Consider the following 57,671-nt stretch of genomic DNA (forward strand, 5'->3'; position numbering starts at 1 on the left):
CAGGTAGAAGTTCATCCGTTTCCGGCTATCGGAGTTCAAGTAGATGTTTCCGTAATAAAAGCTCGGCTGGCTGTAATACCGGTTTTTCACGCGGGTTTCGTCGTAATCATGTTTCCGGCCACCGTAGCCAATCTCTATATTGGCGCTGTAATTGTTCTTAAATCGGGCGTAAGCTTCCAGTTCCATTTCAGTGCCAAACACATCGTTTGGGGAGAACATTCGCACATATTCGATCCAGTAAACCGCATTCCATTCCCTGAAAATTCCGGTAGGCTCAATCATTTGGTAGAAGATGTACCCTTCGGTTGAAATTTCGTTGTTCCGGCGTAGAAATCCCAAATCGTTGGGGTTAAAGGTGTCTGAGATAATTTCCTGGGAGAAACCGAATTGCAGGTTGCCGCTGTTTTTTTCCAGCTCCAGTTCGGCACGGAAGCCGGTTTCTTTTTCCGATTCGCCCCGGCGACTGATCCCGCCGTTACCGCTTAGGGAATACTTTTTCGATTTGTCGCGAAACTGAAATTCGGTGGCTGTCACATTGGCTGAAAAAGGATGATCAACCATCGTAACATTTGAGTTGAGCAGGCTGATGTACGAGTTGTTTTTCAGCGATTTGTCCACCACCGAAACGTTGTAGTTGGTGAAGGGTTGGGTTTGTACTTTTCGTTTCTGATTGGTCAGGGTATCTTTCAGCGTAGCGTAGGCGGGCAGCGACATGGCGTTAAGCAGCCCCAGTCCCCAGCCGTCGCTTGACCGTCCCGAAACTTTGGAAGCATTGATCAGCCGTGTTTCAGTTGGGTCAAAATCAATTATTTCGTTGGGGCGAAGGGCTTCTTCTGCTTTTTCGGCAAACTTGGGCCTGGCGCCAATCCGGCGCGAGTAGAAAATTTCGCCCCTGTTAAACAGTTCAGTACCTTCGGTAAAAAACTGCCTTCTTTCGTCGTAATACAATTCGTAGGGGTCAGGTTCAGCTGCTTGTTGTCCGACTGCACCTGTCCGAAATCGGGAACCAGCATCATATCGAGCGTGAAGCTTTCGCTGATGCCGTATTTCAGGTCCATTCCGGCTTTGTAAATGAATTCGGGCGATGAAGCGCCGTCTTTAAATTCGAGGTACGTTGCGGCATAAGGGCTAAACGAAAGACGGACGGGCGGACTGATGTTTTTGAGGCCGGTTAGTTCCCCTTCCTGATGGATAAAACCATCGACTTTTCGGTCGATAAAATTCCACGAATTGTTGGAGTTATATCTTCGGATATTGCGGAACATGTTCAGTCCCCAGTTTTGTCCATTTTGTTCCGAAAAGCGAAGGGCTGAAAACGGGATACGCATTTCAATGATCCATCCCAGGCTGGAAATGCGGGTAGCGCTTTGCCATACCGCGTTCCAGTTGCTGTCTTCATAATCATAGCTGGTTTTCACTGCTTTCAGGTCGGTTTGCACGCCGGCCGGAGTAATGAAAAAACCGAAGGCCAGCTGTCCCTGGTTGTACGGGTCGAAGTAAATGCCAAAATAATCGGACATGCCAATGTTGTCGCGTTCCGAGAAATAGTTGAAGATGCTGTCGGGGGAGCTGTCGTAAAGCATTGCGCCCACGTAGATGGCTTTTTCATCATAAAACAGATGCACTTCCGAAGGTTGAAAGGCGGGTTTCCCGTTTTGGGGCTGAAGCTGCACAAAATCCCTGGCCGGTCCCGATTTCCGGTAAACCGGTTCATCCAGCCGCGCATCAAGGGTTAGCGGGGTTTCCAGATAAGTCGCTTTTACCTGTTTTTTTTCCTGTGCAGCCAGGATGGTGGATGCCAGAAATAGGGATAAAAATAGGAGGCCCTTCGGTTTCATGGATTTTTGGTTCGCTAACAACAATCTACGCAAGAGACCGGATCAGGTTTGCAGGTACCGTGAAAAACTCGTTTTCGGCAATGTGTCCGGTTTTATTCAAATCGATCGGATAGCTCGTATGGCTGGCACATCCGCGAAACAACCAAAAGGAATTCGAATACCGTTTGCGCTTATTTCCGGTTCTTTGCTTCCAGTTCGTTGAGGTGCTCCATCTTTTTGCGTTGAAGGAATTCGGTGATGCCTTCGAGGTGCTCTTTCACCCGTTTGTTGCCAAACTCATACACTTTTTCTACCAGTCCGTCCAGAAAATCGCGGTCGTGCGAAACCAGGATCAGCGTGCCGTCAAACTCCAGCAGCGCCTGTTTCAGGATGTCTTTGGTGCGCATGTCGAGGTGGTTGGTGGGCTCGTCGAGGATGAGCAGGTTCACCGGTTCGAGCAGCAGTTTGATCATGGCCAGCCGGGTGCGTTCGCCCCCCGAAAGCACGGCCACTTTTTTGTCCCAGTCTTCGCCGCCGAACATGAAGGCTCCCAGGATGTCCTTGATTTTGGTGCGAATGTCGCCCTTGGCCACATCGTCGATGGTTTGGAAAACGGTCAGTTTTTCGTCGAGCAGCGAGGCTTCGTTCTGGGCAAAGTAGCCGATCAGCGTATTATGGCCCAGCGAGAGTATGCCGCCGTGCTCAATTTCTTTCATGATGGCTTTCACCAGGGTTGATTTTCCTTCGCCGTTTTTGCCCACAAAAGCTACCTTTTCGCCACGCTGGATGGTGAAGGAGGCGCCGTCAAAAACCAGGTGGCCGTCATAACTTTTCGACACGCTTTCGGCAATCACCGGGTAGTTGCCCGAGCGTGGTGAGGGAGGAAACCGCAGGCGCAGGTGCGAAGTATCCACTTCGTCCACCTCCAGAATTTCCAGTTTGTCGAGCATTTTTACGCGCGACTGTACCTGCAATGTTTTCGAATAGGTGCCTTTGAAACGTTCGATAAATTCTTTGGTTTCGGCAATCATTTTTTGTTGTTCGTCATACGCTTTTTGCTGCTGCTCACGGCGCTCCTTGCGCAGTTCCAGGTATTTCGAGTAGTTCACCTTGTAGTCGTAAATGCGGCCCATTGTTACTTCGATGGTGCGGGTGGTGATGTTGTCCACAAAACGGCGGTCGTGCGAAATCACGATCACCGCTTTAGCCTGGTTGATCAGAAAATCTTCGAGCCACTGCACCGACTCGATGTCGAGGTGGTTGGTGGGCTCGTCGAGCAGGATGAGGTCGGGGTTTTGCAGCAGGATTTTGGCCAGCTCAATGCGCATGCGCCAGCCCCCGCTGAAGTCGGAGCAGGGGCGGTTAAAATCGCTGCGTTCGAAGCCAAGCCCCAGCAGGATTTTCTCCACTTCGGCATCGAAATTGATTTCGCCCTGGCTGTATAGTTTTTCGCTTAATTCCGAAACCTGTTCAATGATGGCGCTGTACGCGTCCGATTCGTAATCGGTGCGCACCGTCAGCTCATGGTTCAGTTCGTCCAGTCGGGTTTGCATGTTCAGCACATCGGCAAAAGCCTGCGAAGCTTCGTCGAACAGGCTTCGGTCGCTGTCGGCCATCAGGTGCTGGGGCAGGTAGGCAATCACGGCATCTTTGGGTGCCGAAATCTTCCCGTGGGTCGGGGTTTGTGCACCGGCCATAATTTTAAGTAAAGTTGATTTGCCGGCGCCGTTTTTCCCCATCAACGCGATGCGGTCTTTCTCGTTCACCACAAAATTGATATCCTTGAAAAGCGTACTCCCGCCAAATTCCACAGCCAGACCGTCCACTGAAATCATTGTCGTTTCTTTTTAAAAATGAGGCGGCAAAGATAATGAAACGGCTCCTTTCCGTTACCTTTACAAAAAAAATCAGCGTATGAACCTGTTAGAATTAACCCAAAAGCGACATTCTGTCCGTTCATTTTCTGGTCAACCGGTTGAATCGGAGAAGCTTGCCTATATTCTGGAGTGTGCCCGCCATGCACCTTCGGCAGTAAATTATCAACCCTGGAAGTTTTATGTGATTACCAAACCTGAAGCGAAGGAGAAGCTCCAACAGATTTATCCGCGTAAATGGTTCGAAACGGCGCCCATGTACCTGTTAGCCTGCGGCGATTCCAGCCAGTCGTGGAAACGGAGCTTCGACGGGAAAGACCACCTGGACATTGATGTGGCCATTGCCGTGGAACACATTTGCCTGGCGGCTGCCGAACAAGGATTGGGATCGTGCTGGGTGTGTCATTTCGATACCGATCTTTGCCAAAAGGAGTTCGGCCTTCCACATGAGATGGTTCCGGTTGCAATCATTCCGCTGGGCTATCCGGCTAAAGAAACGACTCGCCAAACCGACCGAAAAGCTTTATCTGAAATCATGGAAGTCTGGTAGTCTTTCAGTGGAGGTAAAAAAAGACCGTGTGAAAATAGCAACGTCATCCTGAATTAATTTCAGGATCTGTTGCAAATCGAAAGAGATCCCGAAACGAGTTCGGGATGACTCCCGTACGTAAATTTTTCACACGGCCTCTTTTCTGTTTTATTCGGTTGCCGGTGTTTCTTCCGGGATTTCTTTCAGGTACTTGTTCAGGAATTTCAGGATATCGCCGTATCCTTTAATCTCGTTTTCTTTTTTGATGAATCCGTGGCCTTCATCGGGGAACACGACATATTCCACCGGGACATTGTTGTTTTTCACCGCGGCCACAATCTCATCCGATTCCACTTGTAAAACACGGGGATCGTTTGCTCCCTGAAGCACCATCACCGGGTTCTTCACCTCGTGGGCATGGAACAAAGGCGAAATGTTGTACAGTCTAACCGAGTCTTCGGTAAACGGGTCGCCAAGTTCGGTGTACAGAGCTTTGCGGAACGATTCCCAATAGGGAGGGATTGACTTGAGTGTCCGCAGCCAGTTGGTTACTCCAAAAATATTGACTCCAACCTTAAATTCATCCGGGGTAAAGGTCATGGCGGCCATCGTCATGTAACCTCCGTAGCTTCCGCCAATGATGCCGATTTTTTCTGTGTCAATGTAATCCTGTTCCTGGAGCCATTTCTTTCCCCAAATACAGTCTTTCAGGTCTTTATCGCCGTGGTTGCGGTCGTCCATTTTGTAGAAGGTTTTTCCGTAGCCGCTGCTGCCCCGGTTGTTTACTGCCAGTACGGCATAACCATGATTGACCAGGTATTGCAGTAAGGCAAAGTAACCCACGCGCGATTGTCCGCCGGGACCGCCGTGTACCCATACCAGCGCCGGAACTTTGTTTTTGGGTGAAGCGGTCAACGGTTTGTAATAAATGGCCGGGATTTCGAGTCCGTCAAACGATGGGTAGCGCACCACCTCGGCCGAAACCAAATCTTCCGGATTGATTTCCGGGTTGAGGCTCGAAGTGAGCTTTTTGAGTTCGGCAGTTTGCAGATCGTACACATAAATATCGTTAGGCGCTTTTGAGGTGCCAATGGTCAGACGGATCAGTTTTTCGCTGTCCGAAATGCTTACGCCAACAATATCGCCATCCGGTATTTGCGGGAAGTTGACAGCTTCGCCGGTGTCGTTGTTCCTGACGATCAGGTTGTTTTTACCGTCTTCGTTGATGGCAATCACCCGGTATTTGTCGTTTTCACTCAAATAGCTGTACATCACGTCCCAGTTAGTTTCGAAAAGCACTTGCTTTTGGCCTGTGGCCATTTCGTATTGTACCAGGTAGGCAAACTCTTTTCCGGCATCGGTGATGTAGTAGAAATAGGTATCGTCCTTGCTGAAACCCGAACTTTGGTAATTGCCCGGGCCATCAGTAATTTCGGTCATTTGCTTGCTTGCCAGATCATACAGGTACAGGTGGTTTTCACTGGTGGTTTCTGTTTTGGTGAGGGCCAGTGTTTTTTCATCGTGCGACAGGCCCGAAACGTCCATGCCTTTATCGTTTTGGTAAATCATTTCGGCTTTCCAATCGGCAACGGGCATTTTGTATAAGTCGAAAAATTTCGGGTCGCGTTTGTTCGAGATGTAAAACATGGCGGTTTTATCGTCGTTCCAACCGCCAAAACCGGCTTTTTCGTTTTCGTCCGGGGTTAGGTCAACCGTAGTTCCATCCGGATGCAACAAGTAGATGTGGTTGATTTCGTTCCCTCCTTTATCTGCCGAATACAGCAACTGATCGGTGCCGGGCACATAGTCAATCGCGAAGAAGGTTTCTTTATCCGAAAAGGTGACTTGCTTTTTGCTGCCATCCGCAATGCTGATTTCATACAGGTTGAATATTCCGGTTTCGTCGCTGCTGACCAATAAGCGGGTTTCGTCGGGCGAAAAAGCTCCGCCTGAATAGCGGGTGTTTTGGTAGAACTGTTCGATGGAATACTGTTGGGGGGCCTTTTGTTCAACCTGGGAGCAGGCTCCCGAAATTGCAAGAATTGCAAGGAAAAGAGATTTTCTCATGGCAAATTAATTTATGAAGATTAATAAAGTTGTTCGATCTGATTATTCTCATGGTTAAGCTTTCAGTTGAGTTTAAAAGCCAAAGAAATGTTGAATGTTTTTTCAGTGCCTCCTGATATTTTCGCTACAAGTTAGTGAATTTGAGTGAATTGGTGATCTGTTAATGCCTTGTTTTTTATGGTCCCGGGCAATCTCAAACTTTTTTAGTAGTCACCAGACACAAGGATGGGTGCCGTTGGACGAAATGGTTGATCGCAGAAGTTCAAATTTACTGAGCATTTAAAATAGCAAATGCCAAGGCCAGCCTGAAGCGGTACATGGAGTAAGTTGCCCCGCTTACAGCATCCACCTTGTCCGGGAGTTGTTTTTTTATCAGCTGTTTTTCGTATTCCGGATAAGCAATGGCGGGCGTGGTACCGCTTTGGCCCATCCGGTTACAATAGTCTGCGTCTTCCTGTTTTCCTTGACCATTTTCGTTTACTTCATTGTAATCGGCCCTGATCATTTCTCCGTTCATCATTTCAAAGGAAATGATGTGTTTGTAGCCGAAATCGTCAAAAGGCGTTTCACCATAATAACTGCCGTCTTTCAATGTCACCAAGGTTTTTGGGAAACCGGTTTCTTGCATGGTTTTATCGTATTCGCTTTTAATAGCGCTGATGGGCGAGCGCTCAATTATCCAATGGAGCATTTCCAGTTTTTGTTGTTTTTCGGAATAATTGGGCTGGGCTTTGAGGCAAACCGGGAAAAGGATACATAAAAGAAGGGTAAACTTGCAGTTCATCGTTCGTTGTTTATTGGTTTTGAATTTCAGACAGCTATCTATACTTTATACCCTTAAACGGGTATCGATCATTTTTTATCAGATGTTTCAGTTTTAGCAAGCACCGTTTCCGACGAAAATTAAATTAGTGTTTGCGCACACATTTCTTGCTGAAAAATCCGGTTTTCACTCCGAATATCTTTATCTTTACAGCAGTTCATTCCGAAAAAAACAATTTAATATCCTTGGAAATGAGAAAGATATTTGTCGCGTTTGCGTTGATTTCCGGTCTTTTTAGTCGGGTTTCGGCGCAGGAGCAAGGGGTGCACCCACAGTCTCAAAACTACGAATGGCCTGCCGATGAGCAGGTGTTGGAAAAGTTGGATCAATGGCAGGATTTGAAGTTTGGCCTGATCATCCATTGGGGGCTGTATGCGGTGCCCGGTATCATCGAGTCGTGGGAGCTTTGTTCCGAAGATTGGCTTAACCGCCCGGACAGTATGACGTATTGCGGGTATAAAGAGTGGTATTGGGGCTTGAAAGATGACTTCAACCCGCTGAATTTCAATCCCGAACAGTGGGCACAGGCCGCAGAGAATGCCGGCATGAAATACCTGGTGTTTACCACGAAGCATCACGACGGTTTTAACCTGTTCGACACGCAGCAAACCGACTATAAAGTTACAAACGGCCCCTTTGCTAACCACCCGAAAGCCAATGTGGCCGAGCACGTATTCAGTGCATTCCGCGACAAAGGCTTTATGATTGGCGCCTACTTTTCGAAACCCGACTGGCACTCGCAGGACTTCTGGTGGGACAAATATGCCACGCCGAACCGCAACGTGAATTACGATATCCGCAAATTTCCGGAGCGTTGGGACAGGTTTAAACAGTTTACATACAGTCAGATTAGTGAATTGATGCACGATTATGGCTCGATCGATATTCTTTGGCTCGACGGTGGGTGGGTGCGCCCACGCGAAACGGTGAACGAGGAGGTGATCTCATGGGGGGCGCCAATACCGGATTGGGACCAAAAAATCGACATGCCCGAAATTGCCGTCATGGCCCGCGAAGCCCAACCTGGTATTTTGATTGTTGACCGCACCGTACACGGGCCATATGAAAATTACCAAACCCCGGAACACCGCATCCCTGCAGAACAGCTGCCATACCCATGGGAAAGTTGCCTGACGTTGGGCAACAATTGGGGCTTTGTTCCGAATGAGCATTATAAAGCACCGGCGAAAATCATTCATAACCTGGTTGAAATTGTGGCAAAAGGGGGCAGCTTACTATTGGGCGTCGGCCCAAAACCTGACGGCACGCTTGATAGCGAAGCTGTTGCTCGTCTGGCAGAAATCGGGAAATGGCTGAAAGCAAACGGTGAGGCCATTTACAACACCCGAATTACCAAAAATTATCATTCGGGAAATGTGTTTTTCACAAAAGGAAAGGCCGGTAATTTATATGCTCTGGCCTTGGTTGACGAAGGGCAGCCTGTACCTGCAACCGTGGAATGGAGCGGGGCGCTTCCGAAAAAGGGATCAAAAATACGGTTGCTGGCTACCGGGCAACACCTGAACTGGAAGGTAAAAGACGGGAAAGTGCAGGTTAATGTGCCGTCATCATTTCGGGAAAAACATGCTGATTATCCCGCACTTGCCTTTTCGTTTGAGCAATAGTTTGTTTAATCAGTAACATATTAACACCTGACACATGAAACGTATCACATTCAAATTGCATGTTTTATTGATGGGGACCGCATTGTTTGTTGCCTGCAAGCCGTCAACGGTTGCTCCACCTTCGGCAGTTGCCCCGGTGCCCGATGAGAGGCAGATGGCCTGGCACCAAATGGAACTGAACGCTTTCATTCATTTCACCATCAATACTTTTACCGATAAGGAATGGGGCTTTGGTGACGAATCGCCCGAATTGTTTCACCCCACGGCCTTCGATGCCGAACAGTGGGTGTTGGTGTTGAAGGAAACCGGTTTCAAAGGGGTGATTCTCACCTGCAAACATCACGATGGTTTTTGTCTGTGGCCGACTCAATTTACCGAGCACAATATTTCTAAAAGTCCGTTTATGAACGGGCAAGGCGATGTGGTGAAAGCTGTCTCGGAGGCCTGCGAAAAATACGGGTTGAAATTCGGCGTTTACCTGTCGCCCTGGGACCGTAACCGGGCCGATTACGGCGAAGCATCGTATGTGGAATATTACCGGAACCAACTGAAGGAGCTGTTCTCGAACTACGGGCCGGTTTTCGAAATGTGGTTCGACGGGGCCAATGGCGGCGACGGCTATTACGGCGGCGCCAACGAAATGCGCCGGATCGACCGGGCCACCTATTACGATTGGCCAACCACTCTCGATATGGTTCGTTCCATGCAGCCCGAAGTACTGTTTTTCAGCGATGCCGGTCCTGACTTGCGCTGGTGCGGAAACGAAGAAGGCCGGATGGGCGAAACCAACTGGAACACGATTTCGGTGGATACGCTGTATGTCGGAAAATCCGGAATTACCGGGCTGCTCAATACCGGTTCGGAAGACGGGGAACAATGGATCCCCGGTGAGGTGGACACATCAATCCGCCCGGGCTGGTTTTACCATCAATCGGAAGACGACCAGGTAAAAACGCCGGAAAAACTGTTCCAGATTTACTTAGAATCGGTAGGGCGTGGCTCTACTTTATTGCTCAATATTCCACCCGACCAGCGGGGTCTGTTCCACGAAAATGATGTGATAGCCCTGCGCGAGTGGCGAAAAATGATTGATGCTGCCTTTGCAACTGATCTGGCTCTTGGAGCAAAAACGACTGCCTCTGAAACCCGAGGAAAATCTGTTCAATACAGTGCTGCGAACGTGGTGGATGGAAACCCGGAGAGCTATTGGGCAACTAACGACGAAACTGTTTCCGCGAGCCTGGAGATTGACTTGGGTAGCGAAAAGCCCATCCGATATGTGCAGTTGCAGGAATACATCCGCCTTGGGCAGCGAGTGAAGGAGTTTACCGTGGAAGCCTGGGACGGAGCTAATTGGAGCGAAATTGCAGCAGGGACAACCATTGGCTATAAACGGATTCTACCCGTTGGTGAAATCGTAACGTCAAAGGTGAGAATCACTATCGGTGATGCCAAAGCCTGTCCGGTAATTTCTGCTGTTAGTCTGTATTAATGAATGTGTTCAATTGCCAGGTTGAAGGATGAAGAAGCTGAAAAAGATTTTTGCCTGTTTATTACTCGTACTGCCGGGTTTGTCTGCTATTTCCCAGGAAAGTTGGGCCGGGTTGGAGCATCTGTTTACGCCGGTGGAGCAATATGTAGTTTATCGAACTGAGGCTCCCTTGCAAATCGATGGCATCGCCGATGAACCTGCCTGGAAACAGTCCAGTTGGTCGGCTGATTTCAGGGATATTGAAGACGATAAAAAGCCTCAACCTTTGTTCCGGACCCGGGTGAAAATGTTGTGGGACGAGGACAATTTATATGTGTATGCCGAATTGGAGGAACCTCATATCTGGGCCTATTATACGGATCACGATCAGATTGTGTATCACGAAAATGATTTCGAGGTCTTTGTCGATCCGGATGGCGACGGGTACAATTACTTCGAGTTTGAAGTAAATGCGCAAAACACCTTGTTCGACCTTTTTTTGCCGATGCCTTACCGCAATGGAGGCATCCCCCTCCTATCGTGGGATGCACACGGGTTTGAAAGCGCGGTCAGTCTTGTTGGTACCCTGAACGATCCTTCGGATGCGGATGAACTGTGGGCGGTGGAGATGAAGGTTCCTTTTTCGGATATGCAAACCGGCATGAACAGGCAGGTGCCGAAAGAGGGCGAAACCTGGAAAATCAACTTCTCGCGGGTGCACTGGCAAACCGGAGTGGTTGACGGAACCTACCGGAAAAAGAAAGACCCGGCAACCGGCCGCGATTTACCCGAATACAATTGGGTTTGGAGTCCTCCGGGGCTCATTAACATGCACTATCCCGAGCGCTGGGGAATGCTTCAGTTTTCTGCCGAAAGGGTAGGAAGCACGCCGGTTGCTTTTTGTATGCCCGCAGGTGGGCAATTCCGAAAATATGTTTGGCTGGTGTATTACCGTCAGCAAAAATACAAAGCGGATCATGGCCGCTTTGCTTCTGGTTTTGAGGAGCTGGATTTGGAAGGACTGGTAAATGAGATTGAAGGTCAGTCATGTAACCTCAGTATGCTGGCAACTGATTTTCAGTTTACCGTGCAATTGATCATGCCGGATGGGCTGGAGCTTTCGGTTAATGAAGCAGGCCTGTTTCGTAAAAAACAAAAATAAGCGGATATGAAAAAGCGGGATTTTATAAAATCGTCATTGCTGGCAGGTATTGGGTTGGCGAGCTTGAAAAACTCGTTGGGGGCCGAATTAAAACATAAACCCCAACCGAATGAATTAAAACATTGGGTGTGGGAAAATCCGAATCAAGAGGAGGATGAAAAATCGCTGACAGAGAAATATAAACGTTTTTATGATGCAGGCATTCGTGGAATGTTTTTCGAAAACGACAGCGAAAAGCACTTTCGCGTGGCTAAAAAAGCCGGACTTGAAGCGCATCGCTGGATGTGGACCATGAACCGGGGCGAAAAGGAATTGCTTGCCGCTCATCCCGATTGGTATGCAGTTAACCGTAACGGGGATTCATGTGCCACAAAACCTCCCTATGTCAATTATTACCGCTGGCTGTGTCCGTCAAAACCGGAAGTGCTGGCCTATCTCGAAGAACAGGTTCGGCAAATTCTGGCAACGAACTATGTGGACGGGATTCATCTGGATTATATCCGTTACTGCGATGTAATTTTGCCGGTAAACCTGTGGGAAAATTATGGTATCGTGCAGCAACAGGAGTTACCAGAATATGATTTTTGCTATTGCCCGACCTGCCGCTCTGCCTACCTCGAAATGCACGGCACAGATCCGCTTGACCTGGAATATCCGGATCAAAGTTTATCGTGGCGGCAATTTCGGTACGACCGCATTTCCGGCGTGGTGAACCGTTTGGCCGTGGTTGCAGGCGAATATAAAAAACCGGTTACTGCGGCGGTTTTTCCAACGCCCGAGGTGGCCCGGCGCATGGTCCGTCAGGACTGGACCAACTGGAACCTCGATGGAGTTTGCCCGATGATTTATCATGGCTTTTATCGCGAACAACCTGCCTGGATAGGAGCGGCTGTGGCCGAGGGTGTCCGTTTCCTATGCGGCCGTTTCCCGTTGTACGCGGGCTTGTTTTTGCCTGATTTTAAATCGGACACAGAACTGACAGAGGGAATTCAGGCGGCTCTGAAAAGCGGGGCAGCTGGTATTTCATTCTTCGGGAAAGTAGATGAGAAAGTGCTTGCAGTGCTGTACCGTACTTCCGGAAAATAAAATTGGTTCTTATCGTACTGAGCAGTGAGTAATTTTTTCTGTTTTGACGTATTAGGATAAACGACAGCACAACAGGTTTGCACTATTTTTTTTGACAGAAAGAATCTGGTGGGAGATTGACCGAAACGCCTGTTTTAATTTTTCTCATAACAACAGAAATTGTGGGTGTGTGCGAACACATCTAGGCGTTAAATCTGTATCTTTGCCTCCGAAAACCAACTTTAAAAAACCGATTGACTTGATTATGAAACAATTAAAAATTAAAATTGGCTTTGCAGTTGTTTTTGCTGCGGTTTCTTTATTTACCGGATGTAATCCGAAAAAGCAGGCAACAGAAGAAGAGCTGCCGAACCTGACGCAATATGTCGATCCGTACATTGGCACCGGCTTTCACGGTCACGTATTTCTGGGAGCCAACGTTCCGTTTGGGGCGGTTCAGCTTGGGCCGACCAACATCACACAGGGCTGGGACTGGTGTTCAGGCTATCATTATTCCGATTCAACCCTGATTGGTTTTGCGCACACACACCTGAGTGGAACTGGTATTGGTGATTTGGGGGATATCCTGTTGATGCCGGTGACTGGAGAATATCAGATTGCCACCGGCTCGCCCGAAAAGCCGGAGGAAGGCTATGTCGCTTTCTACAATCATGACAATGAAGTGGTAAAGCCGGGTTACTATGCGGTCGAAATTCCGCGCTACGGCGTGAAGGCCGAATTAACGGCCACCGAACGTACCGGGTTTCACAACTATCAGTTTTCAGCAGGAACTGATGCCCATGTGTTGATCAATCTGGTTCGTGGAATTGGCTGGGATGCTCCGGTTGAATCGCACATGCGCCTGGAAAACGATACGCTGCTGACCGGTTATCGTTTTTCTAAAGGTTGGGCCGAGGATCAGCGGATTTATTTTGCTGCTGTATTTTCAAAACCAGTGCAGTCAATCGTTTTGTTCGATGATGACAAGAAACAGGATGGTCGGGAACTGGTTGCTCAAAAATTGAAAGCCGACCTGGATTTTGGGGCACTTGCTGATGGGCTGGTACTTGTGAAAGTCGGGATTTCGCCTGTAAGCAGCGAAAATGCATTAGAGAACCTGCAAATTGAAAACCCGGGCTGGGATTTCGACGCGGTTGTTGCCGAAGCCGGTCGGAAGTGGAACACCGAGCTGGCTTGTGTTACGGCCAAAAGCTCCGATCCCGAAGTGTTGACCAAATTTTATACGGCCTTGTACCATACCATGATTGCCCCCTCTGTTTTCCAGGATGTAAATGGCGAATACCGGGGAAGCGACAAAAACATTTACCGCGATACTACCTTTGTTAATTATACTACGTTGTCGCTTTGGGACACCTATCGTGCTGCCCACCCGATGTTTACCCTGCTGAAGCCGGAACGGGTGGACGACTTTGTCAATACGATGGTGAAAATTTTCGAGCAGCAGGGCGAATTGCCCGTTTGGCACCTGATGGGCAACGAAACCTATTGCATGGTCGGCTACAGCGCCGTTCCTGTTGTAGTTGATGCTTACCTGAAGGGATTTAAAGGTTTTGATGCACAACGGGCTTACGAAGCGGTAAAAAACACGGCCATGGGTGATGGCCGTGGGGTTAGCTATATCAAAGAAAAAGGCTACATGCCAGCTGACTCGGATGTGGAAACCGTAGCCAAAGGCTTGGAATATGCCATCAGCGATGCCTGCATTGCTCTCATGGCGAAAGATATGGGATTGGAAGAAGATTTCCGCTACTTTGAAAACAGAGGCCAGAATTACCGCCATTATTACAGCCCGGAGGTTGGATTTATGCGTGGCCGGGTGTCGGATACCGAATGGCGCACTCCCTTTGATCCGTTTAAAGCACAGCACCGCAACGACGATTTCTGCGAGGGAAACTCGTGGCAATACACCTGGCTGGTTCCCCAGGATGTTGACGGTTTGGTGGAATTGATGGGAGGACGTGAAAAGTTCCTGTCCAGGCTGGATGAATTTTTTGTAGCCGAAGGCGACATGGGCGAACATGCTTCCAACGACATTACCGGACTGATTGGACAATATGCCCACGGGAACGAGCCCAGCCATCATATTGCTTATTTATACAGTTTGCAGGGCGAGCCCAATAAAACTGCCGACTTGGTGCGTAAAATTATGGATGAGTTTTACACTACCCGTCCCGATGGGTTGATTGGCAACGAAGATGTTGGCCAGATGTCGGCCTGGTATGTGCTTTCGGCCATGGGCTTTTATCAGGTGCACCCGGCAAGTGGCGAGTTTGTGTTTGGCAGTCCGGCGCTGGACGAAGCCACCATTCAGCTTCCCGGGGGAAAAACATTTACCGTAAAAGCGTTAAATAACAGCGCTTATAATAAATATATCAAATCGAAAACGCTCAATGGTCAAGCCTATACGAAGAGTTTCATCACGTATCAGGATTTGATGAAAGGCGGGGAGTTGGTATTCGAAATGACGAGCGAAAGATAGTAGTTTAGTTACAGAGATAAGGTTTAATAAATTAAAGGCTGATGTTAGAAGAGAATAGAATTATTGGGATTGATATTGGCGGTACCAAAATCAGCATGGGAATACTGGTTGACGGGGTTATCGTGAACAGTATCAAGTTGAAAACCCCTGCAGAGGGGACACAGGAAGAAGTAGTGCAACAAATCATTCACGGAATTGAGAGCCTTCCGGGCTATGAAAAGGCTGTGGGGATTGGCATTGGCGCACCCGGATTGATTGATGAGGAGAACGGCGTTATTTTTTCGGTGAACAATATCCCGTCGTGGAAAGAAGTTCACCTGAAAGAGTACCTGACCGATCATTTTAAGATGCCGGTGTACATCACCAACGATGCCAACTGTTTTGCCATTGGCGTGAAAACTTACGGCGAAGGACAGCAGTATCGTAATTTGGTTGGTCTGAGCCTAGGTACAGGAGTTGGGGCCGGCATTATTATCGACGGCTATTTATACTCCGGACAGGTTGCCTGTGCCGGTGAGTTTGGCGGATTGCCGTATCGTGATTTCGATTTTGAAACCTATTGCAGCGGAAAGTTTTTCAAGCAGTTTCACAACATCAAAGGCGATAAGGCTTATGCCGCCGCATTGGAAGGTGATGCCCAAAGCCTGGCTATGTTTGAAGAATTGGGCCATCACATTGGCAACCTGATCAAAACCATGCTTTTTGTGTTGGCGCCACAGGCCGTATTTATTGGTGGGTCGGTGGGCAAATCGTTCCACTTGTGGGAAAAAGCCATGTGGAAAACGGTAAATACTTTCCCCTACAAAAAGGCTCTGGAGGGATTTGTAATCGACCAAAGCAGAATGTCGAAGATGTCGGTTATCGGTGCGGCCGCCTTGTTTCACAACCGCTACGAAAAAGACAGAAAAAGTGAAAATTAAGTGTGCAGGGTAATGCAGCATTAATTTGCAAGTATAACTTTTACGTTGTCTTGAAGGCCATTCATCGTGTTGTTCACGGGAGTGGCCTTTTTTGATGATTAACTCAGCCTAGTTTTTAGGAACGTTAATACGGTACAGGAATTTGTCGCTACGGGAAAGTATTGAGTTGCGCAGAATGGCAGGCGTGGCTTTAAACGTCCCTTCCAGTTTGTTTTCGGCCACTTTCTCGAATGTTGCACCAGCTTTCAGGATGGTTGTTTCACCGTTTGTGTTGGTAACGTACAAATTTCCCGAAGCGTAAATTGGCGATATATTAAAGTGGCCTTTCAGCTTTTCTTTCCAGTAAATATTTCCGTTCATAGGGTTCAGGCAAGTCAGGTTGCCGCGTTCTTCAATCATAAACAACAGGCTGTCCACAATAACCGGCGTTGAGGTTTGCGGAACGTTTTGCTCGGTTTGCCATACAATGTGCGTGTCGGTTACATCGCCTTTCCCGGTTGGGTCAACAGCAAAAAGGCGGGCGAAATAGGGTCTGCTTTGGGATAGCACCCAGCCCGAATTGACCAGCACCAGCCCGTTATAATAAACCGGCATACTGACCGGCGAATCTTCACCATAATAAATCCGCCAGTTTTCTTCGCCGGTTTTCGGATTGTAAGAGATGGCATACAAAGCCCGGTTGGTTATCAGTTGATCCTGTCCGTCAACCTGCACGATGATAGGGGTTTGGTAGGATTTCCGGTAAACCGGGGCTACTTGTTCATAAGCTTCAGGCGCCGGGCAACCTGCTTGCCACACTGTTTCGCCGGTGTGTTTGTTGAGGGCATAGATGTTTTGGTCATCAGTTCCTTCCAAATGGACAATCAGCAAATCCTTGTACAAAAACAGCGAGGAAGCAGGTCCTTGCAGGTGTTCACATTTCAGGTCGGCACGTGTCCATACTGTTTCAAAATTTTTGGTGTTGATGCAAGCCGTTCCAAATGTTCCGAAATGAACATACACAAAACCTTTTTCGATGCAAGGTGTTGGGGTGGCGTAACTGTTGGTTGAATGAATGCGTTGGGCCGAGTCGGTGTGAAAAAGTTCGATTTCTTTTTGCAGTTCACCGCTTTCAAAATCGATGCAGACGGCTGAAAACCAGTTGCCGTCTTTATCGGCACTGGTTAGCCAGATTTGGTTGCCATAAACTACCGGCGACGACCAACCCAGTCCGCGGATGGCCGTTTTCCATCCGACATTTTCCGTTTCGCTCCAGTGTATTGGTGCTTCTGTGCTGGTTGAAATACCATTAAGTTGACTTCCGCGCAGGTGGGTCCAGTTTTCAGTTTGGGATGAACAGGAATAAAGCAAAAAAAGGACAGCAGTAAAAATAAGTAAACGGGTAGGTTTGATCGCTTTTTTCACGGTTAGTAGTTTTTTGTTAATGCGATCAATATACTAAGATTCTGAAGAATGTACTATTCGTGGACTTAGTAAATTTGGTTGATAAAGAATACCGACATGGTAAATGTCTGGAGTCGGATTTGGAATTTTACAGGTTCAGGAGATAATTTCCCGGAAGAATGCGGGCAAAAGTTAATCTGCAAGTGACGGGTTTTTTAATAAATCCTGTAACGTGGTATTGCTAAAATAATCAATAACGAGTTTGTTTAAATTCATCCAAAACCCGACTGTTCTGCAAAACTCTTTCATTTGGCAATTGTACGAGTCGGAACAACAGTCGATAACGCAAATGCCGGGTTCAAAAGCTTTGTGGATATCAAGCATCGTAATTTCGGAAGGCTTCCGGGCAAGGATGTAGCCGCTTTTCTTTCCGCGAACGTTGATGATCAGCCCTTCCGATTTCAAGGCATGGATAATCTGGTCGAGATATTTCACCGAAATTTGTTGTTTTTCGGCAATATCTTTCTGAAATACTCCGCGCTGGCTGATGTCTGATGCAATTTCCAGCATCGCGCGCATGCCATATCTGGTTTTGGTGCTGAACCTCAATTTTTGGCTTATTTTTTCTCGGTTGAAAATAAGATTTTAAAACTAATAAATACTTCGTCCCGTACCTTAACGATTCCTAAAAATTTTTTCGGCGGCTCAATTCCAAAATCGGTCAGTAAAACATTCATCTTTCCGTTTAAATACCATTGATCTGCGGCTGTTTTCTCAATTTCGGAAGTGCAGGTGTATGTGTTTGTGATGCCATTCATCGTTACCCGGATGTTGTGTCTCAGGTTTGACCGGTTCAACAATTCGCCGGTGATTTGGTGTGATATGGAGATGTTGATTGTGGGGTAATGACTGGCATTGATCAATTCCAGAAAATCATCCAGCATAACCTTGGACTCGGCTTCGATTTCGTTGGCGGGGATGGAAATTTTCAGGTTCTCGTTCAAAAAACGGTTTGTTTCCGGGAGGGATGTAAAATGGTTTTCGCGATAGGACAGCTGAAACTGGTTTACGTTTGTTGTTCCACGAATAATTACCTGATCGAAAAGATAGCTTCCCGGCCGGAATTCTCCGGTGGGAGTTACACCCTGGACGCCAAACGTTCCAAGTAGCAAAACGATGATCAGATATTTCAACTTCATATGCAACTATATTTTAACGAATCAAAAGGTTACCCGGCATGAACCGGATAACCTTCTCTCCTCAAATTACTTAAAATGAGATAGCTGCTTCCAGAACAAGACCGTTGAATTTTCCTCCGGCAATTGCTCCGTGAGCCGGGCCGTCATATTTTTGGTCCACATAGTCAAGTTTAATCAATACATTGTCGATCATGTACCAGCCACCGCCAATATTGGTGCGGGTAACTTCAGAACCGTCATTGTTGTCAACTTTGTTCAGCCGTGTTCCGGCATAGAAACTGCCAAAACGATAGATCGCCTGAAGCGCAGTTTGGGTAAAATGCTGGTCGTTACCACTTCTTACGCCTTTCATGTTCTCGTAAATGCCAAATACTTCCAGTCCTTTGAATTGGACAAAGAGGTTGGCCATGTAGCTGTTCATCTCTGTTTGGTTGGCGCCCGGGCTCCAGCGTCCCGAACGGAAGTTGTCAGATTCGGCAGTAGCCAGTTGCATCACATTGTAGTACCGGGCCCCTGAGCGGTCGCCATCCCATAAGGTTGATCCGCTGTGGCCTTCGCCAACATGATAGCCGGAAACACTTGCGCGAACCCTCAGATCTTCGTTGATATTCGTGTCATACCCTAATTTCCAGTGGAAAACCAGATCCTCACCAATATCGTTGCCCCTTCCGTAGTTCATGCGTCCGTTATTGGTCCCAACCAGCGCCAGAATGCCATTGTTCCGGTACATCACTTCGAGTCCCGGGTTGTTTGTGAAAGCATCCATGATCCAGTTTCCAACAAACGGGTTGCTGAATACGGCGGCATTGTTGCTGCGGAAAAAGTGTGCATCGCCATAGTTCGGCATCATCACCCCGGCTTTGATCGTCAGGTATTGCATGATGTTGTCAGCAGCCGGAAGAAAAGGTAATTTGTCGATAGTCAGGTATCCGCCTTCCACCCAGGCTTCGTTGTGGTGACGCGACGACATGTAGTTGTTCATGTACAATTGGATTCCCGGGGCCAAATCGGCGGTCAGGCTTAAATTGGCAGTGGGTAAATTGAAATTGTGTTTCAGGTCGATTAATTCAGTCGGTGCTTCATGGTCCAGCATTTGAAGTTGCAGCGCGAAATCGGCCCCAACTTTAACTTTTACGTCCTTAAACTCATCGGCCTTAATCTTGGCAGCCTCAAATTGTTGCCCAAAAGATGTTATAGAAAGCAATAGAATTGCCAGAATTGCTGTAATTTTTCTCATTGTCATTTAAAATTTGGTTAAAACTTCTCTGTTATTTATGATAGATTAAATCATAGGCGATTTTTACATCATCTCCGGTTTTAATGGTCCCCATCAGCGCCACCGGAGGCTTCACCCCGTAATCAGACATTTTGACGTCAAGTTCTCCTTTTACCTGTATGGTACCGTTTGACTGGTTTGCCAACTGAAAATCTTCATTTACATTACCTGTTTTTCCGGCGATGGTGAGTTCCAGCTGCACTTTCCCCTGGTCAGGTTCAACCCGGAGTATCTTTACTTTTATCAATGGATGGTCTTTTTCTTTTAAAGCTTCGTAGGCCTTTTTATTCATCAGGTTTTGGTCGCTTTTAATAGAATTGACATGGATCGACAGGTTTCCCCCGGTGAGCTTGTCCAAATTAAGTTCTTCCCCTAAGGTTATACTTCCGCCGACTTCTTCCACTTTCATCTCCCAATCGTGGATGGTAGAGGTTCCTTTCACGAGCATGGTGCTACTTTTTGAGTCCAGTTTGTACTGGATTTGTGCCATTGCCGTGTAGTTGACGACAATAAAAAGTATAGCTAAGGCACTAATTTTGAAGTTTCTAATCATGACTCTACAAATATACTATTAATCCTACTTGAATGGTGGGATAAACATAGGACAAAAATTGATTTCTCCAAGTAACAAATGTTACATGCAGCCTAATTTAAAATCAAACCAGAAACATTAATGCTGTATAAGCGGTAGGATAATAAGGTGTTGGGAAAAATAAAATGAAATAGTGGTCGATAAAAATCAGCAAATATTTTTTAGTACAGCTGTTAGATGGGACCAGAATTTGGATACGGTTTCAATTTCAATGCGTTCGTCAGGCGAATGGGCATTACGGATGGTAGGGCCGAATGAAACCATGTCGAGTTCGGGGTATTTTTCGAGGAAGAGCCCGCATTCGAGCCCGGCGTGAATTGAACGAACTTTGGGCGATTTGCCAAAGAGTCGTTTGTACGAATCGACCGCGATTTTCAGGATCTGGCTGTTGGGGTTGGGAGTCCAGCCCGGGTAGCCGTCGGAGTTTTTGACTTCGGCGCCAGCCAGTTCAAAAACCGAGCGGACCATTTCGGAGGCAAAATACTTGCGGCTTTCGATCTCGCTGCGCTGGCTGGTTGTAACCAGCACCGTATTGTTGTTGATGAATTTTACCGAGGCCATGTTGGTAGACGTTTCCACCATGTCTTTCATGCGGGTGCTCATTTCCAGCACACCATGCGGACAGGCATACAACATGCTCAGTAATTTCTCCTGGCTGGCTTGGGTGAGCACTTTTTCGGGTAGGATGGTTGAACTGTGATCGACCACCAGGTTGGGCTCAGTGCGTTCGTATTCAAATTCTACATCGGCCGAATACATGTTGAGCTCGGCCACCAGTTGTTCTTTCTGCACATGCGGAACGATGACCACAGCCGATGCTTCGCGGGCAATGGCGTTGCGCAGGTTGCCCCCGTTAAAGTCGGCCAGCCTGACGCCGAATTTGCGGATGGCGGTCCACAGGAATCGGGCCAGTATTTTGTTGGCATTTCCGCGGCCTTTGTTGATGTCGTCGCCCGAATGCCCGCCCCACAACCCGCGAACCATAATCTTCAGGGCGAATGAGTTTCCGGGTGTTTTTTCTTTTTCAACTTCCAACTCGCCCAGGGTATCGATGCCTCCGGCGCAACCGATGAAAAGTTCTCCTTCGTCCTCAGAGTCGAGGTTGATCAGTATTTTCCCGGATATAAAGTTGGATTTAAGGGCAAAAGCGCCACTAAGTCCGGTTTCTTCATCTACCGTAAACAAACATTCGATGGGGCCGTGCTCCAGGTCGGTTGCTACCAGAACGGCCATTTGAGCGGCAATACCGATTCCGTTGTCCGAACCCAGCGTGGTACCATCGGCTTTTACCCAGGCACCGTCTATGATGGGAACAATGGAGTCAGTATCGAAATCGAAGCTCTTGTCGCTGTTTTTTTCGCAAACCATGTCCAGATGCGACTGCAATACAACGGTTGGTGTGTTTTCGCGACCAGGTGTGGCCGGTTTGCAAATTAGAAGGTTCCCCGCTTCGTCGGTTTTGGCTTTCAGATCGTTTTTTGCCGCATAATCGAGCAAAAACTGCCTGATTTTGCCTTCCTTTTTTGAGGGGCGCGGCACCTGGCAAATATCTTCAAAAAAATTCCAAATCGGTTGCGGTTGCAGTTTGTCCAGTTTTCTCATCCGGTGCATAATTTTTTATGGTTGAAATACAACTCTCCGTTGGTTGTTGCTCAATCTTCAAAGTTAGCTTAAAATTGTCGGGAAACTGCATTTCACGGTCCCTTTTACTTTTACATTTTGTCTTATACTTTTTACCTTCTTCTAATTGTACCGACGGAAGAAATTGGTCATGGTTTCGTTCAGCCTGCTGTAAATGGGGCGGGTAAATTCCAGGAAGAGGTCCTGAGGCCCCGGTGGCAGAATGGCTTTATTGTTGATGATCTTCCGCTCTTCCGGTGTAAGCACTTCTTCATCGCCCACAAAAATGCCATATCGGTTACGCCACATAAATTCACCGGGTATTTTATTGTCGAGCAATAGTTTTCGGGCCTGAAAATCTTCAATTTTCACATCCAGCAAACCTCCGGAAGCCACTTCGTCGGTGATAATACGGATTTTACCGGTCCGGCGCACTTTCTGGATTTCGTAGCGGGTTGAGTCGCGCGACACTTTCACCGGTACCTTTTCTTCAATAATACGGTCGAGGGTTTGCGTTTCTTCGTAGTGAGCAGGTTTTCCAACGTAAAAGTCATAAAATGCCAGACGCATCAACATATCGGGGTATTTTAACCCGGCTTGTTCTGCCTCGTCGGGAGTGTAAAAGTTGACAAAGCTTTCAGCCGGAAAACGGTTGTTCATGGCTTCCATCACCTGGTTGTAAAAGAAATCAGCTGTCAGTTCGTAGCTCATTGAAGGGGCGGGAAGCGGCTCAACAATCACTTTTACGGTAGCCAGTTCTTTAGACTCGTTCATTTTTGCCAAAACGTCCTGGAAATTTGGTACTAAGCGATCGGCCTCCCGGAAGTTCAGGAAAGCTTGTTTGGCATCTTCGCGGTTTTGTCGTTGCAGTAATTGCAGGCCTTCCTGATAATGTTCATCGGCTGCCTTGTTTTTTACCTCGTTCAGTTCTGATGTATAAACTTTGGGCGACGGTACCAGCCTGCGTGCTGCGGGCACCCGTCTGACCTGGTCCGACAATAAATTTACCTGTTCCATTACCCGCAAGGTTTTGCTCCACTTCAAACGTTCGTTTCCGCTCAAAATCTGATCAATTTCTTCCTGATAATAGTCGATCGCCATCGGGTAGCCTTCGCGCACCACCTGTTGTGCTTTTCGGTTATCAGGATCGTTGCTTAACCGGCTGACGGCTTTGCCAATGGCTTCGTGGTAGTTGCCTTTATCCAGCGCATTTTTACCCGACGAGCAGGCGCCGATAAAAATTGTCAAAAAAACAAGGTAGAATAATTTCTTCATATGCAGGTTTTCAATGATGTGAATGCAAATTTAATTTCTTAGCCGGATTTTGCCTCATTTGTTGATTTGAAAAAATTTTAACTTTGGCGAAACCTAAAACTGACTAGTTTGAAAAAAGCCTCTGAAATAGACGACCAGGAGCTCGCCAGGTCGGTCCGTTTAGGATCGAAAGAAGGATTTCGTTTGCTTTATGAAAAATACGGAGTGAAGATTCATGCTTTTTCGTATAGCTATTTGAAATCGGAACACGATGCCGAAGAGCTAGTACAAGATGTATTTTTGAAGATATGGGACAAACGGGAAACCCTGGACGAAACAGCAAATATCCGCTCATTCATTTACAAAATAGCTGTCAATTCAATTTACGATTTTATCCGCCGAAAAAATGTAGAGAGGGCTTTCTCTGATTATAGCGCCAGCACAAAATCATTTTCAGATGAAACCTGGCAGGAGGTGGTTTTCCAGGATATGGTTTCCCAAATTGAAGGGTTGGTGCTGCAAATGCCCGAGCAACGAAGACAAATATTTAAGCTGAGTAAGGAGCAAGGTTTATCGAATGACGAAATTGCCGCCAAATTAAGCCTGTCAAAGAGAACCGTAGAAAACCAGCTTTACCGTGCGACCGCTTTTTTGAAACAAAATCTCGTATTAGATTCCACCTTGGCAACATTGGTTTTCTATCTTTTTTGCTGAAAACGTAAAATTTTCTCTTATCCGTGAGTATTTGAAATGACCAGTTCGTATTAGTCGTAAAAATAATAGCAGGGATGGGCGAAAATATTGAAAATGCTCTCAAGAAATTAGAAAAGGAAACGACCTCGGAAAGAGAAAGATTAAGAATTCTTTCCGTCTTTAATGATCCGGACAAGGAATTCATCGTCAAAAAATCGCTTTATGGTAGTCTGAGTGAATTTGTTGAAGGTGAGTTGAATGACGGTCGGATGGGAGACTTCAATAAGATTTGGAGGAAGATTGAATTACGCCAGCAAGTAAAATCGGTTGGATTTAAAAAACAGTATATCTATTGGGCAGCAGCCATCCTGGTAATTGGCATGCTGCTTGGCAATCTGATTGATATTAAAAACCCCAAAATACAGGATTTAAATTGGTACACAGCGAAAGCACCGAGAGGATCGGTAGCCGAAACGATTTTGCCTGATGGTACTATTATATACCTGAATGCCGGGTCTGAGATAAAATACCCGTCGATTGGTAATTCTACTATCCGGGAGGTTTATCTGACGGGTGAAGCTTGGTTTGATGTTACGAAATCAACCGACCGACCGTTTATTGTGCATACCGATTTTTATGATGTTAAAGTTACCGGAACAGAATTTAATGTCAAGTCTTATCCCGACGATCATGAAATAATCACAACCCTCGAAGAAGGATCGGTACAAATTGAATCGACCCGGAACTTCAAAATTGAAAAAAGTATAAAGCTGGAACCGGGCGAGCAGCTGGTGTATCATAAGCAAAATAAATCATTACACCTCAACCGGGTAAAACCGGAGATTTATTCGTCGTGGAAAGACAACAGTCTGATATTTATCAATATGAATTTAGGGGAGCTGATTACCCTGCTGGAGCGCAAATACGGGGTTGACATTGTGGTTGCTGATGAAAGTATCCTGAATTACCATTACGACGGAACGATTAAGAATGAAACAATCATAGAAGTGTTAACTATTTTACAGAAAACTCTTCCGATCGATTATGTGATTGAAGATCAGGTAGTGCGTATTCTGAAAAAATAAACATAAAAAATCGCCTATGTAAAAAAACGAAACAATGGAAACAAAAAGCCGGATGATGCTGTCACATCTATCCGGCCAGAAGTTAATAACCTGGTGCTGTCACACCAATTAATTATTAATCAACAACAATCCAAATTTATGAAAAAAAATGAATTAACCTTCCCCGATGGGCGTAGGCTAAAACAAAAGCTGTTTTTAAAAATGAAGCTAACCTTATTGATTTTTTTTGTGTGCCTGATGCAGGTTTCTGCGTCGGTATATTCGCAAACAACTAAACTAACTCTTGATATTCAGGGGAAAAGGATTTCGGAAGTGCTCCGTGAGATCGAAGAAACATCGAAATACCGGTTTTTTTACCAGCGGGAACAAGTGGATGTTGAGCGCAAAGTGAATGTGCAGGCAACAGAAAAGAGTGTTGATGAAATTTTGACAACCTTGTTCCAGGATCGCGGCATTTCTTTCAAGATTATGGAAGACAACCTGATTCTCCTGACTGCTGAAAAAGTTGAATTGCAGCAGGAAAAAGTGATTAAGGGGAAAGTGACTGATATAAATAACCAGCCCTTGCCGGGCGTTACTGTTATCGTTAGGGGAACAAACAGCGGTACAGTAACGGATATTGATGGAAATTTTTCGATTCCTAATGTACCTGCAGATGGTTATTTGTTATTTTCATTTGTAGGAATGAGGACACAGGAATTATCTGTTTCCGGAAAGTCTGATATTAATGTTGTATTGCACGAAGAAACAATTGGCATTGACGAAGTTGTGGCAATAGGCTATGGTACCCAGAAAAAATCAGATGCAACTGGGTCCATTTCTATAGCAACAGCGGATGATATATTGAGAGCTGCTCCTTTTAATGCACTTGCCGGTTTGAAAGGTAAGGTTTCCGGCGTGAATATATTTACCAACTCTGGCCAACCAGGTGGCCCGACTCGTGTTATGATCCGTGGAATTGGAACCATAAATTCATCGTCTAATCCCTTGTATGTAGTTGATGGCGTGGTGATGGAAGATTTTCAGTTTTTAAATCCGAATGACATTGAGCGCATAGACGTTTTGAAGGATGCATCTGCAACGGCTATTTATGGTGCCCGTGGTGCAAATGGTGTGATAATGGTTACCACCAAGCGTGGTTTGGAAAAGGAAGGGATTTCTGTAAGTTACAATGGATATGTAAGCATTAGCCACAAAGCCAGTAAGATGGACTTGATGAGTGCCGATGAATTCATGGAGGCCATGGAAGTCAGTTTTGAGAATGATCAAAAGTGGTATGGTGGTACTAGAACATTTAATGTAAGTGATCCAAATCTTTTTGATTCAAGCGGAAATCCATTGTATGATACAGATTGGCAGGATGAAGCAACTCGCACTGCCATGTCTCACAGCCATCAGTTGAGTGTGCAGCAGGGAGGAAAAAATTCATCAGTTGGAGCTTTTCTAAACTATACTGACTTGCAAGGCGTGATGTTAAATACTTTTATGAAACGTGTAAATACCAAATTGACTTATGATGCCAAACCTTTGAAATGGTTATCAACGGGTGTTAATCTTTTAGTGAATCATTCCTGGCAAAATGATACCGATGAAGGTGGGGGCAGTCAGGTTGCACGTCGTACTATGATCGAAATGCCAGCTATATTTCCAGTAAAATGGACTGATGGGAGTTGGGTAAATTCTCAGTCAACCGATGACTTCAGTTTTGAAGCAATGGCTAACCCTGTCCACTTGCTGGAAACACAGGAACGTATGCGTTACCGGACACAAATCTTTGGGAATACTTCACTTACATTCCATCTGCTTCCGGGCTTGGATTTGAGAACGCAATTTGGCGTAGACGCCCACCTCCGTAAGTGGAGAGAATATTCACCAAACGATTTGATCAATATTTCTGCACCGAATGGTTATGCGTTTATGAGTGATACACAGCAGTTTTACTGGCAGGAAGAAACTTACCTTACTTTCAACAAAGTTATCGACAAACACCGGATTAACGCTGTAGCAGGTCTTTCATGGCAGGAGCGGACTTACAATTATATGAGTGTTTCGGCCTCAGGGTTTAAGGATAATTTTTTTACTTACAATAATCTAGGAGCGGCTACTAACCCCGGGGCACCGTCTTCTACCTATAACCGCTGGGCGATGAATTCTTATTTTGTTAGGGGAGCATATACTTATAATGACAAGTATATGGCAACAGTAACAGCTCGGATGGATGGTTCTTCCAAGTTTGGTAAAAACAATAAATATGCATTTTTTCCATCTCTTGGTTTGGGCTGGTTAATCTCGAATGAAGACTTTATGTCTAATGTCTCTGCGATCGATCAGCTTAAGTTACATGCCAGTTATGGTGTAACCGGGAACAGCGAAATTGCTGCATACAGGTCATTGGCAACTGTAGCTTCAGGTACCTATTTGATTGATGGAGCGAGACAATCCATTTCCTATGCTGCCCGTTTAGCCAATCCAGATTTGAAATGGGAGAAAACGAATCAGTTCGATGTTGGGTTCAATCTGAACATGTTTGGTAACCGGTTAAATTTTGATGCCTCCTATTACTATAAATTGACCACAGATTTATTGTTGGATAGCCCGGTGCCTCATAGTACAGGTTTTAGTTCAGTGATTGATAATATTGGTGAAGTAGCCAATTATGGTGTTGATTTCATGATGAATACGGTGAACGTAAAAACAAAAGATTTCATGTGGAGTACCACCCTGAATTTGAATTTTAACAAAAATGAAATCAAGAAACTGGGGGAAAATGACGAAGACATTTTGCCTGGTCCAAACTGGGTTTCCGGTAGCCAAACGATACTTAGGGTAGGCGAATCTCTAAGTTCATTCTGGGGTTATGAGCGTTTAGGTGTGTGGACTGTGGAAGAAAGAGCAGAAGCAGAGGCTGCCGGTGCAAAAGTTGGTCAGGCAAAACGTTCAGCTGAAAAGAAAATTTTAGGCAAAGGTATTCCTGATCTAACAGGTAGCTTCATTAATACCTTTAATTATAAAAATTTGGATTTTACAGTTGACTTGCAGTTTGTGACCGGAGTTGAAATTTTGCAACAGTTTTATCATTCAGCTGAAGACCGTTTTGGTTATACAAGTGGCTTAGCCTCTATATTGCATGAAGGATACAACGGGAGTAATCCCAATACAATGGTCCAAGCAGTGAGAAATGCTAACCTTTCCGGACAAAGTTCAGAAGTGGATTCACATTGGGTTTCAGATGGTTCATATCTGCGTGGTAACGTGATTCAGCTTGGATATACTGTTGATACAAAATCTATGCGCAGGATGAAGCTTGCCGCTCTTCGGATTTATGCAAGTGTGAATAATGCCTTTGTCATACATTCAAAAGATTTTCAGGGATATGATCCTGAAGGTACTTCCCAGGGTGACAATCAGTGGGGGCAGAATATGTTCTTTTACCAGTATCCAAAACCAAGAACCTACACTCTCGGAGTGAATGTTACATTTTAATAACCTTTGAATCTAATGGAAATGAAAAAAATAGTATTTGGATTAATTTGTACTGTTATACTCGGATTTCTACTGTCGTGTAACGATTTTTTGGATGAAGAGCCCAAAAGTGAAATGAGTACGGATCAAAATTTTTCGGCTCCGGCCCATGCAACCAGCGCCGTGAATGCCCTGTACCGGACAGGCGCACCTTCCTTTTACGCTAACGGAGGTGTTTATATGCCTCAAACAGCATCGCACGGCGGTTACCTTTCCGGTTTTTTCGATAATGAATATAAAGGACAGGAAGTGATTGCCGACTACAGCCAGAAATTATCAATCACCAGCAAGAATATTGCCGGATCGATGGATGGCGTATGGGATGGTGCTTACGGAGCAATTTCAAGGGCTAACACTGCAATAAAATACATTCCTTCTACACCGGATTTAGATGAATCAGCCAAAGCTACCCTATTGGCAGAGGCCAAATTCTTCAGGGCGTTCAATTATTTTTATCTGGTGAAATTTTTTGGTGATGTACCCTTAATTCTGGAACCGTATGAATCGCTGAGTGATTTGTATGTAGCCCGTGAATCGGCTTCGGTGGTGTATGCACAGATTATTGTAGACCTGAAAGATGCGATTACCGCATTACCTGATGTTGCATTCACCGACAACGGGCATCGTATTACTAAAAATACGGCAGAAACAGTTCTTGCTCATGTTTATTTGGTGATGAGCGGTTACCCGGTTTTGGCCAATAATTATGCCGATGCAGCAACTGCTGCCAGAAACGTGATTGCCCGAGGGAGACATTCCCTGCTGACCCATACCGATCATGCACTTGGGAGTGCATACAACATGATTCGTACACAGGACAACAACGCGGAATATATTTACACATACGAGTTCGAATCAAGTATTGCTACGAACAACGGCAGGGTACAGACCAGCCTGCCGAATGTGGCTTCTACTTGGGGGGTACTGAAGTATTCTATTACCAACAATGCCTATCGCCCGGTTAAGCAATATATGAATGTGTATGATAAAGCCAAAGACTTACGTGCTCAGCATCAGCAGTTTTTTCAGTACTCATATACTTACGAAAAGGATGGTCAGCAGGTCACTCAGGTATTTGCTGATGATAAAACTCCGGGTGCATGGGTCTGGTATGACGAAGATGCAGCGCTTAATACTGGCCAGTGCGGGAAAGACTTTACCATATACCGTTATGCCGAACTTTTGTTGATTGCAGCCGAAGCAATTGCTCAGTCTGAAGGGGTGACAACTGAGGCAATTAAATATCTGGCAGACGTTCGCGTGAGAGCTTACACCACAACGCCACGTACAGAAATTGAAGCTTCACTGAGCAGTTTGTCTAAAGATGACTTCATTCAGCAGGTTTGGATCGAAAGGATGAGGGAACTTGTGTATGATTTCCGTACTTGGGAAGATATTCAGCGTACCCGGAAATATCCGGTTACAAACGATGCTAACCCGGGAGTTGTTGCATTTGTTGATGTGGTCGGGTCAACAAATCCTTGGGGACAAACATTCCAGGAGAAGCATTTGGTATGGCCGATTTCGGATAACGAAATGCAACGGAATCCGTCGCTGGTTCAAAATCCAAACTATGAATAATCCTAAACCAATTAGATAATTCGAAAGCCCGGGAGTATTGAAACTTTCGGGCTTTATCCTGTTTTTATTAATGACAGAAAAGCATGAATGATGACTTTCTCGTTTGGTATTGCGGTAAAGTTTTCCTCTTTGTGTGAGTTTCCCATCTGTTGGTTGTATAGGTTTATGTGTAAATGATCTTTTCCATACGATGTGCTGACAATTTTTTGAACGTGCAGAATGAATCAAGCAGATGAAGGAAAACAGAACTTTGTATATATTGAATCTTCCTTTCAGGGAAGGAAACTCATCGCTATGAAGGGAATGTTGTTTTTGAATTTCTGATGATTAGTGTGAAATGTATTGAATTTAAACCATATCGACGAACAACCATGAGTAGAAAATTAGACTTCCTATTTGTACTTCTTTTTTGCATTGCTTTAACCAGTTTGCAAGCGCAGCCACTTCAGCCGGTCGATTACGTGAACACCCTGATGGGCACCGACTCCGAGTTCAAACTCTCCGCCGGGAATACGTATCCGGCCATTGCCCGGCCCTGGGGGATGAACTTCTGGACCCCGCAGACCAACAAAATGGGTGATGGATGGGTGTATGGCTACGATGCCAATAAAATCCAGGGCTTCAAGCAAACCCATCAGCCCAGCCCGTGGATCAACGACTATGGCCAGTTTTCGCTTTTCCCGCTGACCGGCGATCTGAAGATCAAGGGCGAGGAGCGCGCCAGCTGGTTTTCGCATAAGGCCGAAACAGCCAAACCGCATTACTACAAAGTTTACCTGGCCGATTACGATGTGACCACCGAAATTACCCCGACCGAACGTGCGGCCATGTTCCGCTTCACTTTCCCCGAAAATGACAAGTCGTATGTGCTGGTCGATGCTTTTGACCGGGGCTCGTATGTGAAAATCATTCCTTCCGAAAACAAAATTATCGGCTACACCACGCGCAACAGCGGGGGAGTGCCCGACAATTTTAAAAACTACTTTGTGGTGGTTTTCGACAAGCCTTTTGCGAAAAGCGATGTGTGGAGTGCCGGCCAGGTGGTTGACGGCAAAACCGAGCTTCAGGACAACCACGTTGGCGCGGCCATTCAGTTTAAAACAAAAAAAGGAGAGCAAATCCACGCACGGGTGGCATCCTCGTTTATTAGTCATGAACAGGCCGAGCGTAACGTGAAGGAAATGGGCCGTGATTCGTTTGATGAGGTAATGGCCAAAGGAGAATCTGTGTGGAATGAAGAGCTTTCTCGCATTGCCGTGGAAGGCGGAACCGACGACCAGATCAAAACGTTTTATTCGTGCCTGTACCGGGTGCTGCTTTTTCCGCGCAAGTTTTACGAGTATGATGCCGACGGGAACGTGGTCCATTACAGCCCTTATAACGGCGAAGTGTTGCCGGGATATATGTTTACCGACAATGGTTTTTGGGACACCTTCCGTGCCGTGTTCCCGTTTTTCAACCTGATGTACCCTTCGCTGAACGAAAAAATTCAGGAAGGTTTGGTGAATACCTATCAGGAAAGCGGCTGGCTGCCGGAATGGGCCAGCCCCGGTCACCGCGACTGCATGATCGGCTCCAACTCGGCCACGCTGATTGCCGATGCCTGGCTGAAAGGGCGCCGTGGCTACGACATTGAAACCTTGTGGAAGGCCCTGGTGAAAAACTCCGAAAATGAAGGGCCGCTGCATTCGGTGGGCCGCTTTGGGGTGGATTACTACAACAAACTGGGCTATGTGCCTTATGATGTGAAGGTGAACGAAAACGTGGCCCGCACACTCGAATATGCCTTTGCCGATTTTTGTATTTACCAGCTTGGCAAGGCGCTGGGTAAACCGGAAAAAGAAATTTCGGTTTTTGCCAAACGGGCGATGAACTATAAAAACGTGTTCGACAGCGAAAGCAAGCTGATGCGCGGCCGAAATGAAGACGGCACGTTCCAGTCGCCCTTCAGCCCGTTTAAATGGGGCGATGCCTTCACCGAAGGGAACAGCTGGCACTACACCTGGTCGGTCTTCCACGATGTGCAGGGTTTGATTGATTTGATGGGAGGTAGAAAAGAATTTGTGACCATGCTGGACTCCGTTTTCGTGGTTCCGCCAATCTTCGACGACTCGTATTACGGCGGAGTGATCCACGAAATCCGCGAGATGCAAATCATGAATATGGGTAATTATGCGCACGGCAACCAACCCATTCAGCATATGATTTACCTGTACAATTATGCCGGTGAGCCCTGGAAAACCCAGCACTGGGTGCGCGAGGTGATGGACCGCATGTACACCCCGCAGGCCGATGGTTATTGCGGCGATGAAGACAATGGCCAAACCTCGGCTTGGTACGTTTTCAGCGCCATGGGCTTCTATCCGGTAGCCCCTGCCACCGACGAATATGTGATTGGCGCCCCACTGTTTAAGAAGATTACCGTAACGCTGGAAAATGGCCAAAAAGTTGAGATAGATGCCCCGGGCAACAATGCCGCCAATCGTTATGTGCAGGACATCCGACTGAACGGGAAAGCATACAGCAAAAATTTCCTGAAGTATGACGATTTGATGAAAGGAGCCACCATCCGTTTTGAAATGGGAGCGGAGCCTGATAAAGACAGAGGGACGAAGGACACGGATTTTCCATATTCTTTTTCAAAGAAGAAATAGAAGTGTAAACAAGCATCACAGTTAATTTTTAAAGTGGAGAGTTGATTTATAGCTCTTCACTTTTTTTTGGTAGAAATCTTGAAAATCACGTATATTTGCATACCAGAACAGAACAGACAAAACCAGCAAGTATGAAAAACCTATTTTTGATTTTTGCCTTCGTGGCAGCTATGGGGCTCAAGACACGGGCCCAATATAAATATCCTTTCCAAAACCCGGACCTTCCGGTTGAGCAGCGTGTGGATGATTTGGTTTCGCGGCTGACCGTTGAGGAAAAGATCGCTCAAACAGTGTATAATTCTCCGGCCATCGATCGGTTGGCTATCCCCAAATATAATTGGTGGAACGAATGTTTGCACGGGGTTGCACGTGCCGGTTATGCCACGGTCTTTCCACAGTCAATTTCGATTGCAGCTTCCTGGAATGCGGAGCTGGTAAACCGTGTAGCTACTGTAATTTCCGATGAAGCCCGCGCCAAACACCACGATTTTGTACGTCGCGGCGAGCGGGGCATCTACCAGGGGTTGACCTTCTGGTCGCCCAACATCAATATTTTCCGCGACCCGCGCTGGGGGCGCGGCCACGAAACGTATGGCGAAGATCCATTCCTGACCGGTCAGTTGGGAAAAGAATTTGTGTTGGGCCTGCAGGGCGGCGATTCGGACTACCTGAAACTGGTGGCCACTGCCAAGCACTATGCCGTGCATTCCGGGCCGGAACCTTTGCGGCACGAGTTTGACGTAGATGTCAGCGAGCGCGACCTGCACGAAACCTACCTACCAGCCTTCCGCACGCTGGTGGTCGAAGGCGGAGCTTATTCCGTAATGGGCGCCTACAACCGGTTCCGTGGCGAACCGGCCTGTGCCAGCACCGAACTGTTCGACATTCTTCGTAATAAATGGAAGTTTGATGGCTACATCGTTTCTGATTGCGGGGCCATTTCCGATTTTTGGAAATACCACAAAATTGTGCCCGATGCTGCTTCGGCGGCCGCGATGGCTGTAAAAGCCGGTTGCGATCTGAATTGCGGCGATACCTACCCGGCATTGGGCGAAGCTATGGAAAAAGGCCTGATTAATGAGGCCGAGTTGGATGTAGCTGTAAAGCGCCTGTTTCTTGCCCGTTTCAAACTGGGTATGTTCGATCCGGAGGAGCGGGTGCCCTATGCGCAGATTCCGTATTCTGTCAATAATAACCCGGCCCACGACAGGCTGGCCCGCGAAGCTGCCCGCGAGAGTATTGTGTTGCTGAAAAATGCCGGGCAAACCCTGCCGCTTTCAAAAAACCTGAAAAGCATTGCCGTAATTGGGCCCAATGCCAACGACGTTCAGTCGTTGTGGGGAAACTACAATGGTATTCCTACCAATCCGGTGACGGTGTTAAACGGGATTAAAAACAAAGTGGAACCGAACACGAAGGTTCTCTATGCCCAAGGAAGCGATTTGGCAGAAGGAATTCCGGCGATGGAGCCGATTCCTTCAATCTGTCTGGAAACGCCGGACGGTCGCCAGGGAATTCGCGGAGAATATTTTGCCAACAATAATTTCGAAGGCGAGCCGCTGTTTAGCCAGATTGACGACAATATTGATTTTATTTGGGACATCGGTACTCCAGACCCACGCCTGGAAACCGGCAATTTCAGCATCCGGTGGACTGGTTACCTGGTAGCCCCCAAGACCGGCACCTATTATTTTACCGATTGGGCAAAACCGTATATGAAAGTTACCTTTCACGAATCGAGCAAGATGGGTGGGAATCGTGAGCATCACGGCACCATCAACCCGAAAAAGGCCGATTTGACAGCTGGCGAAAAGTATCTGGTTGAAGTGGAATACCGGAACTATTACGGCGATGCCACAGCAAAATTGCTTTGGTCAACCCCGCAGGGAAACCTGTTGGAGAAAGCCGTAAAAACCGCAGAGAAAGCCGATGCGGTGGTGCTTGTGCTGGGCCTGAACGAACGTCTGGAAGGGGAGGAGATGAAAGTGGAGGTCGAAGGTTTTTCGGGTGGCGACCGTACCAGTTTGGATCTGCCTAAAACCCAGTCCGAACTGATGCAGGCCATTGCCGCTACCGGAAAACCGGTGGTGCTGGTGCTGATTAACGGGAGTGCGCTTTCCATCAATTGGGCCGCCGAAAACGTTCCGGCCATCCTGACAGCCGGTTATCCCGGTCAGCAGGGGGGGAATGCCATTGCCGATGTGATTTTTGGCGATTACAATCCTGCCGGACGCTTACCGGTAACCTATTACAAATCGGTTGAGCAGTTGCCCGACTTCGAAAATTATGACATGGAAGGGCGTACTTATCGTTATTTTCGCCAGGAACCGCTGTATCCATTTGGCTTTGGTTTAAGTTACACCACCTTTGCCTACAGCAACCTGAAACTTTCGTCTAACGTAGGGATGAACGAGCCGGTTACCGTTTCGGTGGATGTGACCAACACCGGCGATCGCGATGGCGATGAAGTGGTGCAGCTTTACCTCACCGACGAAAAAGCGTCCACACCGCGTCCTATCCGTCAGTTGGAAGGATTTAAACGAATCCACCTGAAGAAAGGCGAAACCAAAACGGTGAGCTTTACCCTGAAGCCACGTCAACTGTCAATAATCAATAAAAAAGATCAACGAGTTGTCGAACCCGGGTGGTTTACCATCGCTCTGGGTGGCGAACAACCCGGATTTGACGGGCGTACCAATGCAGAAACCACAACAACCGTTTCAGGTCGTTTTCAGGTTACCGGGAAAACAACGATGATCGAATAGCAAAACGATACTGTAAAAGATCCCGGGAGCAGTCGGCTTTCGGGATCTTTTTTGCCCCATTACTATTAAACAGGAGCTTTTCACCCTACCCCTGTGGTATCGCGTTTCCGATCTGCAGGGATGCCATGTTCTCTTCGTTTGCCAGTAAGTGCCCAATTTCAATTTTAAACTGCTTTTAATCATTTCTGCAAATTTTCCTAGCTTTGTCCTCGTCCGAATAGAGCGATATGCGAACCAATGACGACCGGCAATATGTTGAACTATTGAAGCAGGATGACTTTTCTGCTTTTAATGCCTTGTTTAAAAAATATGCCGAGAGTTTGTATGCTTTTGCCTTGAGTATCACCAGGGAACCTTATATTGCTGAGGAAATTACCCAACTGGTTTTTCTGAAAATCTGGGAAAAAAGGGCTCGGATCGAGGAGCACCTTTCTTTCAAGTCATTTGTTTTTTCGATCACTTATTCCGAAACCATTTCCTGGCTGCGGAAAGAAAAATCCGAGAAACGAAAAATGGAGCTTTGGGGAAATGTGGCTTCCTTTTCTTCAAACGAAACCAATTACACGATTGAATTCAACAATATTCAGGAGCTCACCAACCAGGTTATCGAGATCTTGCCCGAAAAGAGGAAAGAAATTTTTAAGTTGAGCCGGGAACAGGGATATTCGAACAAAGAAATAGCCGTTAGGTTGGGTGTTTCTGTTAAAACTGTTGAAAATCAGATTTCTGCTGCGTTGAGAACCCTGCGTGAAAAGTTGGGGGAAACCGGGATTTTGGGCATACTTTTTTATTTCATCACTTTTCATTAAAAATTTTTTTCGATCGAATAGGGGTAACCGGCTTTTCATTTCGTAGTATAGGAGAAAATGAAATGACGGATGAAATTAAATCAGCATGATATAAAGAATTACCTCGAAGGGAAAACCGATCAGTTGCGATCGGAGCAAATCCGGGAATGGTTGATCGACCCGAAAAACGAAACCCAGGTTCGACAGTTGTTGGGTGAGATTTGGACGAATTCCCAGATAAAGTTATCTGGAAGCAAACCCGATTTCGACCAATTGCTTTCCCGGGTTCACTACCGGATTCATGCTCAGCCCGGAAGTTCATTTGCAGCACCATCCAAAACAAGAAAGATTGGCCGAATTTACCAAATGTTTGCCCGGGCCGCTGCCATTCTCATCCTCCCGTTGTTGCTGTTCACCGCTTATCTGTATTTCAGTTCACCAACCGGTTGGGTAGCTCAGGGTGAACTTGTTATGCGCGAAATATACACCAAACCCGGCACACGGACCAGTCTGACACTGGCCGACGGGACTAAGGTATGGCTGAATGACGGCACAATTTTTAAATACCCCGAACAATTTACCGCATCCAATCGCACTGTATTTGTGGACGGTGAAGCCTATTTCGAAGTAAAATCCGATCTGCAACATCCGTTTGTGGTAGAAAATCCGCTGATGAAAACCGTGGTGACCGGTACCCAATTTAATTTGCATGCCTACTCCGCCGATCAGTTTTTTGAGACCACCTTGCTGGAAGGCAAAATTCATCTGGAAGGGCAAGCGGGACATATTGAACTGGATCCGGGGCAACAGGTGCAGTTTGACGCCACAACCAATGTCATAGAAAAGAAGGAAGTAAAGTCCACCAACGCAGCAGCGTGGATTGACGGTAAATTGATGATTCAGAATGAAAGACTTGATTTGGCTGTCAAAAAGCTGAGCCGTTGGTACAATGTGGAGATGGTCATAACCGAACCGCAATTGAAGGAACTGGAACTGACCTGTACGCTGGAAAATGAAAAGCTCGACCAGTGTATGAATTTGATTGCACAAGCCTTGCCGATCCGCTACCAACTGACCGAAGAAAAAATCCAGGGACAAATTCGTCAAAAAATACAGCTTATGAGGAAATAGAAAAAAGCCTGTCGGAATCTTGCACATTCACGGCAGGCCTATCATTGCTTTATTCAATAATAAAAACAAGTCAAATTTATGAAAAAAAAGTGTAACCCGGTTATTCAGGGAGTGTTGAATTCCCGAATAACTAAAATGCTACGGTACATGAAGCTAACTTGCTTGATTGTTTTACTGGGAGTAATCCACAGTTTTGCCGGCAAAAGCCAGGCACAAAACACAAACATTTCGATGAATGTGAAAAATGCTTCCGTGGAAACGGTGCTTCAGTCCATTGAAGAACAAACGGACTTCTATTTTCTGTACAGCCGGAGTATGGTTGATGTAAGCCGGAAGGTGGATGTACAGGTGACAAACATCAAAATTGAAGAACTTCTGAATGATTTGTTTGAGGACACCGGAATAAGTTATGTGATCGAAGGACGACAGATTATCCTTTCGGGTGGATCGGCTGCAAACTTACAATCGGCTCAGCAGCAAATATCGGTTTCCGGTAAAGTGACCGATTCTTCGGGAGCGCCGCTTCCGGGGGTAACCATCGTCCTTAAAGGTTCAACCACTGGCACCATTTCCGATATCAACGGGACCTACTCGATGTCTAATGTATCACCAAATGCTACCTTGGTCTTTTCATTTATCGGGATGAAAACGCAAGAAGTTGAGGTGAATGGTCGCCAAGTAATTAATGTCGCGTTGGAAGAAGAAACCATCGGACTGGAAGAGGTGGTTGCCATTGGTTATGGAAGTGTTGCAAAAAAAGACCTGACCGGCGCGGTTGCTTCCGTTGGACATGATGACTTGGTGTCTGTTGGATCTACAAGTCCGCTAAAGGCTTTGCAGGCAAATTCTGCCGGTGTGAACATCAGTCAGCGAACTGGGTCGGTGGGAAGCGAATTTGATATTCAAATCCGTGGGGCCAATTCCTTGACCGGGGCAGCCCCTTTGTATGTGGTTGACGGAGTGATGACCGATAATATCAATTTCCTGAACACAAATGATATTCAGCGAATCGATATTCTGAAAGACGCCTCGTCAACTGCGATTTATGGATCACGTGGTTCAAATGGTGTCGTGATCGTTACTACTCGTTCGGGGGAAGGCATTAAGGTACAAAAGCCATCTATTACCTATTCCGGTTATGTTGGGCTACGCACAATTTCCAATATGCCCGATTTTTTAAATAGCTACGACGAGAGTATAAAGTGGAACATAGACAGACAGGTTACACGTGATCTGGTACAGGGGAAACCTATCGTCCCTTCGGTGACTTACAGTTTTCCAACAGTGATTAGGGACGGTGTGAATTACTGGGAAGAAGCTCTGACCGAACGAAGAGGTACCGATTGGGTGGATGAACTCCTAAAATCCAGTATCCAACAAAACCATTTTGTTTCGGCTTCGGGTGGAAACAACAATATCAGCTATGTTGTCGGATTTGGCTATCAGGGCGATGATGGGAATGCAAAAGGGCAGTGGTATAAAAAGTATAATTTTAAAGCGAGTGTTGATGCACGGCCTGACGACAGGTTTTCGGTTGGCGCCAATATCAACCTGGCCTTTTCTGACCGGGAGCTGGTATCCCGTCAAGGCTATACTCGCCAGATTTTCAGGATGCCTGCTTTTGCACCCGCTAAAGACAAGGACGGCAATACCATTCAATCGCCTATGATCGGGATTTCCAGTAATGTTAATCCGTATGCATATCTGGAAACCGACTCAAAATACAATGTTGAACAATATTATGTGATTTCGAATTTCTACCTGAGTTTTAGTCCAGCGAAATGGATCAATTTAAAAACAACATTTTCTCCCAATGCTAAATTCGGAAGAGACGGGGAATATTTTGACCGTTTTGCGACCCGCTCAATTTCTGTGGCAAGAATGTGGAATACAAACAAGCTTTCATTTATTTGGGACAATCAGCTGAGCCTAAATAAAGAGGTCGGAGAGCACCGGTTCTCATACGACTTCATTCAGTCATCTCAGTTCGATCGCTATGAGTCTGCTTTTGCCTATGGCAGGGATGTTCCATTCCAGTCGTTGTGGTATAATGTACAAAGTGCCCCGCAACGCGATGCAACCACCGGATTCAGTAAAAGTACGCTGCTTTCATTTACCAACCGATTTAATTATTCTTTCCGGGATAAATATTTGTTTACAGCTACAGTACGTTGGGACGGTTCCTCAAAATTGGCTGAAGGAAACAAATGGGCCTATTTCCCATCGGCTGCTATCGCTTGGAGAATGAATGAGGAATCATTTTTAAGCGGGGTTTCCCAAATTAATAATTTAAAGTTACGGTTGAGTTTTGGTTATACCGGAAACAACAATATTGATCCTTATACCACACAGTCTGCCCTAAACCGGCAAACTTACTATGATTGGGACGAAACTACTGCTAATGGATTTATCCCCAATGCGTTGGCGAATTCGGAACTGACCTGGGAGCGTACGCGAGAATGGAACTTGGGGGCTGATTTTGGACTATTCGATAGCCGTATATCCGGAGAAATCAACGTTTACGACCGGCTTTCCCTTGATTTGCTGATGGAACGAAAGCTGGCTATGCCTACTGGTTGGGCAACTATGATGGATAACGTGGGGTCTGTTAGCAACAAAGGAATTGAGTTACAGGTACGGACTATCAATGTTAAGCGAAAAGACTTCACTTGGGAAACCAACTTTATATTCTCCAAAAACACCAATAAAATTGTAGAACTCTATGGGGCAAAAGAAGATGATGTGCCAAACCGTTGGTTTATTGGTCAGCCGGTGAATGTGGTTTATGGAATGGTGTTTGATGGCGTTTGGCAGCGAGACGAGTTAGCACCAGAAGACAGGCAGGCACTTGAAGGAACTGCGAAAGTTAAAGACCTGAATGGAGATGGGAACATAGATATTGACCAAGACATGAAAGTGCTGGGATCTCCCGACCCTAAATGGATTGGCACGTTCTCCACCAACCTGACGTATAAAAACTGGAACCTTTCAGCAACCGTTTATACCAAACAAGGAATCCTGCAATTTAGCCCGTTTCACGAAGAGTTTACCGATTTCAACAGTAAAGTAATTTTGGATGTGCCTTACTATCTCCGGGAGAATCCGATAACCGAAGCCCGATACTCGAATACCTACCCCCAGCCAGCCTATCAAGGACAATATTGGGGCGAAGATGCTGAGGATTATGGGTTCCCTGGGTTCAATAAAGATGCATCATTTGTGAGGGTACAGAATATCACCTTGGGCTATAATTTCAGCCGTAAATTATTATCCCGCTTAGGCCTTGCGGAAATGCGCCTGTATTTCAACGCCTTGAATCCGTTCGTGTTCACAAAATATGACGGTTTTGACCCGGAGTGGGCCGGAGCTGATATGTCAGGTGTAGATGCAACGAATACCTCCTACACAATTTATCAGATTGGTACAAACATTAAATTCTAAGGTTATGAAAAATCTAAAGCTTAAAATATACACTGTTTTCGCGGCTTTGCTGTTTGCCGGATGCGCTGATTTTCTGGAGGAGGAAAATTTAGGGAACACAACAGCAGAAAATTATTATGGCACTCAAAAAGGATATGAAAGCTTGGTAAACGCCGCTTATGCCTCTATCCGTGACATTTATGAACCAACACCGTATGTGTTTTGTGCCGGGACGGATTTATTTTTCAGTGCCCATCAGGAAGTTCCTTTAGGCTTGGCATCTTACCAAACTTTAACGCCAAGTAATGGACAAGTTGAACATCTGTTTAAGAATTTGTATGAAAGTATTCAGATCAACAATTTGGCCTTGGATTATGCAGACAAAACAGAGGACTTCCCCGAATTGGAGACTCGCATTGCCGAGCTGAAGTTCATTCGGGCATACTTATATTTCCTGTTGGTCCAGAATTTCGGTGATGTTAGTATGGTGGTTGACCTAGTTAGCGAACCCATTACACATTTCGAACGAGAACCAGCCAGTGAGGTCTATCAGTTTATTATTGATGAGATGGAAGAAGCTATTACAGTATTACCAACTACTCAGCCTGAATTTGGACGCGTTAACAAGCGAGTAGCCCAACACATGCTGGCCAAGGTTTATCTTACACGTGGTTACGAGTCTTTTGGATTGCAAACAGATTTTTCAACAGCTGCACAATTGGCAGATGCTGCTATCGGTGGACAAGGATTGAATCTGGACTTTGAAGACTTATTTGTTTACGAGAATGATAACAACGAAGAAGTGCTATGGTCTATTCAATATTCTGATGGATCGACCAAACAGGGAGGAGCTCACAACTGGGATTATCCTTGGGGGCCTCTTATTCAGGGAAGTAACGATGGCGTAAATAAGAAGAATGCTCTGCACCCGACAGAATACTTGTTCACGTTATTTGAGGATAATGACACGCGGTTTGAAGGCACTTTCCTGAATATCCTTACCAGCCCGTATGTGGGGTACATCCTGGATCCGGAAAATTCACCGGTCAATTATTACTATCCCAGGACAGCTGCTCAGCTGGCAGACACAGCAAACTGGCGGGCTGCCTCACCGATGCGTGCTAATACCATTATTTCTCCAATCGATCCACATTGGTGGGATGGGCTCAATCAGGAAGATTATCCGTCACTGCGAAAGTTTGATAGAGTGCGTACAGTTGAGGTCCAATATACTCACGATTTGTACTTGGCACGTTTGGGTGAGACCTACTTAATTGCCGCTGAAGCCTATTTGCAGGCCGGAAATTCCTCGAATGCAGTTGCGCGTATCAATACTGTACGGCAAAGGGCAGGGGCATCGCTGGTGTCATCGGTTGACTTGGATTTTATTTTGGAAGAACGCGCCCGTGAACTTGTCGGCGAAGGATTCCGCTGGCTCGACTTGAAACGTACCGGAAAGCTCATGGAATATACAAAAGTCAGAAACCCTGATATTAAATCACTTTTTAACTCAGGAATTGATCCCTTTCTGGGTGCCAACGGGAACTATAAAATTTTACGCCCCATTCCTCTTAGTGCGATTGCGCTGGATTCCGGAGATTATCCGCAAAATCCAGCCTATCAGTAATCTGATTTTTTAGGGGAGTATGAATTTTTCAAAACCCCGGCTATAATTAATAACGATAACAATATTCGGTACAGGTTTGCTATCTTAGCAAGCCTGTACTTTTTTAAATCCAATCATAGCCCGATTAAACAAGATTTAAAAATTGAAAGTGAAGATACTTGGAGTACTTGGGATAATATAGTGATTGACAGAATTAGCTTGAGTTATGATTGACTCCTTTTTTTGTATGTCTCTTATTTCACATTGCGTACTTTTATTTCCTCCAATTTCGATATTTTTAGCCAACCAAAATGCTCCCTAAATTGAAGAAGACTATAAATACTAATTCGAGTTCCGAAGTTGATCCGTTCTACTGGAATGAAGAAAATTTCAGCAAAGTGTTTGACGAGTACTATTCTTCTCTTTGTTTCTTCTCGAATAAATATTTGGAGGACATGGACCTGGCCCGGTCGCTGGTGCAGGAAGTGTTTGTGGATCTTTGGACCAAACGTGAAAATATTGCCTTAAAATATTCCGTAAAATCATATCTCTATACCGCAGTTAAAAACCGGTCGATTGATTATTTACGCACCGTCAGGAAAAATGTAAAATTATCAGCGGTGGGAGATTGTCAGTTGGAAACCCCCTTCCGTGATGCCCTTGAGGAAGCAGAACTAAACGACAGAATCAACAAATCGATTAATGAATTGCCCGAAAAGTGTCGGGAAGTGTTTGTGTTGTGCCGTTTTGAAGGATTAAAGTACAGCCAGATTGCAGAAAAACTAAATATCTCGGTAAAGACGGTTGAAATGCAAATGGGAATTGCGTTAAAAAAAATGCGTGAAAAACTGTCAGATATTCAATTGGTTAAACTTCTTCTCTGTATTTTTTCGAAAAAAAAGTAGGTTTTATTACAGGGTAACTTGGCCATATTTCGTCTATGGGGTGATTTAACCCAAGACGACATGAGCGAAAACCATATCGATATTCTAATTGGTAAAGCCCTCTCCGGAAATGCCACTCCCGGGGAACTTGCCGAACTCAAGGAGCTGAAAAAACAATCTCAGGAATATACCGAGGCATATACTCAAAGCCAAAAAATCTGGCAGCATGCAGAAAGCTGGATTTCCAAGGGCGATATACAGCAAGACAAAATCAAAACACAGGGCGAAATTAACAAGAACTTGTTCCGGCAAATAAGGCGCAGCAAACGCCTTCTATCCATTTACAAACTTGCAGCCATTCTGGCATTCCCCATCGCGTTGGCAATAAGCCTTTTGTTGATGAAACAAAATCAGGAGGACGTACTGCTTGTATCCACAACTACAGAGATAACCGCGCCAACAGGGCATATCGCCAAATGCAAGCTTCCTGATGGCACAGAAGTCTGGATCAACTCCGGATCGACCATTACTTACGATGCTTCCGGATTTGGTTCCGATACACGGGAAGTAAGCCTGAACGGTGAAGCCTATTTTGAGGTTTTCAAAGATCGGCAGAAAACGTTTTTTGTCCGTACTCCATTAGCTGATGTAAAAGTTACCGGTACTTCGTTCAATGTAAAAGCCCATTCCGATTCTCAATCTTTTGAAACTGTTTTGAGTGAAGGCAGTGTGGAACTGGATTTAAAGCGGCAAGGACAAGAATTGTTGAAAATGGAACCTGGAGAACGGGTTATTTATGAAAAAGCACAAGGCAAGGTGCTGGTGCAGCAAGTTGATCCGGAGCTTTTCTCTTCGTGGCGAAATGGCGAGATCATATTTAAAGATGCAACCTTAAACGATTTGGCTAACGAGCTGGAACGGATTTATGGAGTTCGGTTCCGGTTTGAGGACCCGAATATGGCCGGCTACCGGTTCAGGGGGATGTTTAGTTACAGCAACAACCTGATTGATGCACTTGAAAAAATTAAGGTAACTGCTCAGGTTGATTATTATATCGAAAATAAAGAAGTATGGCTAAAGAAAAGAAACTAATTAAACCTAAATAGTATGGAATAAAGGATGAAACGTGGCTTAAAAAAGAAGAGGGAATAGGTCGAAGCATTCCCCCTTCAAAAATCAATAGCTACGAATAGCGTAATCAATTTTATTAATTCAACATTCAAATTTATGAAAAAAAAACTTGAACGAGGGAGAACTCATGTTCTCTGGCTAAAAAAATTATGGCTTATGATGAGGTTATGTGTATTGCTGATTTTATTGGCCTCGGTTTCGGTTACAGCAACCGTCTATTCGCAAAACTCGAAGCTGACACTGAAGATGAAGAACTCCAGGATCGCGGATGTCTTCAATTCCATTGAGGAACAATCGGATTATTATTTCTTTTATAATCGCGATCTTTTCGATGATTCCCAGATGGTAAGTGTGGATATGGAGAATAAAAACGTCTCAGAAATCCTGGATGAACTTTTTAAGGGAAGAAATATCAGTTACAAAATTGTTGAGCGGAATATTCTGATTGAGGTTAATGCCGACAAGCTTAATCAGATGAACCAGCAAAAGGGCGATATAAGGGGGAAGGTCACCGATTCTTCCGGCGCTCCGCTTCCGGGAGTAACTGTATTGATAAAAGGCACAACGCAGGGAACAATTACTGATGGTGATGGGAACTATTCGCTTCCGAATGTCCCGGGAGATGGTACCTTGGTGTTTTCGTTTGTTGGGATGAGAACACAGGAAATAGGAATCGCTGGGAAAACGCAAATCAATATTACTCTTGAAGAACTTTCAATTGGTCTTGATGAGGTTGTTGCTGTTGGATACGGGACACAGCGGAAAATTACAATCACAGGGTCAGTGGTTAATACAAAAGGCGATGAGTTGATGAAGAGTCCTGTTCCTAATGTTACAAACTCTATACAAGGCCGTCTTCCTGGAGTAATTGCCGTAAACACTTCAGGTGAGCCAGGGAGAGATGATTCACAGATTTTAATTCGGGGCAGAAGTACATTTGGGAATACGCAACCATTATTAGTAATTGATGGGGTGCCCAGACCAACTGAAGGATTGGGCCGTATCGACCCGCAAAGCATCGAGAGCATAACTGTGCTTAAAGATGCTTCGGCTGCAATTTATGGCGCCCGGGCAGCCAATGGTGTGATTTTGGTTCAAACCAAACGCGGCGACATTGGGAAGCCGGTTTTCAACTTTAATTATAACCAAGGTTTTAGTCAACCTACCAGGGTGTTGGATGTATTGGATGCTGCAACCTATGCTGAAGTTAGGAACGAAGCGGATATCAGGAATGGTGCAAGCTCGACTACTTATACCGAAGAAGATATTCAGAAATTTAGAGATGGATCAGATCCAATAATGCATCCGAATACCGATTGGGTTGCAGAAACATTGAAAAGCTGGACGCTTCAGAACAAGATGAACCTATCGGTTAACGGGGGGAGCAAAACCATACGCTATTTTTTGTCGTTGGGATTGCAGAATCAGGACGGGCACTTTAAAAATAATCCCACAGACTACAAACAGTACAATTTAAGGTCGAACATTGACGCAAATATCACTGATAATTTCAAAGTGAGTCTGAATGTTGCAGGACGTTTGGAAAAAAGAACCTATCCCTCAACAGGGACGTGGGTAAACTTCGTCAACATCCTTTCTGCCCCCCCAAGACTTCCTGCTAAATACCCGAATGGACTTATTGCTGCGGGTCGGTTTGGAGAGAATCCATTGTTACGCGATCAGGCTGGCTATCTGAAGCAGGAAAGTATGCCAATTCAGTCCACATTGGCTATAGAATATAAGGTTCCTTTCATTGAAGGTTTGTCATTTAATGGTTCCTATAGCTATGATTTTACACATGATTTTGAGAAAACTTTTCAGAAACCATATAGTTATTGGGAATATGTGCCAATTACTGATGATTACATCGAGGTGCAATCGAATTATTATGCCAGCCCTGCAGTAAGGGACTATTTCAATCGTTCCTTTGTAACAACATATAATCTTACAGCAAGCTATGTCAAGTCGATAGGACGCCATAATATAAGCTTGATGCTTGGCGCTGAAAGAGCAGAAAACAAAGGGAATAACGCAAGCGCTTTTCGGAAAAATTTTCCGTCAACCAGCTTGACCGACATCAACTTTGGCGGATCAGGCCTTGCCGATCAAAGTACAAGTGGCTCTTCCTATTTGACCAGAAGAGATAATTATTTTGGACGCGCTTCTTACAACTTTCAGGAGAAATACTTGGCAGAATTCCTTTTTCGCTATGACGGCTCTCCGATCTTTCCCAAGAATAAACGATACGGGTTCTTTCCCGGGTTCTCCGTAGGCTGGCGGATATCCGAGGAGGATTTTATGAAAAGCCTGACTGCCTTAGATTACTTGAAGTTGCGTGCTTCCTACGGTGAATTGGGGAATGATGATGTTGATGATCCTTACGCCTACCTCAGTTCATATTCTATCGGTCGTACCTATAATTTTGGCGGGATTGATGTTCTGGGATTAAATCCTGGTGTATTGCCTAATTCTAACTATACCTGGGAAGTACTGGAAACAATGAACTTTGGGGCAGACGCATCTTTTTGGGATTTGAAGCTTGGAGTAGAACTGGATATCTTTAAACAGAATAGATCAAGTATTTTAGCGCAGAGACAGTTGAGTGTTTCAGATACATATGGGTATTCAGGGCTCCCGCCCGAAAATATCGGGAAAGTTGAGAATCATGGCTTTGAGCTAGTGTTGAGTCACAACAATCGATTTAATGATCTGATTTTTAGGGCGAGGGGTAATGTTTCTTTTGCACGGAACAAGTACGTGTATTTTGATGAAGTCCCTGCAGGCGAGGAATATCAGATGCAAACAGGTCGTCCGATTGGAGCCCCGTTAATCTGGGGAACAGCTGGCATATACAAAACACAGGAAGAGATTGATAATTCGGTTCATTTGGCCAATGCCAAGCCAGGTGATTTAATTTATGTTGACAAGAATAGAGATGGCAACATAAATAATGATGACCAATATCGTATGGATAAATCATCCATACCTGAGATCGTATTTGGACTGGATTTAAATTTTGAATACAAAAACCTTGATCTGACGCTTTTTTTCCAAGGTCAAGGAAACGCCGTCTATTTCCCGGGCATTACTAGTTTGGGAGGAGAAAGTAACGCTGCAGCAATTCGCGCAAAAGATCGTTGGACCATTGACAATACTGATGGAACAATGCCTCGTTCAGGAGGTAACTTTGCTCAGTTCAGTGAGTTTAATATGTATAGCGCGGCTTTTGTACGTTTGAAAAATCTTGAGCTTGGCTACACCTTTCCCGAAAGGCTTACCTCAAAAATTGGCATTAGTGACTTCCGCGTATATACCAATGCATTTAATGTTTTTACAATCAGTGAAATTGATTTCATGGATCCGGAGGGGCGTGGAGACGGAAGTGATCCAAATTCAACACGCACCGATGCAAATTACTATCCTCAATTGAGAGTGTTTAACTTAGGTGTTAGTTTATCATTTTAAAATAGAATAGGTTATGAATAAATATATAGTCGTGCTATTATTTTCACTTGTAGGGTTTAGTAGCTGTAACAAAGATTACTTAGATATTACCCCCTCTGACAGGGTCGTTTCAGACCAGGTGTGGAATGATGCCAATTTGGTAAAGTTATATGTGAATGGTTTATATGCAGGAATCCCACATGGGTTCGATACTCATTTATGGTCAAAATATACGGATGAAGCTTATGGCGATAACACTTGGTTGATGGGAACTTGGACTGCTGATAACATTACAAGTTTTGGGGCGAGCAGTAATTATATTGATTATTTTAAACGTGCATATCAATACATCCGCAGTTGTAATATCTACTTTAATGAAATAGATAATTCTCCTGTAAGTGATAATGATAAAGCTGCTTTGTCTGCCCAGGTTCATTTTATTAGGGCATTTATTTATGCCAATCTGCTGTGGAGGTACGGAGGTATGCCTATTGTTGAAGAAATTTACGATCTTGGAGATGAAGTGAAGTTTGGCCGAAACTCCTATCAGGAAGTTCTGGATTATATAATTCAGGAAATTGACGCTGCCATACCACATCTTCCGGAAAAATATGGATATACTGAATCAAATTTTGGGCGGGCAACCCAGCATGCGGCAATCGCTTTGAAATCCCGTGTCTATCTTTATGCCGCCAGTCCGTTAAATAATCCAGATAATGATAAATCTTTGTGGCAGAAAGCAGCTGATGCCGCCAAACTGATTATTGATGAAAATGCCTATGATTTGGTCCCGAATTATGAAAATATTTTTCTGGACGTGAATCAAGAGATTCTTTTTGCAAGAACCTTTAATAACACGAATGGCCATTTGGTAAGCTTCATTAACACAAATCACACTTATGGTGGTTGGGGAGGATGGGGAGGCCGGAATGTCCCTTCCCAAAATTTAGTTGAGGACTATGAAATGATTAATGGGGAAATGATTTTCAATGCTGATGGTACTATTAACCCTGCTTCTGGTTACGACCCTCAAAACCCATATGTAAACCGTGACCCCCGCTTCTATCAAACGGTTATCTACAACGGAGATACCTTTAGGCCCGAATTACGGGGATCAGCCTCACCCGATTATGATGTTACAATGCATATTTCAGGGTTAGATGCTAGTGAGAACCCAATCTTAACGGGCACCTACGGGATTGATAGTTACAAGGTAAATGGTGATAATTCCAGAACCTCCTACAACTGGAAAAAATTCATCGATAGGAATTTGGTGATTAGCCGGTCAAACGGAGGTTATTCACAACCTTGGATATTTTTCCGCTTAGGCGAAATATATCTGAATTATGCAGAAGCAATGTTCGAACTGGGATTCGAAGATACGGCGCGTGATTATGTTAATCTTATTAGAGAACGTGCAGGCATGCCGAGCTTGCCTAGTACCATAACCGGTGATGAACTGAAAATGAGAATTCGTCATGAAAGGAGAATTGAACTGGTTTTAGAAGCACATCGCTTTTTCGATGTTCGACGGTGGATGATAGCTCCAGAAGTGGAGTCTGATAATATTCGTGGTGTTGAGATCTATAAATACCCTAATGGAGAGTTGCTATTTCGCGAGGTAACGCTTATTGAACGCCCGCAGTGGGATGATAAATTCTATTGGATACCAATACCACGATCTGAAATTAATAAAGATTCAGGACTTACCCAGAATCCAGGATGGGACTAAAAATCAATTGCTTTATCTATAATAGGCTCCCCAAAAGGTGGGGAACCTATTATTATTATTATTATTATTATTATTTATCTGAATTCATGAATAAAAAAAATCATGCTTTTGTCATTTTTCTCGTGTCAGTACTTACCGGTTTCGGTTTAAGCGCCCAGGCCCAATTTATCAAAGGTACCACCGTTCCGGCCGACACTACTTTCAATGTCCCACGCGTTTACCGCCAAATAAAAAACAACTATCCCCAAGCTGTTCCTGCCAAGGACAGTATTCCGGCGGGTGTGATTGCCGACCGCGATTTGGTTTATGCTCATTTGCCCGAAACTTCGTTTGGCCCGCGCGATTTGCATGTCGATTTGTTTCGTCCCGAAAAGGCGGGTAAATATCCGGCACTGATATTGGTTCACGGCGGTGGCTGGCGGGCCGGCGACAAATCGTTGCAGGTGCCCATGGCCCAGATGATTGCTCAAAAAGGTTTTGTAGCGGTGGCGGTGGAATACCAGTTGTCGCTCGAAGCCAAATACCCGGCAGCGGTCCACAACATCAAAGCGGCCATTCGCTGGTTGCGGGCCAATGCCGATGAATTCAATATCGATCCCGATTTTATTGCCATTTCGGGTTGTTCGGCAGGCGGACAGTTGGCTGCGTTGGTGGGCATGACGAATGGTGTTAACCAGTTTGAAGGCAGCATGGGCAACAACGGGCAGTCGAGTGCTGTGCAGGCCGTGATCGACATCGATGGCGTACTGGATTTTATGGCCCCACTGTCATTGAACTTGGATCGTCGGCCCGACTCGCCCGATGTGCAATGGCTCGAAGGCGACTTTTACACCCGTCCAGACCGCTGGAAAGAAGCTTCGCCGATTTTCTGGCTGAACGAAAATTCGGTTCCTGTGCTGTTTTTAAACAGTGGCTTCCCGCGTTTCACCGCCGGTCAGTACGAAATGATATCGATGATGGAGCGCTGGGGCATCTATCACGAGTTGCACAAGTTCGATGTGCAGATTCACCCGTTTTGGTTGTTTCATCCCTGGGTGGATGAAACGGTTACGTACATGGTCGAATTCATGCGGAAAGTGTCGCAAGATTAATATTTTCTGAATGTCTTCCCATTGTTTTTCTCAATTTGGACAAAATGCCCCCTGTTTGCTGATGTAATGCTCCCTGTCTGATTATCAGCAATACTCTATTTTTGAAAGGTTTTAATTAAATTTCATCAACATTCTACCTGACATGAATCCGATTTATTATTTTCTGATCTTATCAACGATCCTGTTTTCTTGTGCAGCACCAATAGAACAAGAAGCAAATCTTATGAAACTTTGGTACGATAAACCAGCTTCGGAATGGGAAGAAGCGCTACCCATCGGAAACGGACGATTGGGAGCTATGATCTTTGGAGGTACCGACATCGAACAAATCCAACTGAATGAAGAAACAGTTTGGGCGGGAGAGCCAGGCAACAATCTCCCCGAAGGTTTTAATGAAATATTACCCGAAGTTCGTCAACTTATCTTTGATGGTAAATATAAAGAAGCTGAGAATTTGGTGATGAGCCGGGTTCCGCGCCAGGCGCCACCGACCAACAACTACGGAATGCCTTACCAAACGGTTGGTGATTTGTGGATTGAGTTTCCGCAGCTGAAAAACGTGAATAACTATTACCGGGACCTGGATATTCAAAATGCCGTGAGCTCGGTTTCATTCGAACACGAGGGGGTGAACTACAAGCGAGAATACCTGGCCAGTGCTGTCGATCAAGTGATCGTAGTTCGGCTGACGGCTTCCGAAAAAGGAAAAATTAGCTTTAACCTGAAAGCCAACAGCCCGCATTTAGTCAATCAGGTTGTGGTTGAAGGTGACCAATTGGCGCTGAGCGGCAAAGGCGGATCGGTAGATAACAAAGCCGGGAAAATTGAGTTCGATGCACGCTGCATGCCTGTCATCGAGGGCGGTAAACTGGTGGAGACGGATTCGTCGTTGCAGGTTGAGGGAGCCGATGCGGCAACCATTTATATTTCCATCGGGACCAACTTTAAAAATTACAACGACCTCAGCGGTGATGCCAAAGCCCTTGCCCTGAACTACCTGCAACAAGCCGAAACAAAAAGTTTTGACAACCTAAAAGAAGCTCATGTTGCCGACTATCGCCAGTATTTTGATCGGGTGCAACTGGATTTGGGCGTTACCGATTCCATCAAAAATACAACCGACCAGCGCATTGCCGATTTTGCAACAGGCAACGACCCGCAGTTGGTGTCGCTATACTTTCAGTTTGGCAGGTATTTGCTCATCTCATCTTCTCGTCCCGGAACACAACCTGCAAACCTGCAAGGGATTTGGAACGACAAGCTTTTCCCTTCATGGGACAGCAAGTACACGGTCAACATCAATACCGAAATGAATTACTGGCCGGCCGAAGTAACCAACCTGCCCGAAATGCACGAACCGCTGTTTTCGATGCTGAAGGATTTGTCGGAAACCGGACAGCAATCGGCTCGCGACATGTATGGCGCCCGGGGCTGGATGATGCACCACAACACCGACATCTGGCGCATTACCGGTATTGTTGACGGCGCCTTTTACGGCATGTGGCCCATGGGAGGCGCCTGGTTGAGCCAGCACCTGTGGCAGCACTACCTGTACAGCGGCGACCAAAATTTTCTGGCCGAAGTTTACCCGATTCTGAAGGGTATCGCTACGTATTATGTAGATGTGCTTCAGCCCGAATCTACGAACGACTGGCTGGTGGTAACACCTTCTATGTCGCCCGAAAACCGCCACCCAATGGGAACCTCCATGACGGCTGGCACCACCATGGACAACCAATTGGTGTTCGATGTGTTTTCGAATTTGGTTGAGGCGGCTTCGGTTTTGCAAACCGACCAGGCTTTTGCCGATACAGTGAGCGCGATGAAAAAACGGCTGCCACCCATGCAAATCGGACAACATACGCAACTGCAGGAATGGCTGGAAGATTGGGATCGCGTGGATGACAAGCACCGGCATATTTCGCACCTGTACGGGCTGTATCCGAGTAACCAGATTTCGCCCTTTGCATCACCCGAATTGTTCCAGGCTGCACAAAATACGCTGGAGTACCGCGGCGATATTTCAACAGGCTGGTCGATGGGCTGGAAAGTGAACTTCTGGGCGCGTCTGCTGAACGGTGACCGCGCTTACAAACTAATTGAAGACCAGCTGACACCATCGCCCATTGAGAAAAAAGGCGAGAAAGGCGGCACCTACCCGAACCTGTTCGACGCCCATCCGCCCTTCCAGATTGACGGAAACTTTGGATGTACTGCAGGCATTGCCGAGATGCTGGTGCAAAGCCACGACGGTGCTATTTTCTTGCTACCGGCGCTGCCGTCGAAGTGGCCCGATGGCATAGTGAAGGGCCTGCGTGCACGTGGTGGCTTCACGATCGACCTGCGCTGGGAGAACAGCCGGGTGAAGGAGTTGACCCTGCATTCGTCGATTGGTGGAAACTGCCGTTTGCGCTTGGCTAATGAGTTGGGCGGTGATGCGGAATTGAAGCCGGTTTCAGAAGAAGCCGTGAACCCGAATCCCTTATTTAAACGTGCAGCCATCAAACAGCCGCTCATCAGCGAAAAGGCTCAGCTTAAAATGCTTGACCCAATACAAACCAACTTGTTCGATTTTAATACCGAAGCAGGCGGAACTTATCATTTCTTCGCTATGTAGAAGTATCGTGTTCAGTTTACTTTTTTAATTGATAGCAGAGCTATGATAAAATACCGGATTGTAACAAGCCTGGTGTTGATTTTTTTCTCGGAGCTGGCTTATGCTCAGGAATATATTCCGCTATGGTCCGATGGGAAGATGCCCAACTCGAAAGGGATGAAACTGGAGCGCCTGGAAGAGCGTGAGCGTGTCACCCAGATTGATGTGCCCGGCATGTATGCTTTTTTTTCTTCAAAAGAAGAAAACACGGGTTCGGCCGTTTTGATTTTCCCTCCGGGAGGCTATCGGAAAATGACGTATAATATTGCCGGTTTGCAGTTGGCCAAGTGGTTCAATACATTTGGCGTGAATGCTTTTGTGGTGATGTACCGTTTACCTACTTCGCTCGACCTGAAGGAGCCGGAATTCGGCCCGATTACGGACGGGCAGCGTGCCTTGAAAATGGTTCGCGCCAATGCCGCAAGATGGAGTATCAATCCCGGTAAGATCGGGGTGATGGGCTGCTCTGCGGGCAGTGGTTTAACTGCGAATATGGCTACATTCACAACTGATTATGCCGCGATTGGTGATTCATTGGATGCGGTGCCGGTAAATCCCGATTTCCAAATCCTGGTATCGGGGGCTATCAGCATGACACAGGATGCGCACGAAGGGAGCCACGATGCCTTACTGGGCGAAGAAGCCGACGAAAAACTCGAAGTCCTGTTCTCGGGCGAGCTGAATGTGACCGGTCAAACACCGCCTGCTTTTATTATCTGTGCCGCAGATGATCCGGTGGTGAATCCGATGAACAGCCTTCGTTATTTCGAAGCACTGCAAAAGGCGGGCATATCTTCGTGTTTGCATATCTTCCCCAAAGGCGGTCACTCCATTGCTCTACGAAATAATCCGGGTTCCACAAATCTGTGGACTGTACTATGCGAGGCATGGTTAAAAGAGATGGGGTTTTGAAGGAACGCAAAGTTTATTATTCACCACGTATTGCCCAATGACCTTCCGGCTAGTTGGCTCATACCAGCTCCATATCCAGGTCGTCTATTCAATGTTTATACAGTATATCTTCTGTGTATTTGAATACAGAAGAAACGCAGAAGATACACAGAAAAAACACAGAAGATCTGACGCTGGTCCGGACAAATTAGAGAGAGTTTGCCGGGCATTCCCGGAAAGAGGATTTTTATCAGGACGTTAAAAACAGGGCAAAGGGAACGGTGCAGTCACTTCCTGAAGACTTAATTTTTTTAGGATTTATCGTTTCGGGATTGAATGGCATTGGGTTTATGTACACGCGGTTGACTTTGATATTTTTCATAGCTTTGCCGGTAATAGCTACAAAAAATGGTTTTCAGTCAAGCCCGGATGATGCGGAAAAAAGCTTTTGAAACGATGTATAACAGGCATTTTCATGCCTTTTATGTGGTTGCTTTTCATTTTTTGCACCGACAGGATGATGCGCAACAGGTTGTACAGGAGGCCTTTATTAAGTTGTGGGAAGGAGATGTCAACCTCGAATCGGAGGCGGAAGTGAAGAATTACCTGTTCATCGTGGTCCGCAACCGTTGCCTGAACTTGCTGCGCGATCGGAAGAAAAAGTCAGCACTGATAGCAGAACCCGATCATTTGTTGGCCTCCATTAATTACCGCTTGCTGAGCGAAACAGGCGAGGATCTCATGCTGTTTCGCGAACTTTCCGAAAAAATCCAAACGTCTATTTCAAACTTGCCTCCCCAGTGTCGCGAAGTATTCAGCCTGAGCCGTTTCGAAGACCTGACGAACAAGGAAATTGCTGATAAGTTGGCCATCTCGGTGAAAGCTGTTGAGGCGAATATCACCCGGGCGCTCAGGAAATTGCGGGAAGACTTAGCGCCTTATCTGGACGGAGAAAAGATATCCGGCAAAAGCCTGTTGGTTCGTTCGGTCTTGCTGTCTTTTATGTGATTTCATTTTTTTTTCAACTTGGATGTAGGGTTTTGTTCCGTTTGTGTGTTTTTATTCACAAACACGGATAATATGAACCGCATCGAACAACTCATAAACCGCTACTTCCATCAAAAGGCCAGTGCCGATGAACTCAGGGAACTGGACGCGTGGATGGCAGAAGCGTCCAACAAGCAAACACTTACCGATTACCTGAAAATCTGGCTGTGGACCGGGCAGCTGGAACAAAAGCAGCCCGACATCAAACTGGAAGACACCTGGAGCCGGATTCAGGAACGGCAGACGGTTGGAAAAGCCAGGAAGCTAATCATGAAAACATTTTTACGTTATGCAGCGGTTATTATCATCCTGTTGAATGTTGGGTGGTGGGGAGCCCGCGCATATTACGTGGGAGCAATGGATCCGGAAGGCCAGGTTTTCAGCGTATCGGCCAACCGGCTGAATAATTCGCTGGTTACCTTGCCCGACCAAACCCTGGTGTACCTTCGCCCGGGGACAAACCTGCAATACGATTCGCGTTTCAACAAAAAACACCGGCAGGTTACCCTGGATGGTGAGGCCTACTTTGAAGTTGCCCGCGATGAAGCTAACCCGTTTACGGTTATTACCAGTCATGCCCGGGTGAATGTGTTGGGTACCCGTTTTAATGTTTGTGCCAGGCAGGAATCGTCTGTTGTCCAAACCACCCTGGTTGAGGGGAAAGTAGAATTTGTGACCGGGGAAGGTGAAAAATACCTGCTCGAGCCAGACCAGATGCTTGAGCTAAATTCCGAAACCAGTACGGTGAAGGTGACCCAGGTCAATACCGACTTATATACGGCCTGGAAAGATGGGAAAGTAATCTTCCGCAACGCCACCCTGGGCGAGATTACCCGGAGGCTGGAGGAAATTTATCACGTAAAATTCAGGTATAAAAATCAGAGCTTAGCCGACAATTATCGGTTTTCCGGAACCTTTCATTACGAAACATCCATTGGAGATGTGATTACCATGTTAAAAATTTCGATCCCGATGGAGGTAAAACGTGTAGAACGCTTCCCCGAGCCGGATCTGATTTATTTGGAATAAAAAACGGGCAATACTACCAATATTGCCCGCGAATATAAGGGACTACCAATCCCAAATAGTAATAATAATAATAGTACAAACTTATGAAAAAAAAATCTGTATCCAGCGGGTTTCTAGCCCGTTATTACTTGAAAAAACTCGGTCTTATGATGCGATTAATTTTATTCCTGATGTTGGTCTCTGCGTTTGTGACAAACGCAAAAACCGTGAGTTCACAATCGGCTAAACTATCCCTGTCATTCCAGAATGCCAGCTTGACTGAAGTGTTCGAGGTGATTGAAAAGCAAATGAATATAGGCTTTTTAGTCCCGAGTAATTTGTTGACCGACCGTCGGAATATCACCTTGTCGGTTACCAATGCTACCGTCGAGAGCGTTCTCCAACAAGTGTTGATCCCTAATGGATATGAATTTGAATTTGTGGGCAAGAATGTGGTGATCACCGAAAAAAATGCGGTACGCCAGGTTCAGCAGCAGCAAACCGTGTCGGGTAAGGTAACTGATGCCACGGGCTTTCCGTTACCGGGAGTTACGGTTGTTGTGAAGGGCACTACCATCGGTACCATTACCGATTCGGAAGGTCGGTACAACCTGACCAATGTTCCGGGTGAAGGCACGCTCGTTTTCAGTTTTGTGGGCATGAAATTTCAGGAAATTCTTGTGGCCGGCAAAACCACCATTGATGTTGTCCTGGAGGAGGGAACGATTGGTTTGGATGAAGTGGTGGCGATTGGTTATGGCGTTGTGAAAAAACGCGATGTAACCGGGGCCATGTCGTCCATCAAAAGTGAAGATTTTAACCTGGCTGTGACTGCCGCTCCCGAACAACTGATTCAGGGTAAGATTGCCGGGGTGGATATTGTGCAAAGCAGTGGCCGCCCGGGGGCAACCTCTACTGTGCGCATTCGCGGTACCAGCTCCATTTCTGCCGGGAATGATCCCCTGTATGTGATCGATGGCATTCCGATGCAATTCAACTCGGCCAACCTGTACGTGAATGTGTCGGGTGAAAGCGGAACATCACCCTTTTCCTCGGAGGGTTCCAATCCCTTGAACACGTTGAATCCGGCCGATATCGAGTCGATCGACATTTTGAAGGACGCTTCGGCCACCGCCATCTATGGTTCGCGTGGCGCCAACGGGGTTATCCTGATCACCACCAAAAGCAAAAAAGAATTTGGCGAGTCGATCTCGTATGACACCTATTTCGGGTTGTCGTCCATACGGAAAAAGATGGATTTTCTGACAGCTGATGAATACCGCGATTATTCCGAAGACAACAGCTATCCTTATCCGGATGAAGGCGCCAATACCGATTGGCAGGATGCTATTTTCCGTTCGGCAC

At 46.0% G+C, this 57,671-nt stretch carries 37 protein-coding genes and 1 pseudogene (2 of these 38 running past the window's edge); 27 read left to right on the top strand and 11 right to left on the bottom strand.

Annotation, left to right across the window (positions count from 1 at the left end; genetic code table 11):
• Positions 1–1,838, bottom strand: a pseudogene (locus tag N2K84_RS20500) (DUF5916 domain-containing protein); it reaches 591 nt to the left of the window's first position.
• A 170-nt stretch (positions 1,839–2,008) separates the two neighbouring features.
• Positions 2,009–3,652 (bottom strand): ABC-F family ATP-binding cassette domain-containing protein, encoded by a 1,644-nt coding sequence (locus N2K84_RS01025; RefSeq protein ID WP_282589894.1) that lies wholly within the window; start codon positions 3,650–3,652, stop codon positions 2,009–2,011.
• Positions 3,653–3,731: 79 nt separating this feature from the next.
• On the opposite strand from N2K84_RS01025, the gene N2K84_RS01030 reads away from it, so the two are divergent.
• Entirely contained in the window at positions 3,732–4,241 is a 510-nt protein-coding gene (locus tag N2K84_RS01030; RefSeq protein WP_282589895.1) for a nitroreductase family protein, read from the top strand.
• Between the two features lie 147 nt (positions 4,242–4,388).
• On the opposite strand, the gene N2K84_RS01035 is transcribed toward N2K84_RS01030, so the two are convergent.
• Both N2K84_RS01035 and N2K84_RS01040 read right to left on the bottom strand, forming a co-directional pair.
• Positions 4,389–6,287, bottom strand: a complete 1,899-nt coding sequence (locus tag N2K84_RS01035) for a S9 family peptidase (protein WP_282589896.1) — start codon at positions 6,285–6,287, stop codon at positions 4,389–4,391.
• A 268-nt stretch (positions 6,288–6,555) separates the two neighbouring features.
• On the bottom strand, positions 6,556–7,071 hold the full coding sequence (locus N2K84_RS01040) for an FMN-binding protein (RefSeq protein ID WP_282589897.1): 516 nt from the start codon (positions 7,069–7,071) through the stop codon (positions 6,556–6,558).
• A gap of 230 nt (positions 7,072–7,301) precedes the next feature.
• Between N2K84_RS01040 and N2K84_RS01045 the strand changes: the two genes are divergently transcribed.
• The 6 genes from N2K84_RS01045 (at position 7,302) to N2K84_RS01070 (ending at position 15,853) form a co-directional block, all read left to right on the top strand.
• Entirely contained in the window at positions 7,302–8,735 is a 1,434-nt protein-coding gene (locus tag N2K84_RS01045) for an alpha-L-fucosidase (RefSeq protein WP_282589898.1), read from the top strand.
• Positions 8,736–8,769: 34 nt separating this feature from the next.
• Complete coding sequence (locus N2K84_RS01050) at positions 8,770–10,227, top strand: alpha-L-fucosidase (RefSeq protein ID WP_282589899.1); 1,458 nt, start codon at positions 8,770–8,772, stop codon at positions 10,225–10,227.
• Between the two features lie 28 nt (positions 10,228–10,255).
• Positions 10,256–11,368, top strand: a complete 1,113-nt coding sequence (locus N2K84_RS01055; RefSeq protein WP_282589900.1) for a carbohydrate-binding family 9-like protein — start codon at positions 10,256–10,258, stop codon at positions 11,366–11,368.
• 6 nt (positions 11,369–11,374) lie between these two features.
• Complete coding sequence (locus N2K84_RS01060) at positions 11,375–12,454, top strand: family 10 glycosylhydrolase (RefSeq protein WP_282589901.1); 1,080 nt, start codon at positions 11,375–11,377, stop codon at positions 12,452–12,454.
• 244 nt (positions 12,455–12,698) lie between these two features.
• Positions 12,699–14,933 carry a GH92 family glycosyl hydrolase gene (locus tag N2K84_RS01065; protein WP_282589902.1) on the top strand — a complete coding sequence of 745 codons (2,235 nt, stop codon included), beginning with the start codon at positions 12,699–12,701 and terminating at the stop codon, positions 14,931–14,933.
• Positions 14,934–14,974: 41 nt separating this feature from the next.
• Positions 14,975–15,853: an ROK family protein gene (locus N2K84_RS01070; protein ID WP_282589903.1), complete on the top strand. Its 879-nt coding sequence runs from the start codon at positions 14,975–14,977 to the stop codon at positions 15,851–15,853.
• A 108-nt stretch (positions 15,854–15,961) separates the two neighbouring features.
• Here the strand turns inward: N2K84_RS01070 and N2K84_RS01075 are convergent, their stop codons facing one another.
• From N2K84_RS01075 to N2K84_RS01105, 7 genes are all read right to left on the bottom strand, one after another.
• Positions 15,962–17,257 (bottom strand): outer membrane protein assembly factor BamB family protein, encoded by a 1,296-nt coding sequence (locus N2K84_RS01075; RefSeq protein ID WP_282589904.1) that lies wholly within the window; start codon positions 17,255–17,257, stop codon positions 15,962–15,964.
• A gap of 171 nt (positions 17,258–17,428) precedes the next feature.
• Positions 17,429–17,845: an RrF2 family transcriptional regulator gene (locus N2K84_RS01080; protein ID WP_282589905.1), complete on the bottom strand. Its 417-nt coding sequence runs from the start codon at positions 17,843–17,845 to the stop codon at positions 17,429–17,431.
• Between the two features lie 8 nt (positions 17,846–17,853).
• The gene (locus tag N2K84_RS01085; RefSeq protein WP_282589906.1) at positions 17,854–18,435 is read right to left on the bottom strand and encodes a YceI family protein; all 582 of its coding nucleotides are present in this window, start codon (positions 18,433–18,435) and stop codon (positions 17,854–17,856) included.
• A gap of 70 nt (positions 18,436–18,505) precedes the next feature.
• Complete coding sequence (locus N2K84_RS01090) at positions 18,506–19,672, bottom strand: hypothetical protein (protein WP_282589907.1); 1,167 nt, start codon at positions 19,670–19,672, stop codon at positions 18,506–18,508.
• A gap of 31 nt (positions 19,673–19,703) precedes the next feature.
• Positions 19,704–20,264: a YceI family protein gene (locus N2K84_RS01095; RefSeq protein ID WP_282589908.1), complete on the bottom strand. Its 561-nt coding sequence runs from the start codon at positions 20,262–20,264 to the stop codon at positions 19,704–19,706.
• Between the two features lie 186 nt (positions 20,265–20,450).
• Entirely contained in the window at positions 20,451–21,905 is a 1,455-nt protein-coding gene (locus tag N2K84_RS01100; RefSeq protein ID WP_282589909.1) for an aminoacyl-histidine dipeptidase, read from the bottom strand.
• Between the two features lie 141 nt (positions 21,906–22,046).
• On the bottom strand, positions 22,047–23,198 hold the full coding sequence (locus N2K84_RS01105) for a hypothetical protein (RefSeq protein WP_282589910.1): 1,152 nt from the start codon (positions 23,196–23,198) through the stop codon (positions 22,047–22,049).
• A 108-nt stretch (positions 23,199–23,306) separates the two neighbouring features.
• On the opposite strand from N2K84_RS01105, the gene N2K84_RS01110 reads away from it, so the two are divergent.
• The 20 genes from N2K84_RS01110 to N2K84_RS01205 form a co-directional block, all read left to right on the top strand.
• A complete protein-coding gene (locus tag N2K84_RS01110) occupies positions 23,307–23,891 on the top strand; it encodes an RNA polymerase sigma-70 factor (protein WP_282589911.1) in 585 nt (194 codons plus the stop codon).
• A gap of 74 nt (positions 23,892–23,965) precedes the next feature.
• Positions 23,966–24,955 (top strand): FecR family protein, encoded by a 990-nt coding sequence (locus tag N2K84_RS01115; protein WP_282589912.1) that lies wholly within the window; start codon positions 23,966–23,968, stop codon positions 24,953–24,955.
• A gap of 138 nt (positions 24,956–25,093) precedes the next feature.
• Positions 25,094–28,438: a TonB-dependent receptor gene (locus N2K84_RS01120; RefSeq protein ID WP_282589913.1), complete on the top strand. Its 3,345-nt coding sequence runs from the start codon at positions 25,094–25,096 to the stop codon at positions 28,436–28,438.
• A gap of 21 nt (positions 28,439–28,459) precedes the next feature.
• On the top strand, positions 28,460–30,058 hold the full coding sequence (locus N2K84_RS01125) for a RagB/SusD family nutrient uptake outer membrane protein (protein ID WP_282589914.1): 1,599 nt from the start codon (positions 28,460–28,462) through the stop codon (positions 30,056–30,058).
• Between the two features lie 371 nt (positions 30,059–30,429).
• Positions 30,430–32,712: a GH92 family glycosyl hydrolase gene (locus N2K84_RS01130; RefSeq protein ID WP_282589915.1), complete on the top strand. Its 2,283-nt coding sequence runs from the start codon at positions 30,430–30,432 to the stop codon at positions 32,710–32,712.
• A gap of 131 nt (positions 32,713–32,843) precedes the next feature.
• Positions 32,844–35,477, top strand: a complete 2,634-nt coding sequence (locus N2K84_RS01135) for a glycoside hydrolase family 3 C-terminal domain-containing protein (RefSeq protein WP_282589916.1) — start codon at positions 32,844–32,846, stop codon at positions 35,475–35,477.
• Between the two features lie 227 nt (positions 35,478–35,704).
• The gene (locus N2K84_RS01140; protein ID WP_282589917.1) at positions 35,705–36,286 is read left to right on the top strand and encodes an RNA polymerase sigma-70 factor; all 582 of its coding nucleotides are present in this window, start codon (positions 35,705–35,707) and stop codon (positions 36,284–36,286) included.
• Between the two features lie 69 nt (positions 36,287–36,355).
• Positions 36,356–37,396, top strand: coding sequence for a FecR family protein (locus N2K84_RS01145; protein ID WP_282589918.1), 1,041 nt, complete (start codon positions 36,356–36,358; stop codon positions 37,394–37,396).
• Between the two features lie 147 nt (positions 37,397–37,543).
• Positions 37,544–40,837, top strand: a complete 3,294-nt coding sequence (locus N2K84_RS01150) for a TonB-dependent receptor (RefSeq protein ID WP_282589919.1) — start codon at positions 37,544–37,546, stop codon at positions 40,835–40,837.
• Between the two features lie 4 nt (positions 40,838–40,841).
• The gene (locus N2K84_RS01155; protein WP_282589920.1) at positions 40,842–42,443 is read left to right on the top strand and encodes a RagB/SusD family nutrient uptake outer membrane protein; all 1,602 of its coding nucleotides are present in this window, start codon (positions 40,842–40,844) and stop codon (positions 42,441–42,443) included.
• Positions 42,444–42,745: 302 nt separating this feature from the next.
• Positions 42,746–43,327 (top strand): RNA polymerase sigma-70 factor, encoded by a 582-nt coding sequence (locus tag N2K84_RS01160; RefSeq protein WP_282589921.1) that lies wholly within the window; start codon positions 42,746–42,748, stop codon positions 43,325–43,327.
• A gap of 60 nt (positions 43,328–43,387) precedes the next feature.
• Positions 43,388–44,398 (top strand): FecR family protein, encoded by a 1,011-nt coding sequence (locus N2K84_RS01165; protein WP_282589922.1) that lies wholly within the window; start codon positions 43,388–43,390, stop codon positions 44,396–44,398.
• 135 nt (positions 44,399–44,533) lie between these two features.
• Entirely contained in the window at positions 44,534–47,902 is a 3,369-nt protein-coding gene (locus tag N2K84_RS01170) for a TonB-dependent receptor (protein WP_282589923.1), read from the top strand.
• Positions 47,903–47,915: 13 nt separating this feature from the next.
• Positions 47,916–49,613, top strand: coding sequence for a RagB/SusD family nutrient uptake outer membrane protein (locus tag N2K84_RS01175; protein ID WP_282589924.1), 1,698 nt, complete (start codon positions 47,916–47,918; stop codon positions 49,611–49,613).
• 86 nt (positions 49,614–49,699) lie between these two features.
• Complete coding sequence (locus tag N2K84_RS01180) at positions 49,700–50,704, top strand: alpha/beta hydrolase (RefSeq protein ID WP_282589925.1); 1,005 nt, start codon at positions 49,700–49,702, stop codon at positions 50,702–50,704.
• A 223-nt stretch (positions 50,705–50,927) separates the two neighbouring features.
• Positions 50,928–53,321, top strand: coding sequence for a glycoside hydrolase family 95 protein (locus N2K84_RS01185; protein ID WP_282589926.1), 2,394 nt, complete (start codon positions 50,928–50,930; stop codon positions 53,319–53,321).
• 42 nt (positions 53,322–53,363) lie between these two features.
• A complete protein-coding gene (locus N2K84_RS01190) occupies positions 53,364–54,272 on the top strand; it encodes an alpha/beta hydrolase (RefSeq protein ID WP_282589927.1) in 909 nt (302 codons plus the stop codon).
• A 387-nt stretch (positions 54,273–54,659) separates the two neighbouring features.
• Entirely contained in the window at positions 54,660–55,259 is a 600-nt protein-coding gene (locus N2K84_RS01195) for an RNA polymerase sigma-70 factor (RefSeq protein WP_282589928.1), read from the top strand.
• Between the two features lie 72 nt (positions 55,260–55,331).
• Positions 55,332–56,327, top strand: a complete 996-nt coding sequence (locus N2K84_RS01200) for a FecR family protein (RefSeq protein WP_282589929.1) — start codon at positions 55,332–55,334, stop codon at positions 56,325–56,327.
• 146 nt (positions 56,328–56,473) lie between these two features.
• Positions 56,474–57,671, top strand: partial view of a TonB-dependent receptor gene (locus N2K84_RS01205; protein ID WP_282589930.1) — the start only. It continues 2,054 nt past the right edge of the window; only the first 1,198 of its 3,252 coding nucleotides appear in the window; the start codon lies at positions 56,474–56,476; the stop codon falls past the right edge of the window.

Origin of the sequence: Gaoshiqia sediminis (assembly GCF_025907915.1) — a bacterium.
In the GTDB taxonomy this organism is placed as follows: Bacteria; Bacteroidota; Bacteroidia; order Bacteroidales; family Prolixibacteraceae; genus Gaoshiqia; species Gaoshiqia sediminis.

Bases quoted from the DNA above. Each gene is read 5' to 3' on its own strand.
- N2K84_RS01025 (WP_282589894.1), bottom strand. From the start codon at position 3,652: ATGATTTCAGTGGACGGTCTGGCTGTGGAATTTGGCGGGAGTACGCTT.
- N2K84_RS01030 (WP_282589895.1), top strand. From the start codon at position 3,732: ATGAACCTGTTAGAATTAACCCAAAAGCGACATTCTGTCCGTTCATTT.
- N2K84_RS01035 (WP_282589896.1), bottom strand. From the start codon at position 6,287: ATGAGAAAATCTCTTTTCCTTGCAATTCTTGCAATTTCGGGAGCCTGC.
- N2K84_RS01040 (WP_282589897.1), bottom strand. From the start codon at position 7,071: ATGAACTGCAAGTTTACCCTTCTTTTATGTATCCTTTTCCCGGTTTGC.
- N2K84_RS01045 (WP_282589898.1), top strand. From the start codon at position 7,302: ATGAGAAAGATATTTGTCGCGTTTGCGTTGATTTCCGGTCTTTTTAGT.
- N2K84_RS01050 (WP_282589899.1), top strand. From the start codon at position 8,770: ATGAAACGTATCACATTCAAATTGCATGTTTTATTGATGGGGACCGCA.
- N2K84_RS01055 (WP_282589900.1), top strand. From the start codon at position 10,256: ATGAAGAAGCTGAAAAAGATTTTTGCCTGTTTATTACTCGTACTGCCG.
- N2K84_RS01060 (WP_282589901.1), top strand. From the start codon at position 11,375: ATGAAAAAGCGGGATTTTATAAAATCGTCATTGCTGGCAGGTATTGGG.
- N2K84_RS01065 (WP_282589902.1), top strand. From the start codon at position 12,699: ATGAAACAATTAAAAATTAAAATTGGCTTTGCAGTTGTTTTTGCTGCG.
- N2K84_RS01070 (WP_282589903.1), top strand. From the start codon at position 14,975: ATGTTAGAAGAGAATAGAATTATTGGGATTGATATTGGCGGTACCAAA.
- N2K84_RS01085 (WP_282589906.1), bottom strand. From the start codon at position 18,435: ATGAAGTTGAAATATCTGATCATCGTTTTGCTACTTGGAACGTTTGGC.
- N2K84_RS01090 (WP_282589907.1), bottom strand. From the start codon at position 19,672: ATGAGAAAAATTACAGCAATTCTGGCAATTCTATTGCTTTCTATAACA.
- N2K84_RS01095 (WP_282589908.1), bottom strand. From the start codon at position 20,264: ATGATTAGAAACTTCAAAATTAGTGCCTTAGCTATACTTTTTATTGTC.
- N2K84_RS01100 (WP_282589909.1), bottom strand. From the start codon at position 21,905: ATGAGAAAACTGGACAAACTGCAACCGCAACCGATTTGGAATTTTTTT.
- N2K84_RS01105 (WP_282589910.1), bottom strand. From the start codon at position 23,198: ATGAAGAAATTATTCTACCTTGTTTTTTTGACAATTTTTATCGGCGCC.
- N2K84_RS01115 (WP_282589912.1), top strand. From the start codon at position 23,966: ATGGGCGAAAATATTGAAAATGCTCTCAAGAAATTAGAAAAGGAAACG.
- N2K84_RS01120 (WP_282589913.1), top strand. From the start codon at position 25,094: ATGAAAAAAAATGAATTAACCTTCCCCGATGGGCGTAGGCTAAAACAA.
- N2K84_RS01125 (WP_282589914.1), top strand. From the start codon at position 28,460: ATGAAAAAAATAGTATTTGGATTAATTTGTACTGTTATACTCGGATTT.
- N2K84_RS01130 (WP_282589915.1), top strand. From the start codon at position 30,430: ATGAGTAGAAAATTAGACTTCCTATTTGTACTTCTTTTTTGCATTGCT.
- N2K84_RS01135 (WP_282589916.1), top strand. From the start codon at position 32,844: ATGAAAAACCTATTTTTGATTTTTGCCTTCGTGGCAGCTATGGGGCTC.
- N2K84_RS01140 (WP_282589917.1), top strand. From the start codon at position 35,705: ATGCGAACCAATGACGACCGGCAATATGTTGAACTATTGAAGCAGGAT.
- N2K84_RS01145 (WP_282589918.1), top strand. From the start codon at position 36,356: ATGAAATTAAATCAGCATGATATAAAGAATTACCTCGAAGGGAAAACC.
- N2K84_RS01150 (WP_282589919.1), top strand. From the start codon at position 37,544: ATGAAGCTAACTTGCTTGATTGTTTTACTGGGAGTAATCCACAGTTTT.
- N2K84_RS01155 (WP_282589920.1), top strand. From the start codon at position 40,842: ATGAAAAATCTAAAGCTTAAAATATACACTGTTTTCGCGGCTTTGCTG.
- N2K84_RS01165 (WP_282589922.1), top strand. From the start codon at position 43,388: ATGAGCGAAAACCATATCGATATTCTAATTGGTAAAGCCCTCTCCGGA.
- N2K84_RS01170 (WP_282589923.1), top strand. From the start codon at position 44,534: ATGAAAAAAAAACTTGAACGAGGGAGAACTCATGTTCTCTGGCTAAAA.
- N2K84_RS01175 (WP_282589924.1), top strand. From the start codon at position 47,916: ATGAATAAATATATAGTCGTGCTATTATTTTCACTTGTAGGGTTTAGT.
- N2K84_RS01180 (WP_282589925.1), top strand. From the start codon at position 49,700: ATGAATAAAAAAAATCATGCTTTTGTCATTTTTCTCGTGTCAGTACTT.
- N2K84_RS01185 (WP_282589926.1), top strand. From the start codon at position 50,928: ATGAAACTTTGGTACGATAAACCAGCTTCGGAATGGGAAGAAGCGCTA.
- N2K84_RS01190 (WP_282589927.1), top strand. From the start codon at position 53,364: ATGATAAAATACCGGATTGTAACAAGCCTGGTGTTGATTTTTTTCTCG.
- N2K84_RS01195 (WP_282589928.1), top strand. From the start codon at position 54,660: ATGGTTTTCAGTCAAGCCCGGATGATGCGGAAAAAAGCTTTTGAAACG.
- N2K84_RS01200 (WP_282589929.1), top strand. From the start codon at position 55,332: ATGAACCGCATCGAACAACTCATAAACCGCTACTTCCATCAAAAGGCC.